This is a genomic window from Paenibacillus sp. FSL H8-0104 (assembly GCF_038050215.1).
In the GTDB taxonomy this organism is placed as follows: domain Bacteria; phylum Bacillota; class Bacilli; order Paenibacillales; family Paenibacillaceae; genus Paenibacillus; species Paenibacillus amylolyticus.
Map to the genome: position 1 here is coordinate 346029 of NZ_JBBOTC010000001.1, position 57671 is coordinate 403699.

The window sequence follows — 57671 nt, forward strand, 5'->3', positions numbered from 1 at the left end:
TTACGCCAAATACGGCTGGTTTTCTTGTAGAGCCTATTCAGGGCGAAGCTGGAATCGTTATCCCGCCTGATGGATATTTGGCAGAAGTTTTTGCTCTGTGTAAGAGCCAGCAGGTGTTGACTGTATCTGATGAGATCCAGACCGGATTTGGCAGAACAGGTCGCCGTTTTGCCTCCGACTGGGAAGGGGTTGAACCAGACATCTGGATTATGGGCAAAGCGCTGGGGGGAGGAGTCATGCCCATCTCGGCTATCGCTGCTGATGCGGAGATACTTGATTTGTTTGAGCCGGGGTCTCATGGTTCTACGTTTGGGGGTAACCCACTCGCCTGCGCCGTGGCTGTAGCAGCTCTGAAAGTTCTTGAAGATGAGAAGCTTGCTGAGCGATCGGAGCGTCTGGGGAACTATTTTATGAAAAGACTTCGAGATATTCGCAGTTCAGCCATACGGGATATTCGGGGGAAAGGTTTATTTATTGGTGTTGAACTGGATGAACCAGCCCGCCCTTATTGTGAGCGTTTGATGTCTACTGGACTGCTGTGTAAAGAAACACATGAGACAACCATTCGATTTGCTCCACCACTGACGATTAAAGAGTCCGAGATTGACTGGGCACTGGAGAGAATTGAGCAGGTGTTGATCACCAATGAGGGAGCTGACCTACATGAAAAATGATGATGATGTACATGGTGGAATAAAAGATACTTCTATTGATACAAGTAAAACATCTGTGCGGCGTAATATTGCTATCATTAAGGTTCCTTTTGGACTCGGTGGAGCAAGAGGTGGAGCAGAGTTGGGGCCAGATGAATTGATTACAGCTGGACTGAAGCGGGAGATTGCGAGTCTTGGGCTAGTGCTTTCCAAAGAAGTGCGGGTAGATTGTCCTTCTGAACCTGCTGCCCCTATTGAGCGGAATCGTGTAAAACACTTAAATGAGGTACGTCAGGTCAGTGAGAAGGTGTGTAGTGAAGTATCAGGCGCAGTAGAGGAGGGGGCTTTCCCACTTGTGCTTGGGGGAGATCATAGTGTAGCGATTGGTACTTTTGCCGGGCTAACAGCGCACTATTCGAATTTGGGTGTGATCTGGTTTGATGCGCATGCAGACTTGAATACGGAAGAACGCAGCTTGTCCGGTAATATGCATGGGATGAGTGTGGCTGCATCCTTGGGGCATACTGCATTCAATCTGTCGCACATTGCTGGAGCAGGCGCGTTTATTGATCCGTCCAACTTAGTCTATATTGGTCTGCGTGATCTGGATGAGTATGAGAAAGAGCAGATTAAGGGACTGGGAATCCGAGCATTTACGATGCATGATATTGACCGTATGGGAATAAAGCAAGTTATTGAGGAAGCAATAGCTACAGCGGGAAAAGGGACAGATGGTATTCATGTCAGCTTCGACATGGATTGTCTGGATCCGCGGGAAGCTCCGGGTGTGGGAACCCCAGTACCTGGTGGTCTGAATTACCGAGAGGCACATTATGCATTGGAGATACTTGCTTCCACAAATCAAGTTACGTCGATGGAACTGGTTGAGGTGAATCCGTTGTTTGATCATAATAGACATACGGCACGACTTGGTGTGGAACTGATCGCTTCGTTACTTGGTAAGCGCATATTGTAATCACTGAGAAGTGAAACGGAATGTGTAAGCTGTGCCCAAGGAATATACTTTCTTATCTATTATAGAAGGAAAGAAAACTGAGATCTCCGAAAACTAGGGCTAGTCACAATCAATTGTTCACTGCAATCGCAGTGGAAGTGGCTTCCCTGGTTATGTTTAATGGATATGTATATTAGAAGCACCGTAATAAGGATGCTGAGAGTGATTTCTATAATACAGGAGCGTCAGATTACATATTGTGCTGATGATGTGGGTTGATTATCATTTTTGAAAAAAGACTTGCAATTGAAATCTGTACATGATATATTCTAATTCCGGCCAAGAAAACACGGTTTACATGGTGCGGCAAGCGATTGAAATAAGCTTTGAAAGAAACTTAAAAAAAGAGCTTGCAAAGTTGGTTCGGACATGATATTATATAAGAGTTGCTGAAGAGAACAACATTCGGTAACGAAACGAGTTTGATCTTTGAAAACTGAACAACGAGTGAGTGAACATTCTGCTTGCAGAATGAACGCAAAAGTTTGAGACAAGCCTTGGCTTGGATCGACTGGAGCACAAATGAGATTTTTAATCTCGTCAGATTCAAAATGAGCTTATCGCTCTTTTCAATACTTTATTGGAGAGTTTGATCCTGGCTCAGGACGAACGCTGGCGGCATGCCTAATACATGCAAGTCGAGCGGAGTTGATAGGAAGCTTGCTTCCTTGATACTTAGCGGCGGACGGGTGAGTAACACGTAGGCAACCTGCCCTCAAGTTTGGGACAACTACCGGAAACGGTAGCTAATACCGAATAATTGTTTTCTTCGCCTGAAGGAAACTGGAAAGACGGAGCAATCTGTCACTTGGGGATGGGCCTGCGGCGCATTAGCTAGTTGGTGAGGTAACGGCTCACCAAGGCGACGATGCGTAGCCGACCTGAGAGGGTGATCGGCCACACTGGGACTGAGACACGGCCCAGACTCCTACGGGAGGCAGCAGTAGGGAATCTTCCGCAATGGGCGAAAGCCTGACGGAGCAATGCCGCGTGAGTGATGAAGGTTTTCGGATCGTAAAGCTCTGTTGCCAGGGAAGAACGCTTGGGAGAGTAACTGCTCTCAAGGTGACGGTACCTGAGAAGAAAGCCCCGGCTAACTACGTGCCAGCAGCCGCGGTAATACGTAGGGGGCAAGCGTTGTCCGGAATTATTGGGCGTAAAGCGCGCGCAGGCGGTCATTTAAGTCTGGTGTTTAATCCCGGGGCTCAACCCCGGATCGCACTGGAAACTGGGTGACTTGAGTGCAGAAGAGGAGAGTGGAATTCCACGTGTAGCGGTGAAATGCGTAGATATGTGGAGGAACACCAGTGGCGAAGGCGACTCTCTGGGCTGTAACTGACGCTGAGGCGCGAAAGCGTGGGGAGCAAACAGGATTAGATACCCTGGTAGTCCACGCCGTAAACGATGAGTGCTAGGTGTTAGGGGTTTCGATACCCTTGGTGCCGAAGTTAACACATTAAGCACTCCGCCTGGGGAGTACGGTCGCAAGACTGAAACTCAAAGGAATTGACGGGGACCCGCACAAGCAGTGGAGTATGTGGTTTAATTCGAAGCAACGCGAAGAACCTTACCAGGTCTTGACATCCCTCTGATCGATGCAGAGATGTATCTTTCCTTCGGGACAGAGGAGACAGGTGGTGCATGGTTGTCGTCAGCTCGTGTCGTGAGATGTTGGGTTAAGTCCCGCAACGAGCGCAACCCTTATATTTAGTTGCCAGCACTTCGGGTGGGCACTCTAGATAGACTGCCGGTGACAAACCGGAGGAAGGTGGGGATGACGTCAAATCATCATGCCCCTTATGACCTGGGCTACACACGTACTACAATGGCCGGTACAACGGGCTGCGAAATCGCGAGATGGAGCCAATCCCAACAAAGCCGGTCTCAGTTCGGATTGCAGGCTGCAACTCGCCTGCATGAAGTCGGAATTGCTAGTAATCGCGGATCAGCATGCCGCGGTGAATACGTTCCCGGGTCTTGTACACACCGCCCGTCACACCACGAGAGTTTATAACACCCGAAGTCGGTGGGGTAACCGCAAGGAGCCAGCCGCCGAAGGTGGGATAGATGATTGGGGTGAAGTCGTAACAAGGTAGCCGTATCGGAAGGTGCGGCTGGATCACCTCCTTTCTATGGAGAATCGTTTCCTGCAACGGAAACATTCAAATAGCAGACTAGATCTGCACAAACTACTCACTCGTTGTTCGGTTTTGAGAGCTCAAACTCTCAAACAGCTTGCTTTTGCATGGAGCTTGTTCTTTGAAAACTAGATATCGAAACGAAACAAACGCGAATTAGAACATTCCTTTTTAGCTGAACTTGTGTTAAACAAGTTTCAATAAAAACGGTAGATTGCACGTACGATGGTATCGAATGGGAGCGACTTTTGGCTTTGCGCAAGCAAACCAAGGGAAGCGAGCAGTCGAAACCGGAGCACGAGGTTAAGCTACTAAGAGCACACGGAGGATGCCTAGGCGCTAGGAGCCGATGAAGGACGTGGCGAACAACGAAACTGCCTCGGGGAGCTGTAAGCAAGCTTTGATCCGGGGGTGTCCGAATGGGGAAACCCAGCTGGGGTAATTTCCAGTTACTCACAACTGAATACATAGGTTGTGTAGAGGCATACCAGGGGAACTGAAACATCTAAGTACCCTGAGGAAGAGAAAACAATAGTGATTCCGTCAGTAGCGGCGAGCGAACGCGGAGAAGCCCAAACCAGAGAGCTTGCTCTTTGGGGTTGTGGGACGTCTCACATGGAGTTACAAAGGAACCGGTTAAGCGAAGAGGTCTGGAAAGGCCCGCCAAAGAAGGTAAAAGCCCTGTAGTTGAAAGTTGGTTCCCTCCGAGACGGATCCCGAGTAGTGCGGGGCACGTGAAACCCCGTATGAATCCGGCAGGACCATCTGCCAAGGCTAAATACTTCCTAGCGACCGATAGTGAAGCAGTACCGTGAGGGAAAGGTGAAAAGCACCCCGGAAGGGGAGTGAAATAGAACCTGAAACCGTGTGCTTACAAAAAGTCAGAGCCCGTTTTAGGGGTGATGGCGTGCCTTTTGTAGAATGAACCGGCGAGTTACGTTCCCGTGCAAGGTTAAGGTGAAGAGCCGGAGCCGCAGCGAAAGCGAGTCTGAATAGGGCGACTTAGTACGTGGACGTAGACCCGAAACCGGGTGATCTACCCCTGTCCAGGGTGAAGGTGCGGTAACACGCACTGGAGGCCCGAACCCACGCATGTTGAAAAATGCGGGGATGAGGTGGGGGTAGCGGAGAAATTCCAATCGAACTCGGAGATAGCTGGTTCTCCCCGAAATAGCTTTAGGGCTAGCCTCGGAAAACAGAGTCGTGGAGGTAGAGCACTGATTGGGTGCGGGGCCCGCAAGGGTTACCAAGCTCAGTCAAACTCCGAATGCCATAGACTTACTTCCGGGAGTCAGACAGTGAGTGCTAAGATCCATTGTCAAAAGGGAAACAGCCCAGACCATCAGCTAAGGTCCCCAAGTGTGTGTTAAGTGGGAAAGGATGTGGAGTTGCACAGACAACCAGGATGTTGGCTTAGAAGCAGCCATCATTGAAAGAGTGCGTAATAGCTCACTGGTCGAGTGACTCTGCGCCGAAAATGTAACGGGGCTAAACACACCACCGAAGCTATGGCTTGATGCTTTGCATCAGGGGTAGGGGAGCGTTGTATAAGGGTTGAAGGTGTACCGTAAGGAGCGCTGGACATTATACAAGTGAGAATGCCGGTATGAGTAACGAAAAGATCAGTGAGAATCTGATCCGCCGAAAGCCTAAGGGTTCCTGAGGAAGGCTCGTCCGCTCAGGGTAAGTCGGGACCTAAGGCGAGGCCGAAAGGCGTAGTCGAAGGACAACAGGTCGAAATTCCTGTACCACCGTAAGCCGTTATGAGCAATGGGGGGACGCAGTAGGGTAGTGACGCGGACTGATGGATGTCCGTCTAAGCAGTAAGGCTGATGTGTAGGCAAATCCGCACATTGTAAGGCTGAGCTGTGATGGGGAGCGAAAATTATAGTAGCGAAGGTCATGATCTCACACTGCCAAGAAAAGCCTCTAGCCAGGTGATGGTGCCCGTACCGCAAACCGACACAGGTAGGCGAGAAGAGTATTCTAAGGCGCGCGGAAGAACTCTCGTTAAGGAACTCGGCAAAATGACCCCGTAACTTCGGGAGAAGGGGTGCCCCGGTAGTGTGAATAGCACGAGGGGGCCGCAGTGAAAAGGCCCAAGCGACTGTTTAGCAAAAACACAGGTCTGTGCGAAGCCGTAAGGCGAAGTATACGGGCTGACGCCTGCCCGGTGCTGGAAGGTTAAGGGGAGTGGTTAGGAGCAATCCGAAGCTGTGAACCGAAGCCCCAGTAAACGGCGGCCGTAACTATAACGGTCCTAAGGTAGCGAAATTCCTTGTCAGGTAAATTCTGACCCGCACGAATGGCGTAACGACTTGGGCGCTGTCTCAACGAGAGATCCGGTGAAATTTTAATACCTGTGAAGATGCAGGTTACCCGCGACAAGACGGAAAGACCCCATGGAGCTTTACTGCAGCTTGATATTGAATTTGGGTACGATCTGTACAGGATAGGTGGGAGCCTTTGAAGTGTGAGCGCCAGCTTGCATGGAGGCAACGTTGGGATACCACCCTGATCGTATCTAGGTTCTAACCTGGTACCGTAATCCGGTGCGGGGACAGTGTCAGGTGGGCAGTTTGACTGGGGCGGTCGCCTCCTAAAGAGTAACGGAGGCGCCCAAAGGTTCCCTCAGAATGGTTGGAAATCATTCGAAGAGTGCAAAGGCATAAGGGAGCTTGACTGCGAGACCTACAAGTCGAGCAGGGACGAAAGTCGGGCTTAGTGATCCGGTGGTACCGCATGGAAGGGCCATCGCTCAACGGATAAAAGCTACCCTGGGGATAACAGGCTTATCTCCCCCAAGAGTCCACATCGACGGGGAGGTTTGGCACCTCGATGTCGGCTCATCGCATCCTGGGGCTGAAGTAGGTCCCAAGGGTTGGGCTGTTCGCCCATTAAAGCGGTACGCGAGCTGGGTTCAGAACGTCGTGAGACAGTTCGGTCCCTATCTGTCGTGGGCGTAGGAAATTTGAGAGGAGCTGTCCTTAGTACGAGAGGACCGGGATGGACGTACCGCTGGTGTACCAGTTGTTCCGCCAGGAGCACCGCTGGGTAGCTATGTACGGACGGGATAAACGCTGAAAGCATCTAAGCGTGAAGCCCCCCTCAAGATGAGATTTCCCAGTATGTAAGACCCCTTGAAGACGACGAGGTAGATAGGCTGGGGGTGGAAGTGCAGCAATGCATGGAGCTGACCAGTACTAATCGGTCGAGGGCTTATCCAATAGCAAGTGATAATTCGCATGTTTCGTTTCGAATCTAGTTTTCAGAGAACGATCTCTGAAATGTAAGCTACGCGTTTGGTGGCGATGGCGGAGGGGTTCCACACGTACCCATCCCGAACACGACCGTTAAGCCCTCTAGCGCCGATGGTACTTGGACCGCAGGGTCCTGGGAGAGTAGGACGCCGCCAAGCGATTTCCCTTTGGGGTATTTTTTTTGCCCCCCTTGCCAAGGAATAAGGGATATATATTAGGGCCCTTAGCTCAGTTGGTTAGAGCGCACCTCTGATAAGGGTGAGGCCGGTGGTTCGAGTCCACCAGGGCCCATAGCAAGACCACAACAAGAAATACACAGTGTATGGGGCCATAGCTCAGCTGGGAGAGCGCCTGCCTTGCAAGCAGGAGGTCAGCGGTTCGATCCCGCTTGGCTCCACCATTCCCTGATAGCTCAGTTGGTAGAGCACTCGACTGTTAATCGAGTTGTCACAGGTTCGAGCCCTGTTCGGGGAGCCATATGGAGAGGTGTCCGAGCTGGCCGAAGGAGCACGATTGGAAATCGTGTAGGCGTCACAAGCGTCTCGAGGGTTCGAATCCCTCTCTCTCCGCCAGATATTTTTTAGCAAGGCCCGTTGGTCAAGGGGTTAAGACACCTCCCTTTCACGGAGGTAACAGGGGTTCGAATCCCCTACGGGTCATATTATGGAGGCTTAGCTCAGCTGGGAGAGCATCTGCCTTACAAGCAGAGGGTCGGGGGTTCGATCCCCTCAGCCTCCACCATATAACTTTATAACGACGCGGGGTGGAGCAGCCCGGTAGCTCGTCGGGCTCATAACCCGAAGGCCGCAGGTTCAAATCCTGCCCCCGCAATTAACTTTCCTTGAGAAAGTGATCTGGAACCGTGGTGTAGTTGGCCTAACATGCCTGCCTGTCACGCAGGAGATCGCGGGTTCGAATCCCGTCGGTTCCGCCATTTTTTAATTAAATATACACCGTGCCGGTGTAGCTCAACTGGTAGAGCAACTGACTTGTAATCAGTAGGTTGGGGGTTCAAGTCCTCTCGCCGGCACCATTTTTAGTATTTACATCTGAATTTGTGATAGAATGTATATTACAAGTAAAATTGTTAATACTAAGATACTCTTAGTGGATGAATGGCTTACTCTATGGCGGTCGTGGCGAAGTGGTTAACGCACCGGTTTGTGGATCCGGCATTCGGGGGTTCAATTCCCCTCGATCGCCCCATGATTTTTTAATGGGGATTAGCCAAGCGGTAAGGCAACGGACTTTGACTCCGTCATGCATAGGTTCAAATCCTATATCCCCAGCCATTTCATTACGAGTCATTAGCTCAGTTGGTAGAGCACCTGACTTTTAATCAGGGTGTCGAAGGTTCGAGCCCTTCATGACTCACCATTATATTTTGCGGTCGTGGCGGAATTGGCAGACGCGCACGGTTCAGGTCCGTGTGGGCTAACCCCCGTGGAGGTTCGAGTCCTCTCGACCGCACCATATGTTTTGCGGAAGTGGCTCAGCGGTAGAGCATCGCCTTGCCAAGGCGAGGGTCGCGGGTTCGATTCCCGTCTTCCGCTCCAATATTTGCGCCCTTAGCTCAGCTGGATAGAGCGTTTGACTACGAATCAAAAGGCCGGGAGTTCGAATCTCTCAGGGCGCGCCATTATTCTCATAAGTATCGGGATGTAGCTCAGCTTGGTAGAGCACCTGGTTTGGGACCAGGGGGTCGCATGTTCAAATCGTGTCATCCCGATTTTTTTTATTTGCGGGTGTAGTTCAATGGTAGAACTTTAGCCTTCCAAGCTAATAGCGTGGGTTCGATTCCCATCACCCGCTTCCTAGTAACATATAGAAGAGCCTTTGCTTATAGCAAAGGCTTTTTTTGTGTTAAAAAGAATAAGTGTAATTTATTTAAAATAGGGTCAATTGTCATTTGATTAAGGATGGAATCTTTGTTTAAATAAATAGAACAATTCGTATCTGATTAACCGTATTTGTTTATAAAGGAGGACAAACAGTAATGAAAAGAGCTCTGGTCATTGGTGGAAACGGAACATTAGGTAAAGCCGTTGTTGCGAAACTGAGAGATTATTCCGTTGAGGTTATTACAGCAGGTAGACAATCCGGGGATGTTCAGGTGGATATGACGTCGACAGAGAGTATTACTACCCTCTTCGAAACGGTGAGAAATATTGATTACGTCATTGTGGCGGCGGGCCAGACCCATTATGCGAAACTCGAAGAACTGACACCTGAGAACAATATGATTAGTGTGCAGGGTAAACTGCTTGGACAGGTCAATATCGTATTGATTGGACAGCACTATATTAACGACAAGGGGAGTTTCACGCTGGTCAGTGGCATTATACAAGACCACCCTATTGAGAAAGGTGCATCAAGTGCTATGGTCAATGGGGCTATTGATTCGTTTGCCAAAGCGGCAGCGTTTGAGTTACCAAGAGGCATTCGTTTGAATTCGGTTAGTCCTAATCTGTTTGTAGAGTCGGCGGAAAAATATAAGGATTTCTTTATTGGATTTAATCCTGTACCTGTAGAGAAAGTGGCTAATACGTTTATCCAGAGTGCACTTGGGATTGAAACAGCCCAAAATTTTAAAATATATTAAAAGCCGGAAAGTTATATATGATTTTGATGATTACCTATCCCTAATTAATTGCAGGATGAGAAAGGTGTACATGAAATACATTTAGCTGTTAAGCATGTAGAATGATTTTTCATGAAACAGAACTGAATGAGGCCATTTGAAATATTAAAACAAAAGGAGATTCACCGGATTTTCGGTAGATCTCCTTTTGTTTGTTGTGAATGAAACAGAGGTATATTGACTATTATGGGGCAGGTAGTCCAAGAACTTCGAGCATTTCATTACGTTTGAGCGATTCGGCAATGGGGCCGTCAATGAGCCATTTCTTAGCATTGAGGACATAGACATGACCATTTTGGACAGCGGGTAGGCTTTTCCATACTTGGAGTTGCTGGATTTCATTGAGTTCATCTTTTGTTTTTTGCAACGCTTCAGCTGACCCATCTGAGCTAATGGACACGATAAACAGATAGTCTGCTTTGATTTCAGGCAAAAGTTCTACCGAGATACTGGCATTCATCCGATCCGGGTTCTCTGCCTCGAGTTTGGTAACGAGAGCATCGGGAGTGAATCCAACCTCATAACCCGCTCCTACATAACTGGAAGCTGGAAATGGCGTGGATGGAATGGAAGAGAAGAACAAACGCATATCCTTCTCTTCCAGGCGCAGGAATGCAGCTGTAGGTTTGGTCTTGGTGATATCGGCTGCGAGCTTCTGAGATTCAGTTACTTGGTCTTTATTTTTTTGTAAAAGCTGTTCAGCCCGCTCTTCAATATCTAGCGCAGTAGCTACCTGCACGATAGATTCCTACCAATTACGGCGATCATAAGTGATCGTAGGCGCGATCTTCTCGAGTTGTTCGAGAATTTTGGCATCCAAACTGGCATTGGCAATAATGAGGTCCGGATTGGCGCTGACTACAGCTTCAAAATTGACACTTTCATTGATGGGTTCGACATCCACGCCTTGAGCTTCAAGTTGCTCATTCAGGTAATCTTGCCGACCAATAGGTGTAGCAAGTACCAGTGGTACCTCCAAGGAGAGGAGAATGTCCTCCATATTAATGGACACAATCCGTTCGGGATGTGCCGGGATTTCTTTGCTGCCACTGGCGCTCTCCACGGTCTTAGTAGCTGATTCAGTGGATGAGTCCCCATCTGTCCACGCAGCTGATTTTACGCCATCTGCAGATGGCTGCGAAGTGCTTGCAGGTGTCTGTCCACACGCAACAAGTAACATCGCGAGTATGAACAGGATCCCCGTTATTTTGACATATTGCTGTTTGTACATCATACTCCCCCTGTGTTTCTAATGATATTGATTCTCAGTACACTTTATATTGTAGCGGTCTCATGTTGGGGGAGACATAGCCTTCTGTGCTATCCGGTCATGGATTAATGTGCTGAGTTCCACCAAAAAGTTTCAGGGTTTCATCGATGATCTGATCATGAGCATATGGTGAATAATCCAACCACGGCATTTCATCTAGCAGATATACATGTTGGTTCTGCACAGGCATCAAATCTTGCCATTGCTGAGTATGTTGTAGTTTATGCCAACGTTGCTGGGATTCTGAGTCCTGGTCCACAATCAGTAACATGCGATCTCCAACCATTTGAGGCAACTCCTGTTCATCCAATGCACGATAGACTTGCCCTGGAAGCAGATCATGTGAAGGCGCCACGCCCAGGTCGTTATATAGAACAGCGCCCCCATTGCGTCGCCCGTAGATTAACAGATGACCCATCATGATATGAATAATGGAGACCGTATCCTTACCGATTAAATGAGTAAGCTGCTCTTTGGCTTGGATTACCTTGTCATCGTACTGCTCCAACCATTGCTGAGCATCTTGTTGCTGTCCCACAATGGAGGCAACTTGTATGAAGTGTTCCCGCCAGCTCAATCCTTTCCATGGGATAACGATGGTAGGCGCAATTCGCTGTAGCGTTCTTTTTAACGTATTGGCTTCGTACTCATTACAGAGTATGAGGTCAGGGCTCGCTTGCATCAACAACTCAACGTTGGTTTGCCAGATACGAGGATTCATGCGTTTGCTACGTCCCAGATGATAAGGGATATTCGAGAAAAACAGATTCCTGTGTTGATCCCGTCGGTTATCGATCAATGCCGCATGGGGGATGATCTGTAATGCCAGCAGATGGCCAGTGGTTCCGAAGGAGAGAGCGGCAATTTTACTGCGTTTCTGTCGTTGATAGGTAGAGGGAGACACGCCAACATATTTTTTGAATTTGCGACTAAAGTAAAACTCGTCCTGAAAACCAACCTGTGAGGCGATATGTTTGATGGTTTGGCCGGGGACGAGCAGCATCTCTTTGGCCCGGTCCATACGGATGTTATTCACGTATTCCATGGGACTGATGCCAGTGCTGTTTTTGAATACCCGCGAATAGTGCCACACACTCATGCCTGCCACTCCGGCAAGAACTTCACGAGAAAGATGCTCAGCATATCCAAGCTCAATAAGTTCAAGCGTTTGATCCAAAGCAGAGGTGTGTTCGGAATCTCCTATTGCACTTTCTTTGGGAGGAGCATACACATGGGTTAACAATTCATGCATCAAAGTCTGAATACGAAATGGACGATTTTCTTGAGGTACAGAGATGCATTCATGGAGCTGTGAGGCAATTCTGGTACATTCCTGAAAAAGTTCATGCGGTAACTCATCGGCATAAGCCGAACGAAGTAACCCTTTTTGGTATACCTCCATTACAGTAGATCCGGAAGTAGCTTTATTGATGTCGGAGAGAGGCTTCAACATATCAAAATATATCGCGATGCCCTGTAAAGGATGAACCTCATCCGTTGTATATTCTATCGCTGTTCCTGGCAGGATCAGATACATCTTGCCGAGTGTGGCATGATTCAGCCTATGCCCAATACGGATATCGGCTTCACCGCCAGTACAGATGAGCAGAAGATGTGAGTCCGCTAATACGAATGGGGCAAGAAAAGACGCTTGATCGAGAACTTCGGATGTCTTGAATCTTGCATATAGGTCACGGGTATGGTCACCGTTAGATATCAGTGGAAAGACTTGCAAAGTCACCAGAATCCCTCCTTAACTTGCAATAGTAACATTACATATGATGTATTTGAGAATAATTATCAATTATCGCATATTGTCATTCAAATAAGAAGTCCATATGATAATATGAAAATGAAATAGCGAATTCTAATCATTGAACCGCGTAACTCTCCACTATAACTTGAATTGAAATAGGTTACCGAGTTGGAAAATAGCCAATACATAGTTCCCATCATCTAAACCGTTGAGCGAATAATTAGTGAAAATCTTAACTGATGTTAATCGTAGAATTACTTAAATAACAGATCATTTAATTCACTACGCAAAAAAAGACAAGCCCCTCTCCTAAGATGTCCGCAGGAAGAGGAACTTGTCTTTTTAATTAGAGCTTGCGATTAGTATCTTTCCAGAATCGTCTGTGTCTTCAAGCCATCAGCCGGAATCAGCCAGTTGTTGTTCTCCAGAAACTGCAACAGTTGGGTACGCAGTCCGGATACGGCTTCAGTATCATCGGTTTTGAAAGAAACCTCTACGATATTCTCAATACCTGTACCTGCTGCGTCACGGATCGGCCATACTTCGAGTGTAAGCTCTTGACCACTCCATGTACCTTCATATCGTTGGAATGTGATTGGACCATATGCACGGGATTGAGTCAATTGCTGCTTGCCCCAGTTGGAGGCAGACCAGTTTTTCAATTTGCCCGGAAGCTTGTCCAGTAACATGTTCAAGGCTTCTTGCTGGGAAGGAAGTTGGACTCCTGTCGCTTTGGTATCGACTTTTTTGGTGTTGGAGAAGCTCAGCGTCTGTTTGCCGTATCCCCAATCAATTTCAGCCTCGTAGTTATCATCCGATTTATCAAATCCCTCTTGGTTAGCCAGAGTCAGCGCTGCGTTGATATTGCCATTGATCACAGGGTAGCGTTTTTTATAAGTCAATTCGTAGTTATTTTTATCATCCTTTTTGCGAAAACGAACATTCCATCCTTGTTGATCCAATCCGAGAGCATTGGTGTCGAAGTACTCTACGTTAATATTTCTTGGCGTGGAATTTAGGCCGAGTGTCTGGATCACTTCACTGCGTGGTGTCCCATCTGTATTCAATACAAGTTCTGGCTTGGCCAGAAACTTTACTTCATAAGCAGGAACGGCATTGGCAGCAGCTGAAGCCTGGGGTGCTCCCAGAAATGTCATTCCACTTCCCAATGTTACGATGCTCAGCATCAATGAGGCGGTTACCTTTTTCCACTTTTTCAAAACCAATCACTCTCCTAATCTGGATTAACGTACAGATCCCACTTTATCGCCCGAATATATGAAAGCGATTAAAGGGAGGCGCACATTGCGTTAACCCTGCATAGATTTGATGAATGGCAAACGATAGTTTATAGCGGATCAGGGCAATCAGCCATGGAAAATGGGGAAGCCGTGACTCACCTCTCGCAGCACTTCTTTGAAGCGGTTTACCTGAACGGAAGGGTGGCGATCCTTGTTATGTACCGTATAGATATGGCGCGGTGCCTGCTCTCCCGGAATGGGAAGAACTTGAATGAGCCCGTGCTGTTCCTCCCACTGTACCGCCATCCGAGACATGAATGAGACATGTCCCCCGATTAACACGAGCTGTTTGATCGCTTCCAGGGAATCCATCTCCACGGTACTCCGCAAACGAATATCATGTTGCGCAAGCCATTGATTGGTTAGCCGCCGTGTACTGGATTCATTGCCATGTAAGGCAAAAGGAATCTGTGCGATATGATCAGGCGTTAGTGCATCCTTCTGGGCCAAACCATGCTGCGGAGAGCAGATTAATACCAAGTCATCTTCACATAGCGTCTCGGCTTGCAGAGCAGGTCCGACAAATGGCTCGGAAGAGATCACACCCAGATCAATCTGATGACGAATTAACATTTCGCGAATAACAGGTGATGGTTTGACGGATAAGACGATACGAATGCCCGGGAATTCCTGAGAAAAGGTATTGAGTATGGTGGGCAGCAAATATGTAGCCGGTACATAGCTTGCTCCAATGTGCAGGGTGCCCCGATAGAGACTGTCATATTCCTTTACGACCCGTCGTGCCTCTTGGGTCAGAGCATTGATTTTGACGGAATAGTGGAGCAAAGCCTGTCCGGCTTCGGTTAAAAATGTCTTTCCACTACGCGATTCGAATAATCGCACGCCCATCTCTTCCTCCAATGACTTCATATGAAATGTAACGGTAGGTTGCTTGATCCCCAGTAACTCGGCCACGCTTGTCATGTGATGATGTTTGTCGATCAGTTCTACAATTTGTAATTTGATCAGATTCAATGTCCCGACACTCCTCTCACTTCTACTATATAAATTGAACTAAAGATTATTTACACAGACACTACGATGACAGAACAACCTTCCAATCGCTGTTATCCCCAGATTTTTTGATTCCCTTTTCTTAAAGGGAAAATCCGGTGATAAAGGCGAACGCTTCGCTTTTTCAGGTTTTTTCTGTCCTCTCCGTTATCGTGCAAATGATTAGTTCACCTACTATAGATTTAATCTATGAACATCAACAGAATTCATCTAAAAAGTTAATTCCAATTTTACATACAAGACATACAACTCGCGAAAGCGGACGTTAGACTGAGAACAGTGCAAGAGATCAAGTAACAGAAGACAGGCAGGGATGCTTATGAAATTAGAGATGACAGGAATTCAAAAATCATTTAATCAAACACCCGCACTGCTGCCGACAGATCTAACGCTGGAGCATGGAAAGTTCACGACCCTGCTCGGCCCATCGGGCTGTGGCAAAACAACACTGCTCCGCATGTTAGCCGGGCTGGAACAGCCGGACGCGGGGGAGATTCGTGCAGATGGTCAGTGTATCTACTCTGCGGCGAAGCGGATTGATATACCAACACACAAGCGTAATCTGGGCATGGTGTTTCAGGATTTTGCATTATGGCCGCATATGACTGTATACGAAAATGTAGCGTTTGGCCTGAAGGCTGGAAAACAGAAATCCGATCTGCGGCAAAAGGTGAATGAAGCCCTTGGCATGGTTCGCCTGCAAGGCATGGAAGATCGATATCCTCATCAGCTGTCTGGTGGACAGCAGCAACGGGTTGCTTTTGCCAGAGCCGTAGCGGTCAGACCTGGTGTGATCCTGTTCGATGAGCCACTGAGTGCACTGGATGCTGTACTCCGGGAAGAGATGCGGATTGAGATGATGTCACTGGTTCGGGACATGGGATTGACTGCGCTGTACGTCACACATGATCAGATTGAAGCGATGTCGATGTCGGATGAGATTGTGGTGATGCAGAAGGGGCGGATATTGCAAAAGGGAAGCCCGGAAACGATCTACTCGGCGCCAAGTGATCCGTATGTCGCTTCGTTTATCGGAAAGTCCAACTGGCTCACGCCTAATCAATCGATGGTGCGTCCAGAGCATGTCACCTGGAACAAAACAGGTCATGACGATCTGTGTTATCCGGGGACGGTACTTAGTGTCAGCTATGTAGGTGAACGATATGAAGTACGAGTGCAGATGGAAGGGCTGGGCATATGGACAGCCTATATGAACCAAAGGGCGCGCGTAGGGGAGCGAGTGCAGCTCTATGTAACCCCTGAGCGGATATGCCGAATGGATGGTTATGACCACCCGAGTGTGAAGCAGAACGAAGCGATCGCAGTGGCATATTAAATTGTTGAACGAGCACGCAGTTGGAAGCAGAAGTACACATTTTATAAGAAACCAGGGGAGATGGACGAATATGTTGGGTATGAAAACACGGAAAAAGAGCGCAATGCTGTTATTAACAGCGGTAATGAGTATCAGTTTGTTCGGATGTAGTACAGGGAACTCGACCACAGGCAACGCGGCACAACCCGCGGGTGAAGGTAGCACGGCAGCAGCGGCGGAAACAACGAAACCGGCTGGTGGCAAGTTGGTCTTGTACAGTGCTGGCCCACAGAAGCTGGCAGATAACATCGTGAGCGGATTTACAGACAAAACAGGGATCGAAGTTGAGATGTTTCAGGGAACGACAGGAAAAATTCTGGCTCGTATGGAAGCTGAGAAATCCAATCCGGTTGCAGACGTTGTAATTCTGGCTTCTTTACCTTCCGCACAGGCTCTGAAAGCCGATGGACTGACTATGCCATACCCTGAAGCAGCCAATGCAGACAAGTTGAACAAGGACTGGTCGGATGCAGAGGGCAACTATTTTAGCAGCAGTGCTTCCGCACTGGGGATTGTGTATAACACCAAACTGGTATCTACACCACCAACAAGTTGGGCAGAGCTGGCTACGCCTGCGTGGAAAGATGCAGTAAACATTCCTGACCCTACATTATCAGGTTCAGCACTCGACTTCATCACAGGATACCTGAGTGCGAATGGTGAAAAAGGATGGGATCTGCTGAGCGCCTATAAAGCCAATGGTGTAGCGATGGCAGGCGCCAATCAGGAAGCACTTGATCCAGTCATTACGGGTGCCAAAAGCATCGTAGCAGCAGGTGTGGACTACATGGCGTATTCCTCCAAAGCAAAAGGCGAACCACTGGATATCGTATATCCTGAGGAAGGCACGGTAATCAGCCCAAGACCGGCAGCGATTCTGAAATCCAGTCCAAATGTAGAGAACGCCAAAGCGTTCATTGACTACCTGTTGTCCGATGAAGCACAGAAGCTTGTTGCAGATGCTTATCTGATTCCGGGCCGCGAAGACATTGAAGCGACTAACCGTGCCAATGTGAAGGATATTCCACAGCTTAAAGTGGATTGGAACTGGATGAGCGAACATGGCGAAGAGACAGCGGCGCGTTTTTCCGAGACTTTTAAGTAAGAAGAACAAGTATAGAGACAATTAGGCAAAAGGAATACCTGCTGTCTGTGGAAAGTCATGTGAGGTGAACGTAGTGAAACCTGTTGGAATGGACAACAACCGAATTTTTCGGAGAGTGGGCGTGATTCTGGCCCTCTTTCTGCTGACCATAAGTATTGGCGTGCCGCTCTTGCTGATCTTCTGGCAAAGTGTGTATCCGGACGGGCAGTGGGATTGGATGGCTCCGATTCGCACGATTACAGGTCATCATCTATCAGGTGTATTGCTGAATTCCGTCTGGCTTGGCATATGCGTTGTAGCGGTAACCACGCTGCTGGCGCTGCCGCTGGCTTGGATGATGGCGAAGACCCGAATGGGCGAGCATCGCTGGGTCGATGTAATCCTGATGATTCCGTTCATGACTCCGCCGTATATCGGATCGATGGGCTGGATTCTGTTTATGCAAAAAGGGGGATATCTGCAGCAATGGGTGCCCTCATCTGCGGGCTGGAGTGAGCTGTTCTTCAGCTTCTGGGGCATGGTGCTCATCATGAGCTTGCACCTGTTCCCGTTCCTGTATCTGCTGCTTCGAGATGCGTTGATCCGCATCGGTGGCAATCTCGAAGAAGCGGGAGCCGTGCATGGTGCACGTGCAGGGTACCGTTTCAGACGTATTATTTTACCCTTATTGTTGTCATCTTACGGCATGGGGATCATGCTGGTCTTTGTCAAAACGATTGCGGAATTCGGAACACCAGCGACCTTTGGGCGCAAGATTGGCTATTATGTCATGACCTCCGAAATTCATAAGTACATCTCCAGTTGGCCGATTGACTTCGGCAAGGCGACTTCGCTGGCATCGGTGCTGCTCTCCGTCTGTCTGGTGATGTGGTATATGCAGTCTGCCATGAGCCGAAAGTTCACGTATCGTCTGGTTGGTGGCAAAGGGCAACGTTCGAAGCGATATTCTCTTCGTGGCGGAGCAGGATGGTTGTGCGGGGCGTATCTTGCAATCCTGTTGATCCTGTCGATAGGTATCCCGTATTTCTCCATCATCGCCGCTTCGACCATGAAGTTACGGGGATCGGGAATTGCTTTTGATAATCTCACCTTGGATCATTACAAGGAGCTGTTATCTTGGGGATCGGTGAGTATGAAGGCCATCGGGAACAGTCTGGGATTATCCCTCGCGGCTTCAACCGTTGCTGTTATTATCGGAACCGGGTTTGCGCTGGCGATCGGCAGATCTTCTTCATTCATGCAGCGTGTGATTGACTTGTTCAGTCTGTTGCCTAATACGGTGCCGGGTATCGTGATGGTCGTGGGTCTGATTCTATTCTGGAACTCACCCTGGATGCCAGTCACGTTGTATAACACCTATGGCATGGTTGTGCTCACGTATGTTGTGCTCTTCTTGCCTTACACCGTGCAGTATGTAAAATCGAGCTTTACCCAGATTGACGGAACGTTGTTCCAAGCTGGGCAAGTGTTTGGCGGGAAGCCGCTGTATATTCTGCGGCGTATCCTGATCCCGCTGATCCTGCCCGGCATGTTGGCCGGTTGGATGATGACCTTTACGATTGCTACCCGGGAGCTGGTAGGTTCGTTATTGATTCTTCCGCCGTCGATGCAGACGTCGGCTACGTATATTTTTGCCCAGTTTGAACAAGGTCAGGTGTCGTTGGGAATGGCAATGGCTGTTGTGACTGTAGGCATGACGGTGCTGATGCTGCTTGGAATTGAACTGCTGAATTCAAAGAGAAAGTGGAATGCATCATGATCAAACTGAACGTATGGGGCGGTGCAGGGGAACACGGACGTTCCGCTTATCTCCTGAGCGGCAGCAATGTTCGCCTTTTGCTGGATTGTGGTGTGAAAAAAGAAGGCACAGGCCAGTATCCGATGATTGACCCGGAGATTGTCCCGCAACTGGATGCGGTCCTGTTGTCCCACGCCCATGAGGATCATTCGGTCGCCATCCCTTTGCTGTACAAGATGGGCTACCAGGGTGAAGTGTGGACGACGAGAGAGACGAGGGCGCAGCTACGTACGTATTTTGCCAACTGGCGAAGGTTTGCAGAACGTGTCGGAGAGGAGCTCCCTTACGATGAAGCAGATGAGCAAGCTATTCGTTATCGGTATCTGGAGGATGCGGTTGTATCCCAAACCTGGTTCGAACCGATTCCCGAAGTAAAAGTGATGTGGGGCCGTAGTGGACATCTGGCTGGATCGGTGTGGTTTGGGGTTGAAATGGAAGGTAAGCGGATTTTTTATTCCGGGGACTACACGTCAGAATCGATGCTTTTACAGGAGGATTATCCAGCGGAGGCGTTCTTACGGGAAAACATGATTCGTGAAGATACGTTGTTCGATACTCCGAGCAGTGAACAGTGGGGCGCGGAGGAACTAATTGCTATAAACAGTGGGCAAAAGGCTGGAGAACTCATAACGTCACCAGATCAGACATCTGTTGCATCAGAAGCGTCGTCAAGAACACTTGTATCCATGGAGATACCCATGAAGCAGAGAAATTTCACATCCAATGGAGCAGATGGAGCAGTCAGAGCAGTCAGAGCAGGCAGAGCAAACGTAGCAGACGCTGCGCCAATATCTTCCGTTGGGCTGGTAGATCTGGCGATCGTTGATGCGGCCTACGGTACGGACCAGGATACACAGGCCGACAAACTGGAACAGCTTGAACGAGCCATTCACCAGACGATTGCTCAAGGTGGAAAGGTGCTCTTACCTATGCCTGTCGTAGGGCGTGGACAGGAGATCATACTGTGGGCACAGCAACAATTCCCGGCTATTCCAATCGTAGTGGAACAAGGGCTGGTGGACGGTATGAAGCAACTTATGCATGTTCCGTATTGGTTGAGGGAGAAGGGAGAGCATGTCATCGGAAGTTCGTTGAAAGACAAAATTGATGGCTTTCTGACCGGACGAGGATGGGATCTGCCTACAACCACCCAAGAGCGGGAACAACTGTTGGAACATCATGCTGCTTCGCTATGGTTCATTCCGGACGGTATGATGCAGTCCTCGCTTGCCCGTTGGTACTATAGTCAATTATCGGACAGGGAGGAGAATCTGATTCTGCTCACCGGGCATGTTGCTCATGGCACATTTGCTGATAAACTGCTACGGGTTCCTGACAAGTATGGCGTGTGTGATGTGCGGAAAATACGTTATAAAGTGCATCAGGGCTGGAAGGATGTTGAACGGATGCTGCATCAGGTTCCAGCAAGGCATACGGTCCTTGTGCATGCTGACCGGGCAGAGACGGACCGATTAAAAGAAGGATTGCTCAGAAATAGCCCGTCACCGGGAACAGTGATACATTCACTGTCTGCTGGTGACGAGCTATATGTGTGAATTGTGCATGAATCGAATTGATGCGTCAGATTGGAACGTCCCTGGGGACGTTCTTTTTCCATTGTTGTCTGATCAGTTAGGGTTTGCGATGAATGGGGTGTTCCAGTTCGGCATGGCCCATCAAACTATCAACGGCTTCACCATCCACCAGTATATCCAGACTCTTCACTTCATCAAATTGAAACATCGTTGTTGTTAAAGCTTCCAATGCGAGCAATTCTCCACTGGTACCGAGGTTCGCTTCAGCGGGGATATGAACATTCAAAGTCACCGTACCCTCAGCATATTGGACAGAGAGCAATTCCACCTGCTCCCAGAGGGAAACAAGCTCTGAATCGGTGTTCGTTTGCAACGCTGCAAATGTTTTTTCATATTTTTCGGAGTCATCCTTGTACTCAATTTCCTGCTCTGTTTTCTCTAGCTCAAGTACCTGAGAGTCTGCCAAATATACATCGACGACTTGTGTATTCATTGTGCCCAGATCCACCTCCGTTTCGGATGGGTTTGGTGCCTGCACCTGTCCTCCCTGAACAGCAGGTTCATTCGAACCGGATTGGCTCACTGGCTTCTGGGCACATCCAACTCCGATAAGGATCAAGCATGATAATATAAGTGCACAACCTAGCTTCTTATTCAAAGAATCACTTCCTTTATCTGATTTATTTGATGATTTATAGGCCCAAATACTCCTTGATTCCATCGGCTATCGCTTGAGCGGCTCTCATCTGAACGTCATCGGACGACATCAGTTCTTCATCGAGCACATTACTCAAGAATCCCACTTCCAAAAGCACCGCAGGCATGGTCGTGTCTCGGATCACTTCCAAGTTGCCATTTTTCACACCACGATCTCTAAGCCCCATGGCTTTCAACAAACGTTGATGAATGATAGTGGCTAATTCCTTACTATTACTGCGTTGATAATAATATGTCTCTGTACCTGTGGCTTGGGGGGCGGACTTCACGCTATTGCCATGGATAGATACAAATACATCCGCATTTAATTGATTGGCGAGTTGAACACGCTCAGGGCGGGTCGGATAGGTATCACCTTCACGAGTCATCACCAATTCGATATTAGGTTCATTGAGCAGCAGGGCTTGTACTTTGTGAGCTAATGCCAAATTGTATTCCTTTTCGGGTTTGTTCGTGATGCTGATCGTCCCTGGATCACTGCCACCGTGTCCTGGATCGATGACCACAACCTTGCGTCCTGAGTCGCCTACTGGAGTGACTGGAGCAGGTGTGACATTGTCACCCGCAACATTCAGATCAATAATCAGTTTGTCGGCAATCACATTGTGGCTGTACTGGACATTCTTCACATTATTCAATTCTACGACAATGCGAACTTGTGCCGGTTCTCGTTTGAACAGTGAATATCTCACTTCTGTCACATTGGGATAACCGCTCACATCCAACTTGCCATTGAGTCCTTGATCAAGCGGCTGGGAGATATCACCAAAGGTAGCTCCGGGCAAGTCCACAACCAGACGATCAGGGTACTTGAGGGTTGTTACTACCGGCTGAACGGCCCCATCCGTGGATAACACGAGCTGATTATTGGCAAATTGGATATCGGTAACCTGAGCGGTAGAGCTTGAATCCCCTTTTCCAGGACTATTTCCTGGTTCAATAGCAGGTTCCTTACTAGTGTTTGTTAAGTATACGATCTTGTCTTGATTGTTCCATCTCACCTTAAGCCCCATCTGTTCACTGACAAATCGAATGGGAACCACCAGCGTTTTATTCAAAATCTGCGGTGCTGTGTTCAAAGTGACTTGTTTGTCAGCAACCATGGCTTGCTTTTGATCGACGGTTAGGGAAATCGTCTGTTGATCTTGCTGAATTTTTACAGTGCGTGCTTGTTGGTTCCAATCGACTTTGAATTTCAAATTTTCGGCAACGACACGAATTGGTATCATCACGTTTTTATTGATAATCGTTACCTGTACATCACTTGGGAGGACTAATTCCTCTCCATCCATAAAGATTTTCGACGTGCTTGCAGCGGCATTTCCCTGATTAGGGAGCAAAACGAGTAAGAACAGACTCAAAAACAGTAGTAAAATGGTTTTCTTCATTATGCACCTCGACTAATATTAGATCATTTTCTTAATTCCAAAATATCCCTACATAGTATAAACGGTAAAAATGTAAAAATGTTTCTCTTCTGATATCTAATTATCAATTGATGGATGAAAACATGATGTGTGATCTCAAATGGGATGAATATTTCTCTTTATATTTTTAATGATGTAATTAAATTTCATATAATGTTTGACTTGTGAAATTTAATATCATATACTGGGTGAAATTATGGCAGGATGACGTGTTCATCGGGTCTTGCAGGAGGTTGGAAGTGGATGGATACAGGCAGCTATCCGATGTGGGAGAAGTATCGTTTGAAGCAGGAGCATCTGGTCATCGGACTAATGTCAGGAACGTCACTTGATGGAACTGACGCCGCACTGGTGCGTATTCAAACCGATATGAACGGGGCATTACAGCAGATCGAGCTGGTTGATTTCGTCTGTGTGCCGTATTCGAATGGATTGAGAGACGTACTGATCCGGTTATGTTCACCGGGGACGGCGCGTGTCGACGAGCTGACAGCCGCGCATTTTGGTGTATCGGAGTGGTATGCGCATAGCGTTACGGAACTGATGCAGTCTGCCGGTATCTCAACGCAGCAGGTGGATATGATTAGCATGCATGGACAGACGGTATGGCATGCTCCTGTAGCATCTGCATTTCCAGGGCCAACGGGAGCAAGTATTGATGTAGTATCGACATTGCAGATCGGTGAATGTGCTGTCGTTCGAGAACGGACAGGACTGCCAGTGATTGGCAACCTGCGGGCAAGGGATATGGCCGCTGGTGGGGAAGGTGCCCCGCTTACGCCTTATGCGGATGCTCTGATGTTCCGTAGCCCGACGGAAGGACGGCTGGTGCAGAATATCGGTGGCATTGGCAATGTGACGGTGCTTCCCTCCGAGTCTTCTACCGAAGGTATTTCGGCATTTGATACGGGACCAGGGAATATGGTGATGGACGCCATTGTGCGGCAGGCAACGGATGGGCGGCAGCATTATGATCCGAATGGAAGTATTGCCGCACAGGGGAAGGTCGATCAGCGTCTGGTAGAACTGTGTTTGGAGGATGAGTATTTCAAAAGACTTCCGCCGAAAAGTACCGGGCGAGAAGTATATGGAGCCGCGTATGCAGTGAGACTGATGGAGATGGCCGCAGAGCGTTCCTTATCCCTTGAAGATACACTGGCTACTGCAACCTGTCTGACCGCGGAAACTATCGTGCGTGCAGTGAAGGATTTTATCCTGCCCAAGGTGCAAATATCGGCCATGCTCGCGTGCGGTGGTGGCACTTCCAATGCCACGTTGATGGAGATGATCCGTCAGAGACTACCTGAGGATATGCGTTTGGAGCGAACAGCAGATTATGGTATACCCGATGATGCTCGGGAAGCCATTGGATTTGCTCTACTTGGCCATGAGGCACTCATGGGAAAAACCAATACACTCCCGGCAGTAACCGGCGCGAAACACGCCGTAATCTCAGGCAATCTCACACTTTAGTGAGGTATGACTTTAATTGGAGTTCAGTTATGGAAGGGCGAGGAATTCGATTAGACGCGAGTGGAATTATAAGATAAAATGCTTGTACATGAATGAAGTACGGAAAGGAGGAGCGAATGGAAGGCATGAAAGGTGGACTTGTACGTTTACGCGCATTAATGGACGACTTGACCCCGTCCGAACGGAAGATCGGAGCTTATATTCTCGATCACCCGCAAGAAACTGTTCAATCCTCGGTAGCCCAGTTGTCTGAACGGAGTGGAGGCAGCCCAGCTGCCATTATCCGTCTCTGCAAATCACTCGGTGTAACTGGTTTTCAGGAGCTGAAGCTGAAGATTGCCGGAGATTTGCAGACGAGTGAGCCATATCAATATACGGAGATTCGTCCCCAGGACTCCATGGAGAGCATTATTCAGCATGTGTCCGCAAACAATATTCAGTCGGTGAAGGATACGGTTCATATTCTGGACCCACGTCTGGTAGAAAAAGCCGTGGACGTGCTTCATCAGGCAAACCGGATCTTTTTCTATGGAGTAGGGGCCTCCAACCTGATTGCGCTGGATGCACATTACAAGTTCATGCGAATCAATCGCACAAGCTTTTCGTTCGCCGATCCGCATATGCAGATTTCGTCCGCAACGACGCTTCGTGAGGATGATGCGGTGGTATGTATCTCGTATTCAGGGGAGACGTCGAACGTAATCTCCTGTCTCAAGCATGCTCATGATGGTGGTGCAGCGACAATCAGCATCACCAAGTGGGGCAGCAATACACTCAGTAGTATGGCGGATGTACCCCTGATGATTACTTCCACCGAAAGTGATATTCGAAGTGGAGCAACTTCGTCACGGATTGCACAGCTGAACGTGATCGACATTTTGTATCTGGCGATTGCCAGTCGGGATTACAACCAGTCGGTGGAGTATTTGGAGAAGAGCCGACAGGCTATTCTGGAGCACAAGTGAAGTAAAACCATATGAATCCCTTTCTGTTTATGCAGGAGGGGATTTTTTGACGGATTATATCCGCTTTTAGTATAAAAAAATAAAAAAAAGAGCCCAGACTAATGTTGGGCTCCTCTCTTTCAACCTCTAATAATACCCCCTGTACGGCTTAGGAAGGCCCCGCAATGGCGCTGCGGACAAAACCGTCAGCCAGATCAAGCCTGTGCTGAGCTTCTGTTACGTCCACGCCTGCCATCAGCATGACGATTGCCGTTTTTACATGACCGTCTGCACCGGTAAAAGCCTCTTCAATATCCGCTTCATTCGCTCCGGTTGCCAGATGTATCATGCGTTTGGCCCGATGGACAAGCTTTTCGTTCGAAGGGTTCAGATCAACCATGAAATTACGGTAAACCTTGCCCAGACGAATCATGGCGGTAGTGGTGAGCATATTCAGAATCATTTTCTGGGCGCTGCCTGCCTTCATACGTGTTGAACCCATGACAACCTCTGGGCCGACAACAGCCTCAATGCTCACATCAGCCAACAGGGTCATCGGCGTGCCTGCATTATTGCTCAGGCTGATCACCGTAGCCCCGATCTCCTTGGCGTGCCTCATCGCACCCAGCACATACGGCGTTCGTCCACTGGCTGCAATGCCAACCACTACATCGTTTTTGTCTAAGCCATGTTCATCAAGGTCGGCAGCTCCCAACTCCTCATTATCTTCAGCACCTTCAACCGGGTCCTTCACTGCCCGGAATCCCCCTGCAATAATACCCTGCACCATGGATGGCGGGGTTCCGTAGGTAGGCGGGCATTCCGAAGCGTCAAGTATTCCTAATCGTCCACTGGTACCTGCGCCTACATAAAAAAGCCTGCCGCCAGACTGAAATGCTTCCAAGATCCGATCCGCAGCTTGAGCAATGACCGGAATGAGGGGCTGAATGAGCTCCGCAATCCGTTGATCTTCCTTATTAATGAGCTCCATAATTTCTGCCGAAGGCAATTCATCTATATGATCCGTTAGTGGATTGGGTTGTTCTGTTAGTAGTGAATTCAGCATGTGATTCATCCGTATGGCCTCCTTCTCTCTTTTAAAATGATTCATTCAGGGAACGGCGTTGTCTTGCCAGTTGTGCTGCGCCAACCGCTGGAGCGGGGGCATCTTCACGATATACAAAGTCCAACTCTCCATAATATTCAGATAACTTGTGAATAAATGTATTTCGGAAAAGTACAGCGTATCGAAACAGTGATCCGGACAGGACAACCGGAGTGGATGCAAATTCGGGATGACGTGCAATCAGCGCCTTGGCGGTATGCGCCAATTGTGAGGCTTCGTCAATGATCAGTGCGCGGGCGGCCTCATCTCCGAGTTCAGCAGCTTCTATAGCTAGGCGGGCGATGGATGCGGTCTCGGTTTTGCCCCAATCCGTCTGATACACTCGCGTCTTTAGCTCCGATATATCCCGAAGGTTCAGATTCTTTAGAAGAAGAGGGGTTAAGCGGGTTGGAGGAAGAACACCGTCATAACTCTGCATAACCACTTGGAGTGCACGCTGCCCAATACGATAGCCGCTCCCCTCATCTCCGAGCAGATGACCCCAGCCTCCTGCACGGTATCGCTCTCCTTCCAGCGTAAATCCGTACACGATGGACCCTGTTCCAGAGATGCATAATACACCGTGCGTATGTCCAAGAGAGGCCATCAGAGCAATCTCTCCTTCGGATACAACCCAGACTGGACAGTCTTCTGGTGCCTGTTGATTACGAATCTTCATATAGTTATTTACTGCTTCGGCTATAAGTTGCCGTTCTTGGATCGTGTCTACACCTGACATACCAAGGCATATACCCTCACAATTTGTCGATAAATCACTTATTAGATTAAATAGCTGTTCCAGCACTCGTTGCAGTTCGGAAATGGCCTGTTCAGTGGATACGCTGTGAGGATTCGTGGGACCACCGCTGAGTCGGGCAAGAATTTCACCAGATTCAGAAATGATTGCTGCATCAGTATTGGTACCGCCTCCATCTACGCCTACATATACTCGCAAAGTGGCTCACCTCGCTTGCTTGGGTTTTCTTTTTACATAGTATAGTTGCATGAAAAGAAAAAGTAAAATTAAATTTTATAATAAAAAATAATGTTGAATTTTTATTTTACAACTCATATAATGAATTCAATCTACAATTTTGGAAGGAATTAATACTGTTAATGTCAATTAAGTTGACGTTAATATTGCATTTAAGAGATTTAGCCTGCGACTGGCAGGCCCAATCTACAGGGGAGGTGCTTTTCCTTACTGCCGCGTGTATAGGTGGATTGCGTTTGAAGGCCGAACGATCACAAAGGGGTAGCATGGTTAGGCAATGAAAGAATCGGATGATGACATGCAAAGGAGATGAAGGGATGAAAAAGAAGGGTCTGGTATGGGCAATGTTGTTGATGATGGTCTGGGTTACAGCCTGTGGGAATAGCGGAGGTGCTGCTTCGGATGACCCGAATGCCGATGATACGGTAACGGTATGGACCTATCCTGTACATGGCACATATGAAGAAGAACTGAAGGATCTAATCTCTGATTTCAATAAAGAACACCCGAACATTACCGTGAAGACGGAAATGCTCTCCTGGGCGGAAGGGCCCAAAAAATTCGATGTCGCTTTGAACGCGGGCAACCCGCCGGATCTTTACTTTCATAGCGTAGACGGCACATATGTGAATACGGGATTGGCACTTGAGCTGGACAGCTACCTGACACCTGAGATCAAGGACGACTACCTGCCAGGTACGCTGGATTTAGGCCAGATTCAGGGGAAACAGTATGGACTGCCTTTGTATCAATTCCAATGGGCTTGGGGTGGGAACAAACGCATTCTGGAGGAAGCAGGAATTGATTGGAAGTCCATTCAGCAAAATGGCTGGACCTGGTCCGAATTCAATGATGCTGCTGCCAAGCTGACCAAAACGCTGGATGGCGGGGCCAAGCAATATGCACTGGTTACCGACGGAACCTCGCTTGACTTCATTGAAATGCTGTCTCGTAACAACGGGATGATCGATGTTCTTGATAAAGACGGCACGTTCCAATGGAATGATGGTCGCATTCTGGATACCCTCTCTTTTATCAGAAACCTGATGGATCAAGGGTATATGCCGAAGGAAACGGCGGCTCTCGCTCCAGCGAAACGGACGGATATGTTCTACGCGGGGGAAACGGCGATCATCTCCAAAGCGATTCCTTATTATGATGTGATGATTCAGAATCGCAACAAGGACATCGATGATGGCAAGGTGCAGGGAGAGAAGATTGATTTTGTCCTGTTGCCTGTACCACATAATGATGATCAACCTGCGGCCACAACGATGGGCGGCGAAGGGTATGTAGCCTTCAAACAGAAAAAGGACAAGGGCGAACAGCATGCCAAAAATACGTTCCTGGTGATGGAGGCGCTTAGTGGTGCCAAAGCAGGGAACTCGGCCAATGAACTGGCGCTTCCATTCGTAAGACAGTCCCAGGTGGATCTGTTTAAAGGAAAAGAGCTTGGTCAACCGGATAATCTGGCTGCTGCAAAAGTCATGGCAGAGAATATCGCGATGCCGGTTGTACTTGAACTGGATATCGACAAAGCATCTCAGCAAAAACAATTCAAGGAACAGGTTGTGAAGCCTAATATTCAGGCGCTGTTTTCGGGAGAAAAATCACCGGAGCAGATCGCAGAAGACTTCAAGAGCAAAGGCCAGCAGATGGTTGGACAATAACTCGGACAATCAAACATAACGTAAAACCACACTGATTAGGAGAGGAGGATTCGCCATGCAGACCGCCCTTGCGCCAAAATCGTCAGTGCCCCGGACTTCCCGGGTTGCCCGGTTTTGGCGAGACTACGGGTGGGCGTATTTGTTTATTTTGGCGCCTGTCCTGCTGTTTCTCATTTTCACACTGTATCCCGTTCTGACGGCTCTTGTGATGAGCTTCCAGAAATACAATATTATGAACTCAACGTGGGTTGGATTGGATAACTACGAGCGTTTGGTGAAGGATGAGACATTCTGGAAGTCGATTAAAAATACAGTCATCTTCACCGTAGGCACAGTCCCGGTCAATATTCTCATTACATTTGTACTGTCCTATTTCATCTATCAGATGAAAAGCAAATGGCAGACATTTTTCAAAGCTACCATGTATCTGCCTGCGGTAGCCTCCGGGGTGACCATCTCCATTGTATGGCTGGCGATCTTTGACCCGACGGATTCAGGACTGCTTAACCGTTTCCTCGGTCTGTTCGGCTTGGATCCGGTGATCTGGCTGGGCCAGTCGGGAACGGCACTTTTTTCCCTCATTCTGATGAACTGGCTTGGATCGCACGGAGCGGGCATTATTCTGTATCTGGCAGCCATGGGTGGTATTCCGAAATCGCTGTACGAAGCGGCGGATATTGATCATGCCAGCGGCTGGACCCAGTTCAGCAAGATTACATGGCCGCTGCTCAAACCAACGACGCTGTATCTGCTCGTCACGGGTGTCATTACATCCTTCCAGGTGTTTATCTCGGTTTATCTGATGACACAGGGTGGACCAAACTTTGCGACAACAACAATCGCTTATCTGATCTATGAAACGGCATTCAAGTTCTATGAATTCGGATTGGCTTCGGCTCAGTCGTTTGTACTGGCGATTATCATCATTGTCATCTCCGTCATCCAGTTCAAATATTTCTCCAGCGATATTGAGTATTAGAGGTAGTTCAAAACACGGACTATTAGAGCACGTTGCATTAAGCATCCGGGGGTGAATGAAATCCATGAAATCAACACAGAAAAAGATACTGCTCGTTGTTGCATCCATCCTGCTGGTGGTCTGGGCGCTGGTGACGGTCATTCCGATGTATTGGATGCTCGTTGGTTCGATGCAGGATAGCGCGATGTCGGCTTCCTTCAAGCCGCAGATGATCCCGGAGCAGCTGTCATTATCACCATATGAGCGCTTTTTTGCCAAAACCGATGCCTGGCGCTGGTTATACAACTCGCTGCTCATCTCGATCATTCTGACCGTAACAAATGTATTCTTCGCCTCCCTGGCGGGATATGCGTTTGCCAAACTGAAGTTTCCGGGTAGTCAGGCGGTATTCTGGACTTTGCTTGGGACAATGATGATCCCGGCACAGGTGACACTAATTCCTTTGTACATTCTGATGGTCAACGTGTTTGATCTAGGGGATACGTATACGGCCATTATTCTGCCTGCTGCCGTTAGCGTAGGGAACATATTCCTAATGAAACAGTTCATGTCCACGCTGCCCACATCGCTGATTCATGCGGCACGTATCGATGCATGTAGTGAATTCGGTATCTTCTGGAAAGTCATTCTGCCGATGGCAAAGCCGGGAATTGCGGTGCTGGCGATATTCACGTTTGTGGCTTCGTGGAATGAATTCTTCTGGCCGTTCCTCATTACCAATTCCAACGAGATGCGTACTATTCAGGTGGGGCTGGCCTCGTTTGTATTTGCCGAATCAACCGACTTCGGCGCGATGATGGCGGGGGCTACAATAGGTGCGCTGCCCATGATCATTCTGTTTTTCTCACTGCAACGTTATTTCCTACAAGGCATTACGATCGGTGCAGTCAAAGGTTAATTCCAATATATGTTCAACTAAACATTTACACCATAACAGCGATCGGAAGGTTGTTCTGTCATCGGAGTGCCAGTGTAAGGATTCGTTAGTTGAACTTATATAGTTCAGGACAAGCGACAACGTAAAGGGGGATCTACCTATGGCACGCGTGGAGTTTCGCCAAGTGCGCAAAGAATTCAAAGACGATCATAAAGGAACGTTCACGGCTGTGGCCGGCTCGGACTTTGTTATAGAAGATAAGGAATTCGTAGTGTTTGTGGGTCCTTCGGGCTGTGGCAAGACAACGTCACTGCGGATGATTGCCGGACTTGAAAAGCAAACAAGCGGTGATATTGTGATCGGTGACCGGCTAGTTAACGATCTGCATCCGAAGGATCGGGATATCGCGATGGTGTTTCAGGATTATGCACTCTATCCGCATATGACCATCCGTGAGAATCTTTCCTTTGGACTGAAAAACCTGAAAAAGCCAAAGTCCTACATTGATGAACAGGTGCAGAATGCGGCCTCCATTCTGGGACTGGAAGCTATGCTGGAGCGCAAACCACGCGAGCTGTCTGGTGGTCAGCGCCAGCGTGTTGCGGTGGGACGGGCGATCGTCCGTGATCCGCAGGTGTTTTTATTCGATGAACCACTGTCCAATCTGGATGCCAAGTTGCGGGTACAGATGCGGGTGGAGTTGGGTGAGCTGCATAAACGTCTCGGTGCCACGATTGTGTACGTGACGCATGATCAGGTAGAAGCCATGACACTTGGGGAACGCATCGTGGTCATGAATCATGGAGATATTCAGCAGGTGGCTTCACCGAAAGAATTGTATGCGAGTCCGCGGAATATGTTTGTTGCCGGATTTATCGGTTCCCCGGCGATGAACTTCATCGATGCCCGGATTGAAGGCACGCAGGTTGTCGTGGACGGTGCATCATTCACCTTGCCAGAAGATGTACTCGCTCGTCTTCAGAGTCATCAAGGCAAGCCGGTGATTATGGGTCTGCGTCCAGAGCATATTTTTGGTGATGATGTCGCTCCGAATATCCCGACAGACCACATGCTGCAGGCGCGAGTTCAGGTTGTAGAACATCTGGGCTCCGAGAATTTGGTATATTTCCATTCCGGTGCCCGTACTGTTACGGCCAAGGTCCACCCGGAAACACATGCTTATGTAGGTATGGACAAAAATTTTGTGCTGGACCTACGTAAGGCGCACTTTTTTGATCCAGAGACGGAGCTTGCGATTGGACGGGAGTAGGCGGGGCTGAAGTTCGTTACAATTGGCATGCCTCGAAAATCTGCCGTTTAAGGTGCGGTAGATTCGTTAGCAGGTTGCAAGTTTGGTACAACATACTGACCGGTGGTGCGGCCAAGCCAACCGAAATGGGGAGCCCTTTTAAGATAGCCCTTGTGGGCGATCGCTTCGCTTCTCCAGATTTGTTCTGTTTTCTCCGTTATCGTGTAAATGTTTAGTCCAACTTATATAGAAGGGAGAATAAACATGCGTAAGCTGAGTGAAGTATTGATCAAGTCGGGCGCGGAAATCTATCGGGATATTATTCCGGTGGCCTTGTACAGTGTCGTTAGTTCCATCGTATTGGTTCCCATTCTGATGTTTGCTCCGCTGCCGATCGCGGTGCTGCTTCTGGCCTTGATATATATGCCCATCCTGTTCGGTGTTTGTTATGCCGTACATCACAGATTGGAACGTAAGGAACGGCGTAATGGACTTAAGGATATCTGGGTCGGAACATTGAAGGGAATAATCCCGGGAGGATCGGTGGGTGTGCTTTTCGCAGTGCTTGGCTTCATTCTATGGTCAACCTGGTGGTATTACGGTGGACAGGGTGGAATTACAGGTACAGCAGTGGGTGTATTCCAGACGTTCTTTGTTCTCATGGCGCTGATGTCACAGTTCTATACCTGGCAGCTTGTTTTACAAAAAAACATGGGCATCGTTCAGGCGATGGGGGAAAGTGTAAAGCTGTTCTTCCGTCACCCGGGGTACACGATGGGCGCTTGTTTTCAGGCCATGTGCCTGACGGCTCTACTGATGCTGACTGTCGTTGGTTTCGGAGCGCTGTTTGGAGGTATGTTTGCCATCTATCAGCATAAGGTTGCTCTTAATATGCTGGAGCCTGAAGAAGAGCCTGTCGTAACAGGCGGTAATGATCACCAGCATACAGGCTGGGTCAGCCAGGGGAATGTGTGATGGGTCAGTTGAATGGGACCGAGCAGATCCCGGCTGTAAAAACGGGAGTTGATCTTCTGTCCAGAGGGTTATCGCATCCATGGATAACGGGTAACCGAATCGGTCTAATTACAAACCCGACTGGTATTACAGCGGATTTTGTATCGACAATAGATGTGTGCGCCGGACTGGCTAATACCGAGCTTACAGCGCTCTATGCCTGTGAGCACGGACTGTATGGAGAGCTTCAGGCGGGTGTCAGATTCGGAGACATGCTTCATCCGCGTCTGGACATTCCGGTGTTCAGCCTGTATGGAGATTACAAGAAAGCTACGCCTGCAATGCTGGCTGGAGTGGATACGGTGCTGTTCGACATTCAGGATGTGGGTATCCGTTATTACACATATGCCTCAACCTTGTTCCATATGATGGATGCCTGTGCTGGAGCAGGCAAACGTATGCTGATTCTGGACCGTCCCAATCCGCTGGGTGGAAACGTTGTGGAAGGCGGTGTGCTGAACGCGGGGTATGAATCACTCGTTGGCGCTTGGCGTGTACCTGTACGTACCGGATTGACGATAGGTGAACTCGCCCTGATGGTCAACAGCGAGATGGATGTACCTTGCGAATTGGACGTGGTTACCATGGAAGGATGGCAACGATCCATGGAGTTTGCGGATTGTGGGCTTCCCTGGATGTTACCCTCTCCCAATATGCCCACGCTGGACAGTGTGCGGGTATATGCGGGTACGTGCCTGTTCGAAGGCACTAATGTATCGGAGGGCAGGGGCACGACCCGCCCATTCGAGTGGATTGGAGCCCCCTGGATTGAGTGTGAACGTTTGGCGGAACGATTTCGGGAATACAAGCTGGAAGGTGTACATGTGCATCCAGTGTACATGTCCCCAACATTCTCCAAACACGCAGGTGAGCTGTGTGGTGGCGTAAGGATTTTTGTAACGGACAGTAGGAAATTTCGGGCGGTAGAGACAGGATTGGTGCTTTTGCATGAACTGGTGTCACTCTATCCGGAGCAATTCTGCTGGCTGGAGCCACCAGAGCCGGGTTCAAGGTACTTTATCGACCTGCTGGCAGGGGGGAAGGTAGTCAGGGAAACCATTCATGACCGCGCGGGCTTCATTCGTTTAATCGAATCGTGGAATGTACAGGCAGCGGAATGGAAAGAGCGGCGAAAGCCGTTTTTGTTATATCAATGAACGGATGTTTGTTAGCGGAGGGAGGCATGAAATGAGTGGGCCAAAAGAGTTATACCAGTCGAAGCTGAAACAGATGACCTTGCGTGAGAAAATCGGGCAAATGCTGCTTTGTGGCTTTCATGGCACCGAAGCTGCTGGCGATGTGGAACCCTTTCTACGAAAGTATCCAATCGGTGGCGTAATCTACTTTGCTCGCAACGTTGAGTCGCCAGAGCAGGTAGAGCGGTTATCGTCAGGGTTACAACAGATTGCCAAAAGCAGCGGTAATGTGCCGCTCTGGATATCCATTGATCAGGAGGGCGGCATGGTTGCTCGAATTACCCAAGGGATAACCTTGATGCCTGGACCAATGGCCATTGCCGCTGCCGGTTCCATTGACGATGCGTATCAGGCGGCATATATCAGTGGGTTGGAGCTGAAGGCCATGGGCATTAACATGAACTTTGCTCCGGTATTGGATGTAAACAATAACGCGGCCAATCCGGTCATCGGTGTACGATCATTTGGCGAATCTCCACAATCGGTTGCAGAATATGGGGCCAGAACCATTGCGGGAATACAGGACGCTGGGATTGCAGCGACAGCCAAGCATTTCCCGGGGCATGGGGATACGGATACCGATTCCCATCTGGATCTCCCGATCATCACTCATGATCGGGAACGGGTAGAGCGCCTGGAGTTGATTCCATTCCGAGCGGCTATAGCCGAAGGTGTCGATGCCATGATGTCGGCGCATATTTATTTCCCTGCACTGGAGCCAGAGCGTCTGCCCGTAACGCTATCGCAAACCGTATTAAGCGGTCTGCTTCGCCAGGAACTGGGTTATGAGGGCATGATCGTGACAGATTGCATGGAGATGGATGCCATTGCCGTGAACTATGGCACTGTCGATGCAGCCGTAATGGCGGTAGAGGCCGGGGCAGATCTGGTGTTAATTAGCCATACGGCTAAGCTTCAGGCAGAGGCATTTGATGCTTTGTTAGCAGCTGTGAGGAGCGGGCGGATTAGCGAGAGACGTATTGATGAGTCGGTGAATCGCTTGCTGATGTACAAGGCGAAACGTGGTTTGTTAGAGAGTGAAACGGGTGATGCAGGTGATGAGGAAGTGTATGGCGTAGTATCGAATGCATCATTGCCAAAGGCATCAAACGCTCCTGCTCTATCCAGTGGTTCGGAGCGCAAAAGTTCATTACACCAAGAGGTTGCTCGCCGTATTAGCGAGAACAGTATCACACTGGTGCGCGATCAGCTGAATATGCTGCCTTTGAAGCCGGAACGCACGCTGGTCATAACGGTTGCCACGTCCGTGACGACAATTGCAGACGAACAGCTGACTCAGACGTTCACCTTGGGCTCAGCCTTATCCATGTATGGTCTGGATGTTGTCGATCTGACGGTCACGCCCGAGGAGGTTGCCATTCGTTCCGCCCGTCTGCTTCAGGCAGCGGAAGCAGATGACATTCGGCAGATTGTGGTGGGAACCTACAATGCGGGAAGTCCCTCCGGCGATCCACAGTGCAGGCTGATTGGTTGGATACAGCAATTGGGCAAACCGCTGGCTGTTGTGGCATTGCGAAGCCCCTACGATCTGCTGGCGCTTCCGGATGCCCAGGTCTATGTAGCGGCTTACGAGAGCCGGCCACTTGCCATGGATAGCGTCGCTCAGGCGCTGATGGGGCGTATTCCTTTTGCGGGGAAACTTCCTGTAACATTAAAGCAGACAGATGATGAAAGAGCGGATGTCTCCTAGGCAGTAATAAGAATATGAGTAAAACTACCTTTTGCAGGATGGAGAAGAGATGGATTGTGGGTTGAGCGAAACGGAAGTGTGAGTCGTTAAAATGAGAACATATACAACACAAAGAGACGATCCTTTAAAGGACCGTCTCTTTGCTCATTATAAGCTATTAATTATAGATTATTGCAATTGCAGTGCTTTGGCTGTCTGTGCCTCAACTTCATCCAAAAGTGAAGTCATGTCCATACCTGCGTGGTTGCCAAGCAGGATAATGGTGATATCATCGGACAGATTACGTGAAAAGGCTGTGGCAAACCCGCCACCACTACCGTTGTGGAAGACGGTACGGTTTGCGCCATTCTCTTTAAGAATCCAGGCGTAGCCATAGTTTTTATCAGAAGAAGGCTCATACATCTGTTCAATCGTATCCTGGCTTAGAATCTTGTCCGTATACAGCGCACGATCCCATTTCAGCATATCGTCCACCGTGGAATAGATGGTTCCTGATCCGGATTGAGACACATAGTAAGGTGCAGTTACCCATGCGTTATCTTCTTGAACAAAACCACTAATCGTGTGCACTTTACGGGAGGCCTCTCCCGAATTCTTCATACCAAGTGGTTTCAGTATCGTCTGCTGCACGTAATCGGCATAACTCATGCCAGATACCTGTTCAACGACGTATGCAAGTAAAACATACCCGCTGTTGCTGTACAGATAGGCACTTCCTGGTTCAAACTTCAGCGTTTTGTGGCGAATCTCCTCTACAGTCTCTTCCATAGAAGTTCCTTCACCCCGACCAAATGCAGATGGCAGACCTGAAGTCTGGGATAACAGCATATGCAGCGTGATCTGATCTCCCTTTGGTATACCGGAGATATACTTGGAGATTGGATCTTGCACATTAATCTTACCATCCTCAACCAGACTCAGAATGGACGCGGCCGTGAAGGATTTGCTCAGCGATGCGATTCGAGTCTTCTGATCCGGGCGGTTCAGCGTCTGTTCATCGGCAAGTCCGTAGCCTTGCTTTAGAAGTACTTCACCATCGCGGGCGATCAGAGCCATACCTGGATAGTTGATCTCGCGCAGATACGTATCCACGCTGGCAACCTCGCTGTTCAGCAGGCTGACTTGATCAGTGACCATACTTACACTCATCTGCCCCGTGGCTGTACGTTGGACCTTGATGTCTGCTTTGATTGCATTAGCCATGGCCCGGACAGGTACCATCAACGTACCGTTAACGGTACGTGAATTCACACCTGTAGCTAGATCGACCTTGTTTACTTTAATGGAATTGCTGCCAGCCTGATGGATCAGCTTGTCTCTGCCAACGGTAATGGTAGCCGTCTTCGTGCGATTATCCCATTTCAACGTGCCTTTAACCGATGTGACCACATCCCGCAGTGGAACAAACGTTGAACCTTTGATGATAAGTGGTGCGTTCTTCCAGGATTGTTGCTCACCATTCACTTCAATGTGAACTGCTTGCGTCGCCTGCGCTGCGGATACCGTAATACCAGCTTGTCCCAGAATCGGGCCTGCACACAGGATGAGCGCTAACAGAATGCGGAACATGGATGAATATACCGTGGAAATACGTTGTCTTTCATGTGACTTGCGTAAGATTTGAATCCTCTCCTTCCAATCGTTTCATGAATAGCCAGCTTATGAGCATTGTAAACGATCTCGCTAAGGGGGTCAAAACGAATAGAAGGATTAGGTGAATCCATCTAAACTGACCGAAAAGATTAAATTTATTCTAATTTAGTATCTATACATAATATTTTTACAGGAATTGTCCGATAAAAGGATGGGTGAAGATTATGATGGGGGATAGTTATATGAAGAAAAGGATTCGAAATTGGTTTACTTTAACCGTAAAAAAACGCCTGATTGCTGCATTGCTCCTGTTCCTGATAGTACCGAGCATTACCGTGGGATGGTTGTCTTATCAAAAAGCTGCTGACCAGGTTAAAATGGAGATTATTCGTTCCGCACAGGCCAAAACAGAAATGCTTAGTCTGCAGATAAATCAAATGCTGGATATGGAGAAGGATAACGCAGCTCAGATGGCTGCGGGTATTACTTCAAACGATATTATTACTAAATCCCCTGCACTGCAAAGGCAGATGGATCGGATGTCTCAGAATCATAAGGAACTGGGTGTACTTACCGCAGGTTCCGAAGATGGTAGCTGGATGAAGTCCCCTGAATCCGAGGAACAGAATTATGATCCTCGAGAACGTTCATGGTATAAGATGGGCATGTCCCAGGATGAACCGGTAATCTCGGATACGTTCCAGTCGGCTTCGACGGGCGAATGGGTTGTGACCGCAGCGGTCAAGCTGGCTGACGGCAAAGGGGTATTCGGGGCCAATGTCAGTCTCAATCATCTGAAAGAATCCGTTGATCAGATACGTATTGGTAAAGAAGGAAAACTGTACATGCTGGATAACGGGGGTAAATTCCTGTTCCACTACAATATTGAATCCGGTACACAGTCGGATGAAAGCTACATTAATGAGATGTATACGAAGGAAAGTGGAACGGTGAAGTATACATATGATGGTCACGAAGTGGAAGCTGTGTATTTTACCAATCCGGTGACAGGTTGGAAAATTGTTGGTGAGATGGTTCCTTCCGAAGCAAGTGAAGCGGTAATGCCTATTTTGATCCGTGCAATTACAATTGTGGCATCTGCATTGGTTATCGGGTTGATTCTGCTTATATTCATTATCCGCAGCATTCACCGGCCATTGCTGCAATTAACGCAGGCAGCATCCAAAGTAAGCGCTGGGGACCTCACCGTTCGGGTAGGTTTACAGCGCCGGGATGAGTTCGGACAGCTCGGGGAAAGCTTCGACACGATGACGAGTTCACTACGTAGTGTGCTTGGAGAGGTGCATGATACATCCAGCCAGCTGGCGGCATCTTCTGAAGAACTGATGGCGAGTTCCGAGCAGACATCCAAAGCCACAGAACAGGTGGCTGAACTGATGCAGGATGCAGCTGCGGGAACGACTTTGCAGAACAATAGTCTTGCTGCTACAGGTCAACTCGTGGGCGAAATGTCCATTGGAGTCAAAGAGATCTCATCAAGTGCTGAAGATACCGCTCGTATCGCTCTGGATGCATCCACTAAGTCGGAAGCAGGTATGGTTACAGTAGAAGAAGCGGTTACCCATATTCAGCAGGTGAATGATGAGAGCAAAGCCATGTCTGTGGTCATTGAGGATCTGCGCGCGAAAAATGAAGAGATTCTTGTGATTGTGGCCGAGATTACGGCCATTGCCAAGCAGACGAACATTCTTGCATTGAATGCATCCATTGAAGCTTCAAGAGCTGGCGAGCAAGGGCGCGGATTCGCGGTTGTAGCCAACGAAGTGAAGACACTGGCTCACAGTTCAGGCGCTTCAGCCGAGCGGATTAATGAGCTTATGCATGAGATGCAGGAGAAAACCAATGCGGTGCAATCCACTTTTGCCCGTACGGGAGAAGGTATGGTGAAGAGTTCGCAGATGGTTACAGAAGCAGGCGAAGCATTCAATAACATTCGTACTGCGGTACAGTTGGTGGCTGCACAAGCTGGAGAAGTATCCACGGCTTCCCGTCAAATTGATGGGGGCATGAGTCATATCAACAAGGCAGTAAGTGATACCATGGTTCTGTCGGACAGAATTGCCTCTGGAACGGAAGATGGATCAGCGGCGGCTCAAGAACAGTTGGCTACAATGGAAGAGGTTGCAGCTTCTTCGGCAGCATTGTCACGTATGGCTGAAGATCTGCAAAGCATGATTGAACGGTTTAAGTTGTAACAGGGATTGAAATGAGACTGCAGGGTTGCGACCCTGCGGTCTTTTTTCTGTTGAACAAGGGGCATCCGTTATGTCTTTAAACACAGCATTCTTTTCCGTTATATTGACATATAATAAACAAAACTATATTATATCTATAAATAAACAAACATAATTATAAAATATTTGATTAATATACGGTTGGAATGACCATAACAATGATAAAAAGGAGCTTTTACATGAAATCATCGGAATCCTGGTTGCAAACAGCTTCATTGGAAGAGATCAAGCGAGGTTATATGGAGGAGGGTCCCGCCTATATATGTGTCTGCTGCGGATACAGGACGGAAGCGGGGATTATCTATCCTGAAGAAGGAGTCCTCTATGAGGCAGCCCGTTATATGCGAGTGCATATTGAGAAGGTTCATGGATCGGTATTTGAATATTTGCTGGAGCTGGATAAAAGCGTAACCGGATTGTCTGATGTCCAGCGGGGCTTGTTGTCACAATTCTATGAAGGCAAGAAGGATGCTGAAGTACAGAAGACCCTTGGCATCGGGAGTGCTTCCACGATCCGGAATCATCGGTTTGTATTAAAGGAGAAGGAACGGCAGGCCAAAATATTCCTGGCATTAATGGAACTTCTCAAAAGTAAGGATACACAGGCTCCAGCCGAATGGGTGTCGCCAGTGACAAGGCATGAACATACGATCCATCCGAACTCATTTGATATTACAGAACAGGATCGGGAGAAGGTGCTGAATAAGTATTTTCCAGAGGGTACCGGCGGTCCGCTGACGACGTTTCATATGCAGCAAAAGCATAAATATATTGTGCTCACCGAAATTGCCAAACGATTCGAGACAGAGCGCAAATATTCCGAGAAACAGGTCAACGAGCTGCTGAAGGAAGTTAATGATGATTACGTGGAAATACGGAGGTATCTCGTCGACTATGGTTTGCTGGAACGTGAGCCAGACGGGAGTCAGTATTGGCTGGGAAGCCACGCAGATCAACAGATCGCCGAAGTTGGAAAACAGGAGCGCAAAGCAAAGGGGGAGCAGGGGAAGATGGATCGTCGCAAAGAATTGCAGGAACAGGCCAAAGAAGTCAAAACGGAAGCGGGCGTCTACCAGATTCGGAATGAACGTAACGGCAAAGTTTATATCGACAGCACACTTAACCTGAAAACCATTAACGGACAACGGTTTATGTTACAGATGGGTAGCCATCTGAATCGAAGATTGCAGGCTGAATGGAATGAATATGGAGAGAATGCGTTTGTGATCGAGGTGCTGGAGACATTGAAACAAGACGATAACCCGTATTACGATTCCAAAGATGCACTCGCCAAATGTCTGAATCGCTGGTTTGAACAGTTAGAGCCCTACGGAGATCAAGGGTACCACGGAGATAAAAAGCAATCTGCTGAATAGGAGAGGCATTTCCTTTCTGAAATGCCGCACCCTTTATAACTGAAAAGCCCCTTTGCCAATATGATGGCAAAGGGGCTTTTGGTGTGTACAGACTACTTGTTATATAAGATTACAGCTTGAATTGTTCCACCAGCTTCTGTAGCTTGTGAGCCAGATGGGCAAGGGAATCAGCAGAGGATGATATCTCCTGCATGGAAGCCACCTGCTCCTCCGTAGCAGCAGAGATGTTCTCCGTTCCATCGGCATTGGTTTCCGATATGGCGTGGATCTGATCAATGGATTGCACCACTTCGGCTGTACTTGCAGACATCTGTTGTGAGGCGGCTGCAATGTTCTCAAGCTGATGATTGACGACCCCAACAGCCTCACTAATCTGGGCAAAAGCTTCATCTGCAAACTGAACGGCACGAATGCCGTTGCTTACATCCTGTTGCCCGATCTGTACACTGTGATTGGCCATTGAAATCTCCTGTTGAATCGCTCCGACCATCTCTACAATCTTCTGGCCTGAAAGGCTGGATTGTTCCGCGAGCTTGCGGACTTCGCTGGCAACAACGGAGAAGCCACGTCCATGCTCACCTGCACGTGCTGCTTCAATAGAAGCATTGAGAGCAAGCAAATTGGTCTGTGCAGCGATATCTGTAATGACAGATACCATCTCACCAATGGATGTGGAATGCTGTCCAAGTCGTCCAGCAGTATCTGCCATACCTTGCACAAAGCGACTGACGGAACTCATCTCAGATACGGCCGTCTGCATGGTTGCATTCCCTTTATCCGCGAGCTCACTTGCTTGCATGGCAGCTTCGGATACTTGCTGTGTGCTGTTCGTTACCTGTCCTACACCTCCAGCAAGCTCATTCATCTGTAGTGCCGTATGTTTCAGGCTGTTTGTTTGTTTCTCAAGTCCAGCTGCGGATTCTTCCGTAATCAGGGCGACTTGCTCTGTTGCTTTGGTTGTCTCCGATGAGTTGACTGCCAATTGTGTGGATGAGGCGGTTAACTCGTCAGCCGTGTGTCGCACGTCCTGAATAACGGTTCGCAGGGATTCGCTCATCTTATTGAAGCTGGTGCTCAGCTTGCCGAATTCATCCTGTCCTAATACAGCAACCTCGATGGTCAGATTACCATTACTAATTTCGTCAGATGCCTTCACCAAGCGGTTCAGTGGTTTGGTGATTGATTGCACAATCCAGAAAATAATGACGGAGCTTACCGCAATTGCAATCGCTACAACAATAAGTGTGGTGTATAGGATTGGACGCACAGATGCCGTCACTTCCCCACTGTCAATGACACCAACCACGGTCCAGCCCGTCGTTTCATTGGTGGAGAAAAAGGCGTGTTCCTGGTTTCCATTTAGTGTATAGGTCAGACTTCCGTTTTTCTGTGCGAAAATATCTTTATAGGGTGCCATGGTTCCTTCGGTCCCCGGTTTTTCGGTAGGATGTACAATGATTTTATTGGCATTATCAATGATATAGATATAACCCTTCTCGCCAATCTTCGTGGAGTTAACCGTCTTCGAGAGGGCTTCAAGCGACAGGCTGACAGAGACGACACCATGGCCATCCGCTGAAGTCTGAGCTACTGAAGCAACAACATTGCCGGTATTGCTTGATAAGTAGGGGGTAATTACGGTAGGGACATCTTTGTTCTGCGTAGCAGCCTGATACCACGGGCGTTCGCGCGGGTCATATCCTTCTTTGTTCACCGCAGTTACAGGGGAGTTAATATATACGCCCTGATCGGTACCGATGGAGGCAAGTTCCACGTCATCATGCGTTTCCTTATAAGCGTCGAGCAAGGTACGGATGGTATCTGTTTCGTCACCCTGATTGGGTCCGACATTGCCTGCATCCAGCTGACTTGCCAGGAAATCAACATTTTTGCGTGTTGCACCAATGATCTGGTCAATGGTCTGGTTGAGCACAGTAACACTGCTGATCGCGTTCTCATACATTTTCTCTTCAACCTTGGCATCAGCTGTTTGGAACGAGATAATGCCCAGACTAATGGTTGGAATGAGCAATACAATGGCAAATGACAAAATCAGTTTCTCTCTCATCTGCATTGTTCTTTTGACCCCTTGTTTACGAATTTTTTTCATACACATTCCCCCTCTGTGTAACCCATCCCCATGTCTAGTGGACAAGCCCATCTGGTAAAAGATATTTCATTCCATCCTTTCCAGAAGTTTCTGGTGCTATCGTATGACAAATTTCGCGTTTATTCAACATAATTTATGAGTTTCGCGAAAATATTTTTTGGTTTTGTAGGTATTTAGGATTACATCTGTTCTATAAAAATTAATCTGTCTCTCCCTTAGTGCACATCATGTGTTATATTTCTGAATTATGTGAAGTGAATTTTGCAAAATGTGAAATCCATAAGGCATGTAACTGGGCATGTTGAATACACAAAGAAGTTGTTTTCATGAAGAATGGACTTGGATGGATCTACATCCATATATATCGGTTTATGGGGACAGAAATTGGAGAGGGGTTGTACGGCAGTTGGACCAAAGTACACTACAGATATCTGGACAGGAGGACATGGAAGAGGTCCAGGATCAAGCTACATTCATGCAGGGGGTCAAAGATTGTATTCCAACCCTGCTTGGTTATTTGAGTATTGGCTTTGCGGCGGGTGTCATTGAAATGACCGCAGGTCTGAGTCTGGCGGAAACGGCACTGCTCAGCCTGATTTTATATGCAGGATCGGCTCAGTTCATTGCAGCAGGCATGCTCGCATCGAATGGGTCAGCAGTAGCCATTATGTTCACCATATTTTTTGTGAATCTTCGCCATTTGCTGCTCAGTGCGGCTGTATCACCGTATTTTCGGCATCTGACCCCGCTTAAAAATATGTGGATTGGTTCACTGCTTACCGATGAGTCTTTCGGCGTTGCGATGACACGTGCAATTGGCAGAGAAAGGCTCAGTGAACGCTGGATGCACGGTCTGAATATTACCGCATATCTGAACTGGTTCGTGGCTAATATGGCGGGAGCGTACTTTGGACGCTGGATCACTAACCCGGAACGACTGGGTCTGGATTATGCCCTGCCAGCGATGTTTATTGGACTGGTTGTACTCCAGTTGGTGCATCGCAAAAACAAAAAAATACACATTAATGTGGCTATTATCGCCGTGGTCTGTGTAATCTTCGCCAGCATGGCTTCACTTGGCAGCATGAGTGTCATTGTGGCTGCGGTCATTGCGGCAACGATGGGAGTGTTCATGGAACGATGGAAGTAAGATGGGATGTATTCTGGATTATTATGGGTTCGGCACTGTTAACATTTATCCCGCGTGTACTGCCACTGATGCTGTTCAGCAAGATACAAATTCCGATGTGGTTGTTACGCTGGCTGGAGTATGTACCCGTAGCGGTCATGGCAGCGCTGATTGGTCAGGAACTATTCATGTCGGGCAACCAGTTAGTGCCGATTACGCAAAATGCAGCTCTGTGGGCATCCCTGCCTACGATTGCAGTAGCCATCTGGACACGCAGTCTGCTGGGAACTGTAATGGTCGGTATTGTGGCTATGATGATTTTGCGATATTGGATCGGATAATTGCTAGGAGAGTCATAAGATGTGGCGAAACTCAGTTATGAAAACGCTATTTTCTATTGTAGCCGAAAGGGATAAAATGGAGACTGAGGTGTTCAGTGTTTCCATTTTGCACAAGAGGAAGGAACGATTTCAATCATGAGTACAAGTCCATCCGTTATATTGTTTCAGGGAGACTCGATTACAGATGGGGGAAGATCACGCAATGATGATCCAAATCATTTTCTCGGACACGGGTATGCGTATCTGATCTCCAGCAAACTGGGTATGGAACTGGCGGGCAAGCAAAAGACCTTCTATAACAGAGGCATCAGCGGGGATCGGGCATCGGACCTGTACGCACGCTGGAATGAGGATACCATTAGTCTAAAACCGGACCTGATCAGCATCCTGATTGGGGTTAATGATGCCTGGCGCACGATGAATGGTGAACCTAGCGGGGTAACGGATCGTTTCGGACGGGCGTATCGCCATTTGCTCGAAGAAACTCGGGAAGTGATGCCAGATACGGGGCTGATTTTGATGGAGCCGTTTATTCTGAGAACCGGAGCGACTGCGGAGAAATGGGAAGCCTGGGAAGAGTATGTCGGTCAATATCAGAAACTGGCCCAAGGTCTTGCTGAAGAATTTGGAGCTGTGTGGGTGCCATTGCAGCAGACGTTTAATGACGCTCTGAAACAGGCGGATGCAGCGTACTGGTTATGGGATGGCGTACACCCAACCGCAGCAGGTCATGAGCTGATTGCACGCCAATGGTTGTCTGTTGTACAGAATTCTTCGCTTGCGATTGTGTAATAACAACAGCGGACAGCTACGATATGGGCAGCAGCATTATAGGTATTCAGGATTAATTGAGGATGAGGATATAAGATAGTTAAGAATATGAGATAACCATAAAAAGCCTGTGGTGACAGGCCGAATTCAACGGAGGACCTGACGAAGGTTCTTCGTTTTTTTTGGTTAGGAAGGAGAAGGGAGTACCGTCGTGGAAAGGGTTCTAATGGATAATTCTTCAAAAATGCTATCATATCCGGTAAAATGAAATCGATTACATTATAATATGGGCATGACAATCCATTAACGAAGAGTGGTGAATCCAGTGGAAGATTCCATTCACGAAGTCGAAAATGAAAATATAAACCAACGTGGTACTGAGAGCAGAGCATTGAGTTCCTTAAGTGCCGACAGACTCTTGGAGAAGTTATCCCGGCCTGAATTGGCTACGTTATACACAGACTTGAAGGCTTACGGTGAACGTGCCTTGAATGAACCCATGCCTTCCTTGTCGTTCCGTCTATATCGACAGTTCAGCGATACGGGTGAGCGGAAAGCCTATGAAGAGGCTTATTTCGATCGAAGGGGCAGACTTGCTGCTGTGGCGATGCTCGCCTTGGACACGGCTAGGACGGATGCCCTTCAAGCGCTGGAAGAAATGTTGTGGGACGTGTGTGGTGAGTATACGTGGTGTTTACCCGCGCATCTGGGTACGGGAGAGGTCAATCAGGTGGATGGGAACATCGATCTGTTCGCCGCAGAGACAGTACATATGCTGGCCGAGATTGTGACCATTCACGCCGAGCGGCTGGATCGCCTTGTCATAGAGCGGATCAGGTCTGAAGCAGAGCGGCGAATCTTCATCCCGCTTTACCAGGAGCAACGGAAGTTCCATTGGCAGACAGCGGATCACAACTGGTCGGCGGTCTGTGGTGGGTGCTGTGGCATGGCCGCATTGTTGCTGCTCGAGGATGAGTCCACACTACAGGAATCGATCTCCCATACGGTCAGCTGTTTGAACGCATTCTTGAGCGGATATGGCGAGGATGGCGGCTGTGCCGAAGGCATTGGATATTGGGTATATGGCTTTGGTTATTTCACCTATTATGCCGAGATGCTTCGTGAGTACAGTGAGAGCGAACTAGATCTGCTGACGGGTTCCAAAATAACAACTATCGCAGCCTTCCCGCTGCGAGTTCATCTGTCGGGCGGCACATATGTGAATTATTCGGACAGTGCCGAGCAGGAAGAGATCCCTTCCGGATTGCTTTCTCTGCTCGCATCCCGGGTGGGGTTGCAGATAGATCTTCCATTTCATATTCCACTGCTTACCGATGATCCCTGTCATCGCTGGGCTCATCTGTTGCGGAACGTGATGTGGAGCGATCCGGCAGTGTATGGTGATGAAGGTGCCTCTGCGCAGGCTGAACGGGGATTTATTTTTCAAAATCTGGGCTGGATGATTGCAAAAGGACCGTTCGATTCTCCGGATACAAAACATGCGAACGGCGCACCCCTTCATGTGGCTATTTCCATTAAAGGCGGGCATAACGATGAACCTCACAACCATAATGATCTGGGGCAGTTCATTTTCCATTGCGGTGGTGAGAATATTCTGTGTGATCCAGGAGCAGGGTTGTATACCCAAGCGTATTTTGCGCCAGGCAGAGAGCAGCTGTTCCACATCTCGTCATCCGGTCATAACGTTCCGCTCATTGAAGGCCAGGAGCAATGCTCCGGTCGGCAAGCGCAAGCCCATGTGTTAGAGGCAAAGCTGGCAGAGGGTGGCGGTGAGCTGGATACTACTTTAGATCTGACATCCGCATACCCTGGGGCTGCTTCACTGGCTCGGTATACGCGCCAATTTCATTGGAAAATTTCTCCTGACGGTAGTAGAGATCGAGCAGAATTGCGTCTGATTGACCGTTTTCAATGGAAGAGCAGGGTGGTGTCTTCGGCAGAACGATTCTCTTCGGTGGATGATTCAGATGCAGGATGTTCGAGCGTAGTGGAGCGCTGGATGAGCAGAGTACAACCTGAGGTGGTGAAGAGCGGTAACCTTCGCTGGCAAGGCATACATGGAACGGTCCATATGACGTATGATGCGAACCAGTGGCAGGTTTTTACGGAGGTTATGAACACAGTTGATCATGGAAATGTTCCAGTCACATTCTATCGGACGTCACTATCATGGACAGGTGCAATTGATGAGACAGATGTTCGGACAGAACGCCCTAATTCGCTTGAAACGGTATGTGAGGTACGCTTCATCATTGAACCGAAAATGGAAGAAACCGAGGTGAGCATGCGTGAGTAAATATACATCTGCGTCCACATATCCATGGAAAGATGAACTCGAACATTACCGTACATTGGCAGAACAAGCGGGCCGCCCTCCGGCAGACGGCTGGAATAGGGAGCGCAAGTTGGCACTTGTTGAAAGTGTTGTTCGCGCTTACACACCATATCAGGACAGCCAGGGTGCAATTATCGACCCGTTCTCGGGTGTGGAGAGATATTATTCTACACCGGCCTATGCGATGGCTGCGGCAGTTCTGATTGATGCAGGGCGTACAGATTTGCTCCAATCGGCAGCAATAGCCCTGTCACAGAGCATTGATGCCGTAGTCAATGGTAGCGCACCAGACAATCACCCTGATTTTTTTCCGGTGCTCATGATGAGAGCTTATATGTTGTTGAAACCACACCTGCCTGAACAAGCACAGATCTGGGCTGAGGCACTCAAGACGATCAGTCCTGAACAAGATTATGTATTTACGATGAGCAAGATGAACAATCCCAATCGCATGATTAACTGGAACGCCATTATGATCTCTGGCGAATATCTGCGGTGGCATGAACAGCTGGCGAATGAGGGTACTGCGTGGATGGATCGATATCTGGAAGCCTATCATCTACCCCGGTTTACAGCCCTTGGGTTGTATCAGGATGGACCGCTGGACCGCCCGAATTGTCCATTTTCCTATGATATTGCCACCCGTTATCACCTTGGGGTGATGCTCGAAGCAGGTTACGAGGGAACCACTGCCGATACGTTACGTGAGCAGCTGCGCCATGGTGCCTTCAGCTCGTTACTGTCGCTCTCGCCGCTAGGTGAGATTCCACCCCGTGGTCGCAGCTCCCAGCATCAGTGGAATGAAGCTGCCGCAGCTTATGTATGTTCTACACATGGAACGCAGGCTCTGGAGGCGGGAGATCCGGTGATGGCGGGTGCTTTTGCACGTGCGGCCAATCGGTGTTTTGCTGCTGTGGAGCGCTGGAAGATGGATGATGGACGCTTGAAAATCGTGCGCAATGAATACGCGCCAGAAGATCGGCACGGGTATGAAATCTATACCAACCACACCTGTTACAACCTGTGGACGGCAGCAGCGCTTGCTCACGCTTGTCTCAGTGATCCGGGAGACGATGTGAGCGAAGTATACCTTCCTTCCGAGTTAGGCAGCAGGGTTTTGCAGACCGATGGGTGGTTTGAAACTGTGATTGCTTCCATACCTGGTCAGCAACTGGTATTACACACGGCGATGAATGATCCGTATACGATTCCTGGTTTGGTACGGATTCAACAGATGGGGTTACCTGGTCTGATTGGTCCGTCCGCTGCCAGCCATGTGCAGGCCGGGTTTACGGAATTTGCCGAAGGGGCGGTTCGTCCGCTCAGTTACTGTCCTACCTGGAAGACACCAGATGGGGTATGGCACAGTCTTGCAGAGGGGATTCCATCCGGTGGTGCATATGATCGGGATGTTGGATTAGACCCTGCTCAGGGAGGTGGTTCCATTGTGTATGAGAAGGTGGACCATGATACACGGAACCAAGTGGAGCAGCATCTGGAGGAAAGAGCGGCAGAAGATGGCGTGAACGCCTTGGAGAATGCTTTTGCCGTGACATGGGTCGGTCCATTACCCGGAATTAAAACATTGCTTACCCATTATGTACAACAGGCGGATGTGCTGACTATAACGTATGAATTCGAAGGAGAGATCGCTGCAGCAGGGGCACTCATTCCGTTGATGTTCCATGATGGTCATGAACAGGCGGTGATTACCCATACGGATCATAGCGTACGAACGGAGTATCGAGGGGCGTATGTAGAATCCACTGCGCTGGATCAGGGAGCCATAATTCATCTGGAGGAACAGGCCGTGGCCTCCCGTAATGGTTTACTGAAGGAAGCCCGGATTGAAGTGAACGGAGCACGTAGGTTGTCATTTGCGATCCGATTGGGCGAGGTTAACTGAAGGTGTTCAGGTTGAGGATCATTAGATCTCCAAACATCTCAAAACAGCTCGAAGCATAGTTAAAAGTGTTATTCGTGGATGATTAGTGATATTTAACGGATAGCTATTGCAGTTACGGCATACGACGCTATAGATAAGTTGAGGATGAGCTGGAGCATCAAGCTTAGATGTCTGGTATTGAATCGAGGAGGGATATGTTCATGAACACATCAACGTCGGTAAAATGGCTCGAGGAAGCGTGGCAACAGGGCGCTGCCAAGACGATTCGGAATGCAAAGCGGATTAAGGATACATTTCCGCACATTGCCCCGCAAGGGACGTATGATCGGAATGATCCGGAATGGTGGACAGCAGGTTTCTGGCCTGGATTGTTATGGCTGGTCTATGGGGATGCTCCTGAAAGTGAAGCGGCGGCTTCGCTACATCGCATTGCCGAAAGCTGTGAGCGGCAACTGGAGGGTTGTCTGCGTGATCCCGAATCGGTGGATCACGATCTGGGGTTCATCTGGCTGCTTAGTGGCGTAGCCAACTACCGCCAGACGGGCAGCATGGATGGACGGCGGCGTGGCATGCTTGCCGCCAACCTGCTCGCTGCCCGGTTCCACGTGCGCGGTGAGTTCATCCGCGCCTGGAACTTCAGCTCGTCAGCAATGGATACGCGCGGCGTAGCCATCATTGACAGCATGATGAACCTGCCGCTGCTCTACTGGGCATCCGAGCAGAGCGGCGACCCTCGCTTCCGCTGGCTGGCGGAAGCACATGCGGACACCGTGGCACGCGAATTCATCCGCGCGGACGGGTCCATCTGCCACGTGGTGGAGTTCGATCCACACACGGGGCAGAAGCTGCGAGAGCATGGCGGACAGGGCCATGCTCCAGGTTCCGCCTGGGCGCGGGGTACCGCCTGGGCGTTGCACGGGTTTGCGCTGTCTTTCCGGTATACGGGCGAAGCCCGATATCTGGAGACAGCGGAGCGTGCGGCCGATTTCTTCCTCGCCATGCTTGGCGAAGAGATCGTGCCGGTGTGGGATTTCCGCGCACCTGCGGAGCATCAGGTGGCGTGGGACTCGTCCGCTGCGGCGATTGCCGCGAGCGGGTTGCTTGAGCTGGCGAAGCTGTCGCCACGCGGGGAGACCTATGCCGCCGCGGGAGAGCGTATCGTCCGCGGATTGCATGAGCACTATAGCTCCGGCGACTCGGCAGCGGAAGAAGGTCTAATCATGCAGGGAACGGTGCATTACCCGGAAGGGCGAGGGCTGAATGTGCCGATTATATACGGCGATTATTTCTATATGGAAGCGCTGGCGAAGCTGCGTGGACATGCGGGGTTATTTTAAAAGAAGAATTGAGAACTACGGGCTGGAAGAACTGAAGGGGAGAACGGATTAGTAAGGTATTAGTGTTGTGAGCCTTCGAATTATTTCATTAGATTCAACCAGTTAACCAGTTATATATTCAGTATTTAGTTGTCAGTAGCATCATTAGCAAACCATCATCACCTGTCCGCATAAGGCTGTCTCCAGGATTAGGAACGATATTCCCTCTACTGGAAACGGAGTATACCTAAGCTTCTTTGAATAGACAAATCAAGGTGAGCGGACAGGCAGATGGTGTACATAATCGAAGGAAGACAAAAGAAGTATCTGGCCTATGAATATCTCATTCTTACGGGTCCAGTTGGGGTGCAGAATTAGCTATGCTTTACTGAAAAAATCGATTTTCACTTCGAAGGTGTACGTCTCAGGATGACAAAGTCGGCAGAAGATTGATCTGGATAGCGCTGCGGAATAATCTCATGAACTTTGAAATCAGGGTAGTCGAAGAGATACTCAAACAGATTACGGTCCTGGATTGTATCAATCCCCGGGTTGCCGTTTTCTTTCAAACGGGTGTAAAGCACCACCCATGCTGTTGAGGAGTGCAGAATATCATAGAGGGTATTACGAAAATCCGTTTCATCCGTGATGTGATATAACACATCGAGACAGACCGTCAGATCGGCTTGCAGGAAACCACGGTTAATCCATAGGCCTGGTGTATACAGCATGAAACTCTTGGACGAATCCTTGGCAAATTGGGAAGCACAACGCTTTACGGAAGAAGCCGCTACATCCACGCCCAGGTAGTCCTCATAATTCATGTATTGCAACTGGTTGCCATCCCCACATCCAAACTCAATGACACGATGAATCCCTTCACGTTGAATCAGTCCGTTCACGACCTCGGCCTTGAATTCAGCCAAAACCCCGTATGAACCCCTCCCAGAAGTTTCACCCGAACGATATGTTTCCTCCCAATACCCGATGTAATCAAAAGGCTGATGCATTATGTTTCCTCCAATCCTGTTAAAAGAAGTTCAAGACTGCCAATATACATAGGTATGCGCAATATTCGCAGGTATGATCGGTTGAAACAGGAATAGAAGATAAATTAATTTCCATAGAATTCCCTGAAAATTTCCTGAAAGTCTAAACATCTGGAAAGAACTTGCCGACATAAAACATAAGGAAAAAAATGATGATAATCGGGGGGAAATGATGTTAAAGCCAAGATTGACCAAGTACATGGTGATGATGCTGGTGTTGATGCTGAGTATTTCCAACGTAGGCTTGGCCGCTGCGGCAGATAAAGAACTGTCCAAAATTGTGGTTTCCAAGAATGAGATGTCGCTCGAAGTTGGTGATTCTGGGTCTGTTACGGTGACAGGGGTATATTCAGATAATACTTCGGCTAATGTAACGATTAGTACAACCTGGAGTAGCGAAGATACTTCGATAGCAACTGTATATAATGGTGCAATCACGGCCAAAAAAGAAGGTAAAGCGACGATTACGGCAGCTTACCAGGGTCAGAGTCAGACTGTTCAAGTGAAAGTAACGAAGAAGGTCAAAGCTCTTTCGAAAAACGTGCAAAGTCTGGATTTACGCACGGGAGATACAAAAGAAATTATTTTGACAGCAACGTATAGTGACAATGAAACAAATAATGAAGCAGCAAGTACGGCAGAATGGTCTACCAGTGATGAGAAGGTTGCTACCGTGGTGAATGGTAAAGTAACTGGACAAAGCGCGGGTACAGCTGTGATCACAGCCAAAGTTGGCAGCCAAAGCGTGACGGTGGATGTTAACGTTGAAGTGGTTAAACGTGTAGATGTAGATAAACAGCAAGTTAACTTGCTGTTGAACAAAAGTGAAAGTGTGAAAGTGACGGCTACGTATCCAGATGGTACAACCAAAGATGTAACCGATCTGGCGGAGTGGACATCCAGCAATGAGAAGGTCGCAGATGTTCTCAAAGGCGAAATTACAGGATACTCGGCAGGTTCTGCCAAGATCACAGCCAAATACGGTACGAAATCAGTATCCGTTGACGTGGATGTGGATCTGACGAGCAAACTGAGTGTGGTGAAACAAAGTATTTTCTTCCGTTTGAGTGATACAACCAAAACGGCTAATGTCGTTGTAACGGCTTCTTATCCAAACAGCAGCGATGTGAATGTAACCGATCAGGCAACATGGACATCCAGCAACGAGAAGGTTGCAACGGTATTCAAGGGACAGGTCACAGCGATTAGTGCAGGTTCAACAACGATTAAAGCAACCTACAGTGGCAAAACCGTAGAAGTTGCTGTGGATGTAGATACGGCAAGATATTTGGATATCAAAGATGTGACTGACAAGCTCGCCATGAGTGTTACAGGTGAGAACAAGTCCAAAAAATTGGTAGCCAATGCAGAGTATATTGATGCAAGCACAGAAAATGTAACTTCCAAAGCAACATGGACTTCAAGCAATGCAGATGTTGTATATGTATCAAACGGCGATCTGATTGCATACAAATCCGGTACGGCTACGATTACTGTAGCTTATGGCGGTAAAACGGTTAAATTCACAGTCAATGTAGACGTAGCAGACAAGTATGAGATGGACAAGAAGAAAGCATCAGTAGCCGTTGGTGGAACGACTTCTGCCAAAGTACTGGCGTTGTATGGTGAAACATCCAAAGATGTATCTGAAGATGCAACTTGGAGCAGCAGCAGCGACAAAATCGCTGAGGTAGATAGCAAAGGGGTTATCACAGGTGTTGCTACAGGTAAAGTAACCATTACCGCGAAGATTGAAGGCAAAACACTGACTCTGCCTGTTGAAGTAGGTATGGCTAGTGGACTGGAAGCAGATGTGAACTTCGTTGTTCTGTCTGCCAAAGAAACTCAGACGATCCTTCTAACAGGTACGGATGAGGACGGCAACACGTTGGATGTTACATCCGAAGCAACCTGGAAATCCAGCAATGCACGTGTAGCGGATGTGAAAAAAGGCGTGATTACGGGTAACAGCAGTGGTAAAGCCAATATCACAGCAGAATACGGCTCCAAAAAAGTGACGATCCAAGTTGAAGTGGATGTCATCACACGTATTGAAGCTTCCGAGCCGGTTCTTTCCCTGAAATCAGGCGATACAGCTGATCTGACGGTTACTGCCTTCTTGAGCGACGGTAGCGAGCGTGATGTTACGGACAAAGCTGAATGGAAAACGAACAGCTACAAAGTAGCTCAAGTGACCAAAGGTAAAGTCAAAGCTACAGGTTCAGGTAAAGCCAAAATTACTGCAAAATACGGTAGCAAGTCTGTAACGATTGCTCTAGATGTGGATACACTGAAATATTTGCAGACGGATAAAGTAACGTTGACTATGAAACCTGGTGAAAAGGTAACCGTGGCTGCAACTGCAACGTATGCCGATGGCAGTGAAGCGAATGTATCCAAACCGGCTCTCTGGAAATCTTCCCGTATTGCAACAGCATCGGTGAAAGATGGAATCATTCAGGCGAACGGCAAAGGTAAAGCAACGATTACAGTAACATTTGCAGGTGTGAAAACCAAAGTAACGGTAGTGGTTGAAGCGAAGTAATTGCTTTTCCAAATGTGAGTGTGAAACGCGCAAATAAAACGGTGATGCCAGCTAATAGCTGGCATCACCGTTTTTTGTTTATAAACTAGGCATGTCTTCAAGCTCTAACGAATCTGAAACGTCCTATAAGAACGAATAAGACGTCCTCAGTTCCTTAGAAAATGAAAATAATCTAGCCATTCGCCAACGTCCAGAACCCTCGCATACACCATCCTATTACAGATGTATAACCAAGTGATTCTGTGACGTTCCCTGTATGTTCTACTACTACATCGTGTGAGACAGTACCAGCGCACCATAGGCAAAAGCGATCACGATCAGAATGGCCGGATGCAGCTTGGTTTTGGTCATGACCCAGAGCGAGATGCCTGCAATGATCAACGTCTGCCAGATGCCGATGGAATCAGTGGACAGCTGCCCGAATTCCCATGTGAGCAGAATCATGAGTACAGCGATAACAGGCTGTACGAGTAGAGTCATACCTTTGACTTTTGGTGACGTGCGATGTTTGTTCAACAGACGAAGTAATATAATTAGTGCGGTTGCGGAAGGCACGATTGTGGCAAAACTTGCGATAAATGCCCCAAACCAGCCTGCTACGTGGTACCCGACAAATGCAGCAATTTTGGTTGCAATCGGGCCGGGAAGGGCGTTACCAATCGCCAGTACATCACCGAATTGCTCGGTGGTCATCCATTGGTAGTGGTTCACAATCTCTTCCTGCATAAGCGGGATGGAAGCTGGACCGCCCCCATATCCCAAGATGTTTGCTACGAAAAATCCCCAAAATAATTCCCACCAGGTCTGGAGCATCCTTAGGACACCCCCTTATCGGACTCGCCTTTGGACTTGAAGCGCTGAACCAAATCCAGATGGAAGACACCATATCCAAGGAAAACTGCGATCACAATCCCCGGATGGATATCCAGCAGCTGCAATAGTACAAAGGCAATTACGCCGAATAGGGCGGCAAAAACTTTACCAAGTCCCTTCCAGGCTTTCATGGCAAATTCATAAGCCATCATGCCCAGCATGACAAAAATGACTGGCCTTACGGCGGCTACCATGCCTGCTACCACTTTCGACTCGCGTAGCGCGTACATGGAACCGAGCAGAGCAATAATGGCAATACTTGTCGGCAAAATATGAGCGAGTACAGACACGATCGCGCCCAGCACACCTTTGGTTTTATAACCGAGATATGCGGCCATTTTGGTCGCGATGGGACCCGGCAAGGCGTTGGCGATAGCCAAAATCTCGCCGAACTCCTCATCACTGACCCATTTGTAACGCGTAACGGCTTCGTAACGGATTAACGGGATCACCGAAGGGCCGCCGCCATATCCGAGAATTCCGGTTCGTACCATTCCGATGACGAGACCGTTGTAATCTTTCCAACCCATGCTGATTTCCTCCTAGAGTCTCATGCCCATCCGGCTTTTATAACGTTTCAACAATAGCTGTGATTCCACTTTGACGATACCCGGCATCTTATAGAGCTTCTCCAGCAAGAACTGCTCCATCTCTTCCATATCTGCAAAAATACCATGCATGTGCAGGGTACTCGGGCCTGTCATATGATAAAGGCTGGTGACGGCTGGCTCTTCATCCAGTTTCTCAGCGACTTCATCCAGGAAGGGCGGTTCGACATCGACATTGAAAAAGGCTGAGACCTGAAGCCCAACTTTGCCAGGGTTGATCACAACGGTGAAGCGTTCGATGATTCCTTTTTCGGATAACGCATTAATGCGGGCCTGAACAGCCACACGTGACAACCCGATCTGTGTACCCAGGTCCGTATAGGATATTCGGCTGTTGTGGTGAAGCGCGGCGATGATTTTGCGATCCATCTCGTCCAGATTGTACATTTGTGGAATTTCTCCTCCTTTGGAGGAGCGTTTCTCTGACATGTTGACCATCCTTTTCTCTCGCTATATGAAATGAACAATGAAATTTTACTAAACATACAATGTGTATGTGGCATTCATAGTTTAATGACGAATCGTAACTGGAGTCAATCTATTTATCATGATTATTGAATTTAACCGATTTTGAGCCTTCATTTTGTCATTTCGACCAATCGGAAATTAAAAAGACCACTCGCACAGTCCAATAGCGAGCAGCCGTTAAATAATAGATAAGCTGGAGTAAAGCACAAAGTGTGATACGAAGCATGTACGGTTATCCCTGTGCTGTCTTGGGCAGTAAAAGGGTAACGGTGGTCCCTTCGCCAGGCTCGGAAGACACTCTTAACGTTCCTCCTGCACCACGGGCACGCTCTTCCATACTGAACAATCCAACGCCATTGCCTGCGGTTGCTTCGCTGAATCCAGCACCTTGGTCTTCAATAATAACCATCGTCATGTTCTCAACGTCTTCTATAGTAACACGTGCCTCGGCAACATCGGCATACTTCGCGACATTGGTTAAGGCTTCCTGAATAATCCGATAGATAGCTATCTCCCGGTTCATCTCCAGTCGTTTGCGCAAATTACATTCCAGATCAACTTCGATCCCGTAGTGACGGGTGTAATTCTCGATATACGTACGAATCGCCGGAACAACACCCAGGTCATCCAGAACGGATGGTCTCAGCTCCCATGCCATACCGCGTACATCTTCCATGATACCCGTGACCTGTTTACGAAGTGCTTCAACCCCGGGGTGAGGCTGGTCTGCTAGCAGGCGATCCATCTGAATCACCAGA

The 57671-nt window shown here is 48.6% G+C and carries 41 protein-coding genes, 17 tRNA genes and 3 rRNA genes (2 of these 61 cut by a window edge); 45 read left to right on the forward strand and 16 right to left on the reverse strand.

The annotated features are described in order from the left end of the window. The 23 genes from NST38_RS01635 to NST38_RS01745 all read left to right on the forward strand — a co-directional run. A protein-coding gene (locus NST38_RS01635) for an ornithine--oxo-acid transaminase (protein ID WP_076254927.1) crosses the window boundary here: on the forward strand, positions 1-674 show its 3' portion. 547 nt of this gene lie to the left of the window's left edge; only the last 674 of its 1221 coding nucleotides appear in the window; its start codon lies beyond the left edge, outside the window; its stop codon occupies positions 672-674. After that, positions 664-1629 carry an arginase gene (rocF, locus tag NST38_RS01640; protein WP_083685199.1) on the forward strand — a complete coding sequence of 322 codons (966 nt, stop codon included), beginning with the start codon at positions 664-666 and terminating at the stop codon, positions 1627-1629. Before NST38_RS01635 ends, rocF begins: the two co-directional genes overlap by 11 nt. A gap of 616 nt (positions 1630-2245) precedes the next feature. Continuing rightward, positions 2246-3798, forward strand: a 16S ribosomal RNA gene (locus NST38_RS01645). 309 nt (positions 3799-4107) lie between these two features. After that, positions 4108-7033 (forward strand): 23S ribosomal RNA (locus NST38_RS01650). Between the two features lie 74 nt (positions 7034-7107). After that, positions 7108-7224, forward strand: a 5S ribosomal RNA gene (rrf, locus tag NST38_RS01655). Together the 16S, 23S and 5S rRNA genes with 17 tRNA genes alongside form the textbook arrangement of a ribosomal RNA operon. A 59-nt stretch (positions 7225-7283) precedes the next feature. Continuing rightward, a tRNA-Ile gene (locus tag NST38_RS01660) sits at positions 7284-7357 on the forward strand. 33 nt (positions 7358-7390) lie between these two features. Next, positions 7391-7466 (forward strand) — tRNA-Ala (locus NST38_RS01665). Between the two features lies 1 nt (position 7467). Continuing rightward, a tRNA-Asn gene (locus NST38_RS01670) sits at positions 7468-7543 on the forward strand. Positions 7544-7546: 3 nt separating this feature from the next. Further along, positions 7547-7638, forward strand: a tRNA-Ser gene (locus tag NST38_RS01675). 15 nt (positions 7639-7653) lie between these two features. Beyond that, a tRNA-Glu gene (locus tag NST38_RS01680) sits at positions 7654-7725 on the forward strand. A 6-nt stretch (positions 7726-7731) separates the two neighbouring features. Beyond that, positions 7732-7807, forward strand: a tRNA-Val gene (locus tag NST38_RS01685). Positions 7808-7823: 16 nt separating this feature from the next. Then, a tRNA-Met gene (locus NST38_RS01690) sits at positions 7824-7897 on the forward strand. A 25-nt stretch (positions 7898-7922) separates the two neighbouring features. Beyond that, positions 7923-8000, forward strand: a tRNA-Asp gene (locus NST38_RS01695). 23 nt (positions 8001-8023) lie between these two features. Then, a tRNA-Thr gene (locus NST38_RS01700) sits at positions 8024-8099 on the forward strand. A 97-nt stretch (positions 8100-8196) separates the two neighbouring features. Then, positions 8197-8272: transfer RNA gene (locus NST38_RS01705), tRNA-His, on the forward strand. Between the two features lie 11 nt (positions 8273-8283). Further along, a tRNA-Gln gene (locus tag NST38_RS01710) sits at positions 8284-8358 on the forward strand. A 9-nt stretch (positions 8359-8367) separates the two neighbouring features. Next, positions 8368-8443 (forward strand) — tRNA-Lys (locus tag NST38_RS01715). Positions 8444-8452: 9 nt separating this feature from the next. Continuing rightward, positions 8453-8539, forward strand: a tRNA-Leu gene (locus tag NST38_RS01720). An 8-nt stretch (positions 8540-8547) separates the two neighbouring features. After that, positions 8548-8622: transfer RNA gene (locus tag NST38_RS01725), tRNA-Gly, on the forward strand. Between the two features lie 6 nt (positions 8623-8628). Next, positions 8629-8705, forward strand: a tRNA-Arg gene (locus NST38_RS01730). 16 nt (positions 8706-8721) lie between these two features. Further along, positions 8722-8795, forward strand: a tRNA-Pro gene (locus NST38_RS01735). Between the two features lie 12 nt (positions 8796-8807). Next, positions 8808-8878 (forward strand) — tRNA-Gly (locus NST38_RS01740). Positions 8879-9062: 184 nt separating this feature from the next. After that, complete coding sequence (locus NST38_RS01745) at positions 9063-9668, forward strand: short chain dehydrogenase (protein WP_076253961.1); 606 nt, start codon at positions 9063-9065, stop codon at positions 9666-9668. 223 nt (positions 9669-9891) lie between these two features. Here NST38_RS01745 and NST38_RS01750 read toward each other — a convergent pair whose 3' ends face one another. The 5 genes from NST38_RS01750 to NST38_RS01770 form a co-directional block, all read right to left on the reverse strand. Beyond that, positions 9892-10446 (reverse strand): ABC transporter substrate-binding protein, encoded by a 555-nt coding sequence (locus tag NST38_RS01750; protein ID WP_076253959.1) that lies wholly within the window; start codon positions 10444-10446, stop codon positions 9892-9894. 9 nt (positions 10447-10455) lie between these two features. After that, entirely contained in the window at positions 10456-10938 is a 483-nt protein-coding gene (locus NST38_RS01755; protein ID WP_076253957.1) for an ABC transporter substrate-binding protein, read from the reverse strand. Between the two features lie 97 nt (positions 10939-11035). Then, the gene (locus tag NST38_RS01760; protein ID WP_076253954.1) at positions 11036-12718 is read right to left on the reverse strand and encodes a helix-turn-helix domain-containing protein; all 1683 of its coding nucleotides are present in this window, start codon (positions 12716-12718) and stop codon (positions 11036-11038) included. 374 nt (positions 12719-13092) lie between these two features. Beyond that, entirely contained in the window at positions 13093-13953 is an 861-nt protein-coding gene (locus NST38_RS01765) for a CYTH domain-containing protein (RefSeq protein ID WP_076253952.1), read from the reverse strand. Between the two features lie 147 nt (positions 13954-14100). Next, on the reverse strand, positions 14101-15009 hold the full coding sequence (locus NST38_RS01770) for a LysR family transcriptional regulator (protein ID WP_076253950.1): 909 nt from the start codon (positions 15007-15009) through the stop codon (positions 14101-14103). Between the two features lie 358 nt (positions 15010-15367). Between NST38_RS01770 and NST38_RS01775 the strand changes: the two genes are divergently transcribed. From NST38_RS01775 to NST38_RS01790, 4 genes are all read left to right on the forward strand, one after another. Further along, positions 15368-16384 (forward strand): ABC transporter ATP-binding protein, encoded by a 1017-nt coding sequence (locus NST38_RS01775; RefSeq protein ID WP_076254002.1) that lies wholly within the window; start codon positions 15368-15370, stop codon positions 16382-16384. A gap of 70 nt (positions 16385-16454) precedes the next feature. Then, on the forward strand, positions 16455-17528 hold the full coding sequence (locus NST38_RS01780) for an ABC transporter substrate-binding protein (RefSeq protein WP_076253948.1): 1074 nt from the start codon (positions 16455-16457) through the stop codon (positions 17526-17528). 88 nt (positions 17529-17616) lie between these two features. Then, on the forward strand, positions 17617-19287 hold the full coding sequence (locus tag NST38_RS01785; RefSeq protein WP_076254000.1) for an ABC transporter permease: 1671 nt from the start codon (positions 17617-17619) through the stop codon (positions 19285-19287). Continuing rightward, entirely contained in the window at positions 19284-20882 is a 1599-nt protein-coding gene (locus tag NST38_RS01790; protein ID WP_256720186.1) for an MBL fold metallo-hydrolase, read from the forward strand. Before NST38_RS01785 ends, NST38_RS01790 begins: the two co-directional genes overlap by 4 nt. A gap of 76 nt (positions 20883-20958) precedes the next feature. Here NST38_RS01790 and NST38_RS01795 read toward each other — a convergent pair whose 3' ends face one another. Then, a complete protein-coding gene (locus NST38_RS01795; RefSeq protein WP_036673002.1) occupies positions 20959-21519 on the reverse strand; it encodes a GerMN domain-containing protein in 561 nt (186 codons plus the stop codon). A 34-nt stretch (positions 21520-21553) separates the two neighbouring features. Further along, positions 21554-22966, reverse strand: a complete 1413-nt coding sequence (locus tag NST38_RS01800; RefSeq protein ID WP_076253946.1) for an N-acetylmuramoyl-L-alanine amidase family protein — start codon at positions 22964-22966, stop codon at positions 21554-21556. A 282-nt stretch (positions 22967-23248) separates the two neighbouring features. Here NST38_RS01800 and NST38_RS01805 point away from each other — a divergent pair, with 282 nt between their 5' ends. Both NST38_RS01805 and NST38_RS01810 read left to right on the forward strand, forming a co-directional pair. Then, positions 23249-24478 (forward strand): anhydro-N-acetylmuramic acid kinase, encoded by a 1230-nt coding sequence (locus tag NST38_RS01805; protein WP_076253944.1) that lies wholly within the window; start codon positions 23249-23251, stop codon positions 24476-24478. A 125-nt stretch (positions 24479-24603) separates the two neighbouring features. Beyond that, positions 24604-25443 carry a MurR/RpiR family transcriptional regulator gene (locus tag NST38_RS01810; protein WP_036616797.1) on the forward strand — a complete coding sequence of 280 codons (840 nt, stop codon included), beginning with the start codon at positions 24604-24606 and terminating at the stop codon, positions 25441-25443. 148 nt (positions 25444-25591) lie between these two features. Here NST38_RS01810 and murQ read toward each other — a convergent pair whose 3' ends face one another. Together murQ and NST38_RS01820 are read right to left on the reverse strand one after the other, a co-directional pair. After that, positions 25592-26497 (reverse strand): N-acetylmuramic acid 6-phosphate etherase, encoded by a 906-nt coding sequence (murQ, locus tag NST38_RS01815; RefSeq protein ID WP_036673004.1) that lies wholly within the window; start codon positions 26495-26497, stop codon positions 25592-25594. A gap of 22 nt (positions 26498-26519) precedes the next feature. After that, on the reverse strand, positions 26520-27482 hold the full coding sequence (locus tag NST38_RS01820) for an N-acetylglucosamine kinase (RefSeq protein ID WP_076253943.1): 963 nt from the start codon (positions 27480-27482) through the stop codon (positions 26520-26522). 356 nt (positions 27483-27838) lie between these two features. Here NST38_RS01820 and NST38_RS01825 point away from each other — a divergent pair, with 356 nt between their 5' ends. From NST38_RS01825 to nagZ, 7 genes are all read left to right on the forward strand, one after another. Continuing rightward, positions 27839-29191 (forward strand): ABC transporter substrate-binding protein, encoded by a 1353-nt coding sequence (locus NST38_RS01825; protein ID WP_076253942.1) that lies wholly within the window; start codon positions 27839-27841, stop codon positions 29189-29191. A 55-nt stretch (positions 29192-29246) separates the two neighbouring features. Next, positions 29247-30170, forward strand: coding sequence for a carbohydrate ABC transporter permease (locus NST38_RS01830; RefSeq protein WP_036616502.1), 924 nt, complete (start codon positions 29247-29249; stop codon positions 30168-30170). A gap of 64 nt (positions 30171-30234) precedes the next feature. Next, positions 30235-31068 carry a carbohydrate ABC transporter permease gene (locus NST38_RS01835; protein ID WP_076253941.1) on the forward strand — a complete coding sequence of 278 codons (834 nt, stop codon included), beginning with the start codon at positions 30235-30237 and terminating at the stop codon, positions 31066-31068. Between the two features lie 139 nt (positions 31069-31207). Continuing rightward, a complete protein-coding gene (locus tag NST38_RS01840) occupies positions 31208-32317 on the forward strand; it encodes an ABC transporter ATP-binding protein (RefSeq protein WP_076253940.1) in 1110 nt (369 codons plus the stop codon). Positions 32318-32560: 243 nt separating this feature from the next. Then, positions 32561-33271 (forward strand): hypothetical protein, encoded by a 711-nt coding sequence (locus tag NST38_RS01845; RefSeq protein WP_076253939.1) that lies wholly within the window; start codon positions 32561-32563, stop codon positions 33269-33271. Beyond that, on the forward strand, positions 33271-34467 hold the full coding sequence (locus NST38_RS01850) for a DUF1343 domain-containing protein (RefSeq protein ID WP_076253938.1): 1197 nt from the start codon (positions 33271-33273) through the stop codon (positions 34465-34467). Before NST38_RS01845 ends, NST38_RS01850 begins: the two co-directional genes overlap by 1 nt. A gap of 31 nt (positions 34468-34498) precedes the next feature. Next, on the forward strand, positions 34499-36217 hold the full coding sequence (gene nagZ / locus NST38_RS01855; RefSeq protein ID WP_076253937.1) for a beta-N-acetylhexosaminidase: 1719 nt from the start codon (positions 34499-34501) through the stop codon (positions 36215-36217). A gap of 168 nt (positions 36218-36385) precedes the next feature. Here nagZ and NST38_RS01860 read toward each other — a convergent pair whose 3' ends face one another. Next, a complete protein-coding gene (locus tag NST38_RS01860) occupies positions 36386-37786 on the reverse strand; it encodes a serine hydrolase (protein WP_076253936.1) in 1401 nt (466 codons plus the stop codon). 266 nt (positions 37787-38052) lie between these two features. On the opposite strand from NST38_RS01860, the gene NST38_RS01865 reads away from it, so the two are divergent. After that, positions 38053-40026, forward strand: a complete 1974-nt coding sequence (locus NST38_RS01865) for a methyl-accepting chemotaxis protein (RefSeq protein WP_179087953.1) — start codon at positions 38053-38055, stop codon at positions 40024-40026. 218 nt (positions 40027-40244) lie between these two features. Continuing rightward, complete coding sequence (locus NST38_RS01870; RefSeq protein WP_076253934.1) at positions 40245-41441, forward strand: DUF2087 domain-containing protein; 1197 nt, start codon at positions 40245-40247, stop codon at positions 41439-41441. Between the two features lie 109 nt (positions 41442-41550). On the opposite strand, the gene NST38_RS01875 is transcribed toward NST38_RS01870, so the two are convergent. Next, the gene (locus NST38_RS01875; protein ID WP_076253933.1) at positions 41551-43551 is read right to left on the reverse strand and encodes a methyl-accepting chemotaxis protein; all 2001 of its coding nucleotides are present in this window, start codon (positions 43549-43551) and stop codon (positions 41551-41553) included. A gap of 445 nt (positions 43552-43996) precedes the next feature. Between NST38_RS01875 and NST38_RS01880 the strand changes: the two genes are divergently transcribed. From NST38_RS01880 to NST38_RS01905, 6 genes are all read left to right on the forward strand, one after another. Further along, the gene (locus NST38_RS01880; RefSeq protein WP_036616527.1) at positions 43997-44701 is read left to right on the forward strand and encodes an AzlC family ABC transporter permease; all 705 of its coding nucleotides are present in this window, start codon (positions 43997-43999) and stop codon (positions 44699-44701) included. Further along, the gene (locus NST38_RS01885) at positions 44692-45021 is read left to right on the forward strand and encodes an AzlD domain-containing protein (RefSeq protein ID WP_076253932.1); all 330 of its coding nucleotides are present in this window, start codon (positions 44692-44694) and stop codon (positions 45019-45021) included. Before NST38_RS01880 ends, NST38_RS01885 begins: the two co-directional genes overlap by 10 nt. Positions 45022-45156: 135 nt before the next feature. After that, positions 45157-45813, forward strand: a complete 657-nt coding sequence (locus tag NST38_RS01890; RefSeq protein WP_047840427.1) for an SGNH/GDSL hydrolase family protein — start codon at positions 45157-45159, stop codon at positions 45811-45813. A 304-nt stretch (positions 45814-46117) separates the two neighbouring features. Further along, positions 46118-48109, forward strand: a complete 1992-nt coding sequence (locus NST38_RS01895) for a heparinase II/III domain-containing protein (RefSeq protein WP_076253931.1) — start codon at positions 46118-46120, stop codon at positions 48107-48109. Then, positions 48102-50054: a glycosyl hydrolase gene (locus NST38_RS01900; RefSeq protein ID WP_076253930.1), complete on the forward strand. Its 1953-nt coding sequence runs from the start codon at positions 48102-48104 to the stop codon at positions 50052-50054. The genes NST38_RS01895 and NST38_RS01900 overlap by 8 nt, the downstream gene beginning before the upstream one ends. A 200-nt stretch (positions 50055-50254) precedes the next feature. Next, a complete protein-coding gene (locus tag NST38_RS01905) occupies positions 50255-51391 on the forward strand; it encodes a glycoside hydrolase family 88 protein (RefSeq protein ID WP_076216561.1) in 1137 nt (378 codons plus the stop codon). A gap of 383 nt (positions 51392-51774) precedes the next feature. Here NST38_RS01905 and NST38_RS01910 read toward each other — a convergent pair whose 3' ends face one another. Then, positions 51775-52380, reverse strand: a complete 606-nt coding sequence (locus NST38_RS01910) for a methyltransferase domain-containing protein (RefSeq protein ID WP_036616541.1) — start codon at positions 52378-52380, stop codon at positions 51775-51777. A gap of 211 nt (positions 52381-52591) precedes the next feature. Here NST38_RS01910 and NST38_RS01915 point away from each other — a divergent pair, with 211 nt between their 5' ends. Further along, positions 52592-54964, forward strand: a complete 2373-nt coding sequence (locus NST38_RS01915; protein ID WP_076253929.1) for an Ig-like domain-containing protein — start codon at positions 52592-52594, stop codon at positions 54962-54964. 267 nt (positions 54965-55231) lie between these two features. On the opposite strand, the gene NST38_RS01920 is transcribed toward NST38_RS01915, so the two are convergent. The 4 genes from NST38_RS01920 to NST38_RS01935 all read right to left on the reverse strand — a co-directional run. Beyond that, entirely contained in the window at positions 55232-55777 is a 546-nt protein-coding gene (locus tag NST38_RS01920) for a chromate transporter (protein ID WP_017691072.1), read from the reverse strand. Positions 55778-55779: 2 nt separating this feature from the next. Next, on the reverse strand, positions 55780-56367 hold the full coding sequence (locus tag NST38_RS01925; RefSeq protein ID WP_017691071.1) for a chromate transporter: 588 nt from the start codon (positions 56365-56367) through the stop codon (positions 55780-55782). 12 nt (positions 56368-56379) lie between these two features. Next, on the reverse strand, positions 56380-56874 hold the full coding sequence (locus tag NST38_RS01930; protein ID WP_036616550.1) for an Lrp/AsnC family transcriptional regulator: 495 nt from the start codon (positions 56872-56874) through the stop codon (positions 56380-56382). A gap of 271 nt (positions 56875-57145) precedes the next feature. Then, positions 57146-57671 carry the end of a PAS domain-containing sensor histidine kinase gene (locus NST38_RS01935; RefSeq protein WP_076253928.1) on the reverse strand. It continues 590 nt past the right edge of the window, so only the last 526 of its 1116 coding nucleotides appear in the window; its start codon lies beyond the right edge, outside the window; it ends in the stop codon at positions 57146-57148.

What these genes read in the sequence shown, in the direction of transcription:
- rocF (WP_083685199.1), top strand. Translation starts at nt 664, where the DNA reads ATGAAAAATGATGATGATGTACATGGTGGAATAAAAGATACTTCTATT.
- NST38_RS01745 (WP_076253961.1), top strand. Translation starts at nt 9,063, where the DNA reads ATGAAAAGAGCTCTGGTCATTGGTGGAAACGGAACATTAGGTAAAGCC.
- NST38_RS01755 (WP_076253957.1), bottom strand. Translation starts at nt 10,938, where the DNA reads ATGTACAAACAGCAATATGTCAAAATAACGGGGATCCTGTTCATACTC.
- NST38_RS01775 (WP_076254002.1), top strand. Translation starts at nt 15,368, where the DNA reads ATGAAATTAGAGATGACAGGAATTCAAAAATCATTTAATCAAACACCC.
- NST38_RS01780 (WP_076253948.1), top strand. Translation starts at nt 16,455, where the DNA reads ATGTTGGGTATGAAAACACGGAAAAAGAGCGCAATGCTGTTATTAACA.
- NST38_RS01785 (WP_076254000.1), top strand. Translation starts at nt 17,617, where the DNA reads ATGGACAACAACCGAATTTTTCGGAGAGTGGGCGTGATTCTGGCCCTC.
- NST38_RS01790 (WP_256720186.1), top strand. Translation starts at nt 19,284, where the DNA reads ATGATCAAACTGAACGTATGGGGCGGTGCAGGGGAACACGGACGTTCC.
- NST38_RS01800 (WP_076253946.1), bottom strand. Translation starts at nt 22,966, where the DNA reads ATGAAGAAAACCATTTTACTACTGTTTTTGAGTCTGTTCTTACTCGTT.
- NST38_RS01805 (WP_076253944.1), top strand. Translation starts at nt 23,249, where the DNA reads ATGGATACAGGCAGCTATCCGATGTGGGAGAAGTATCGTTTGAAGCAG.
- NST38_RS01810 (WP_036616797.1), top strand. Translation starts at nt 24,604, where the DNA reads ATGAAAGGTGGACTTGTACGTTTACGCGCATTAATGGACGACTTGACC.
- murQ (WP_036673004.1), bottom strand. Translation starts at nt 26,497, where the DNA reads ATGAATCACATGCTGAATTCACTACTAACAGAACAACCCAATCCACTA.
- NST38_RS01825 (WP_076253942.1), top strand. Translation starts at nt 27,839, where the DNA reads ATGAAAAAGAAGGGTCTGGTATGGGCAATGTTGTTGATGATGGTCTGG.
- NST38_RS01830 (WP_036616502.1), top strand. Translation starts at nt 29,247, where the DNA reads ATGCAGACCGCCCTTGCGCCAAAATCGTCAGTGCCCCGGACTTCCCGG.
- NST38_RS01835 (WP_076253941.1), top strand. Translation starts at nt 30,235, where the DNA reads ATGAAATCAACACAGAAAAAGATACTGCTCGTTGTTGCATCCATCCTG.
- NST38_RS01840 (WP_076253940.1), top strand. Translation starts at nt 31,208, where the DNA reads ATGGCACGCGTGGAGTTTCGCCAAGTGCGCAAAGAATTCAAAGACGAT.
- NST38_RS01845 (WP_076253939.1), top strand. Translation starts at nt 32,561, where the DNA reads ATGCGTAAGCTGAGTGAAGTATTGATCAAGTCGGGCGCGGAAATCTAT.
- NST38_RS01850 (WP_076253938.1), top strand. Translation starts at nt 33,271, where the DNA reads ATGGGTCAGTTGAATGGGACCGAGCAGATCCCGGCTGTAAAAACGGGA.
- nagZ (WP_076253937.1), top strand. Translation starts at nt 34,499, where the DNA reads ATGAGTGGGCCAAAAGAGTTATACCAGTCGAAGCTGAAACAGATGACC.
- NST38_RS01860 (WP_076253936.1), bottom strand. Translation starts at nt 37,786, where the DNA reads ATGTTCCGCATTCTGTTAGCGCTCATCCTGTGTGCAGGCCCGATTCTG.
- NST38_RS01865 (WP_179087953.1), top strand. Translation starts at nt 38,053, where the DNA reads ATGAAGAAAAGGATTCGAAATTGGTTTACTTTAACCGTAAAAAAACGC.
- NST38_RS01870 (WP_076253934.1), top strand. Translation starts at nt 40,245, where the DNA reads ATGAAATCATCGGAATCCTGGTTGCAAACAGCTTCATTGGAAGAGATC.
- NST38_RS01875 (WP_076253933.1), bottom strand. Translation starts at nt 43,551, where the DNA reads ATGAAAAAAATTCGTAAACAAGGGGTCAAAAGAACAATGCAGATGAGA.
- NST38_RS01880 (WP_036616527.1), top strand. Translation starts at nt 43,997, where the DNA reads ATGGAAGAGGTCCAGGATCAAGCTACATTCATGCAGGGGGTCAAAGAT.
- NST38_RS01885 (WP_076253932.1), top strand. Translation starts at nt 44,692, where the DNA reads ATGGAAGTAAGATGGGATGTATTCTGGATTATTATGGGTTCGGCACTG.
- NST38_RS01890 (WP_047840427.1), top strand. Translation starts at nt 45,157, where the DNA reads ATGAGTACAAGTCCATCCGTTATATTGTTTCAGGGAGACTCGATTACA.
- NST38_RS01905 (WP_076216561.1), top strand. Translation starts at nt 50,255, where the DNA reads ATGAACACATCAACGTCGGTAAAATGGCTCGAGGAAGCGTGGCAACAG.
- NST38_RS01910 (WP_036616541.1), bottom strand. Translation starts at nt 52,380, where the DNA reads ATGCATCAGCCTTTTGATTACATCGGGTATTGGGAGGAAACATATCGT.
- NST38_RS01915 (WP_076253929.1), top strand. Translation starts at nt 52,592, where the DNA reads ATGTTAAAGCCAAGATTGACCAAGTACATGGTGATGATGCTGGTGTTG.
- NST38_RS01920 (WP_017691072.1), bottom strand. Translation starts at nt 55,777, where the DNA reads ATGCTCCAGACCTGGTGGGAATTATTTTGGGGATTTTTCGTAGCAAAC.
- NST38_RS01925 (WP_017691071.1), bottom strand. Translation starts at nt 56,367, where the DNA reads ATGGGTTGGAAAGATTACAACGGTCTCGTCATCGGAATGGTACGAACC.
- NST38_RS01930 (WP_036616550.1), bottom strand. Translation starts at nt 56,874, where the DNA reads ATGTCAGAGAAACGCTCCTCCAAAGGAGGAGAAATTCCACAAATGTAC.